The organism is Mycobacterium sp., assembly GCF_036273375.1.
Lineage (GTDB): Bacteria > Actinomycetota > Actinomycetes > Mycobacteriales > Mycobacteriaceae > Mycobacterium.
This window is the reverse complement of record NZ_DASUHS010000189.1, coordinates 1-47,117: the sequence shown is the minus strand read 5'-3', so window position 1 is coordinate 47,117 and position 47,117 is coordinate 1. Positions and strand designations below refer to the sequence as shown.

The 47,117-nt window shown below is 65.4% G+C and carries 39 protein-coding genes and 4 pseudogenes; 17 read left to right on the top strand and 26 right to left on the bottom strand.

The window, feature by feature from the left end:
• The 3 genes from VFW69_RS17525 to VFW69_RS17515 form a co-directional block, all read right to left on the bottom strand.
• A partial coding sequence (locus tag VFW69_RS17525) for a fatty acid synthase subunit beta domain-containing protein (protein WP_526502884.1) occupies positions 1-5,429 on the bottom strand: 5,429 nt, incomplete at its 3' end.
• A gap of 604 nt (positions 5,430-6,033) precedes the next feature.
• Positions 6,034-6,756 carry a glycoside hydrolase domain-containing protein gene (locus tag VFW69_RS17520; protein ID WP_526502882.1) on the bottom strand — a complete coding sequence of 241 codons (723 nt, stop codon included), beginning with the start codon at positions 6,754-6,756 and terminating at the stop codon, positions 6,034-6,036.
• Between the two features lie 60 nt (positions 6,757-6,816).
• The gene (locus VFW69_RS17515) at positions 6,817-7,719 is read right to left on the bottom strand and encodes a MerR family transcriptional regulator (protein WP_526502880.1); all 903 of its coding nucleotides are present in this window, start codon (positions 7,717-7,719) and stop codon (positions 6,817-6,819) included.
• Positions 7,720-7,759: 40 nt separating this feature from the next.
• On the opposite strand from VFW69_RS17515, the gene VFW69_RS17510 reads away from it, so the two are divergent.
• Entirely contained in the window at positions 7,760-8,911 is a 1,152-nt protein-coding gene (locus VFW69_RS17510; protein WP_526502878.1) for an aromatic ring-hydroxylating oxygenase subunit alpha, read from the top strand.
• Here VFW69_RS17510 and VFW69_RS17505 read toward each other — a convergent pair.
• Positions 8,894-10,243: a lipocalin-like domain-containing protein gene (locus VFW69_RS17505; protein ID WP_526502876.1), complete on the bottom strand. Its 1,350-nt coding sequence runs from the start codon at positions 10,241-10,243 to the stop codon at positions 8,894-8,896. The genes VFW69_RS17510 and VFW69_RS17505 overlap by 18 nt on opposite strands.
• 82 nt (positions 10,244-10,325) lie before the next feature.
• On the opposite strand from VFW69_RS17505, the gene VFW69_RS17500 reads away from it, so the two are divergent.
• Positions 10,326-11,792 carry an aldehyde dehydrogenase gene (locus tag VFW69_RS17500; RefSeq protein WP_526502874.1) on the top strand — a complete coding sequence of 489 codons (1,467 nt, stop codon included), beginning with the start codon at positions 10,326-10,328 and terminating at the stop codon, positions 11,790-11,792.
• On the opposite strand, the gene VFW69_RS17495 is transcribed toward VFW69_RS17500, so the two are convergent.
• From VFW69_RS17495 to VFW69_RS17470, 6 genes are all read right to left on the bottom strand, one after another.
• Positions 11,787-12,317, bottom strand: coding sequence for a maleylpyruvate isomerase family mycothiol-dependent enzyme (locus VFW69_RS17495; RefSeq protein ID WP_526502872.1), 531 nt, complete (start codon positions 12,315-12,317; stop codon positions 11,787-11,789). The genes VFW69_RS17500 and VFW69_RS17495 overlap by 6 nt on opposite strands.
• Complete coding sequence (locus tag VFW69_RS17490) at positions 12,310-12,771, bottom strand: MaoC/PaaZ C-terminal domain-containing protein (RefSeq protein ID WP_526502870.1); 462 nt, start codon at positions 12,769-12,771, stop codon at positions 12,310-12,312. The genes VFW69_RS17495 and VFW69_RS17490 overlap by 8 nt, the downstream gene beginning before the upstream one ends.
• Positions 12,768-13,298, bottom strand: a complete 531-nt coding sequence (locus tag VFW69_RS17485; RefSeq protein WP_526502868.1) for a MaoC family dehydratase — start codon at positions 13,296-13,298, stop codon at positions 12,768-12,770. Before VFW69_RS17485 ends, VFW69_RS17490 begins: the two co-directional genes overlap by 4 nt.
• 13 nt (positions 13,299-13,311) lie before the next feature.
• Positions 13,312-13,737 carry a nuclear transport factor 2 family protein gene (locus tag VFW69_RS17480; protein WP_526502866.1) on the bottom strand — a complete coding sequence of 142 codons (426 nt, stop codon included), beginning with the start codon at positions 13,735-13,737 and terminating at the stop codon, positions 13,312-13,314.
• A 92-nt stretch (positions 13,738-13,829) separates the two neighbouring features.
• Positions 13,830-15,416: an AMP-binding protein gene (locus VFW69_RS17475; RefSeq protein WP_526502864.1), complete on the bottom strand. Its 1,587-nt coding sequence runs from the start codon at positions 15,414-15,416 to the stop codon at positions 13,830-13,832.
• 17 nt (positions 15,417-15,433) lie between these two features.
• Positions 15,434-16,543: an aromatic ring-hydroxylating oxygenase subunit alpha gene (locus VFW69_RS17470; RefSeq protein ID WP_526502862.1), complete on the bottom strand. Its 1,110-nt coding sequence runs from the start codon at positions 16,541-16,543 to the stop codon at positions 15,434-15,436.
• Positions 16,544-16,636: 93 nt separating this feature from the next.
• Here VFW69_RS17470 and VFW69_RS17465 point away from each other — a divergent pair, with 93 nt between their 5' ends.
• On the top strand, positions 16,637-17,935 hold the full coding sequence (locus VFW69_RS17465; protein WP_526502860.1) for a cytochrome P450: 1,299 nt from the start codon (positions 16,637-16,639) through the stop codon (positions 17,933-17,935).
• A gap of 108 nt (positions 17,936-18,043) precedes the next feature.
• On the opposite strand, the gene VFW69_RS17460 is transcribed toward VFW69_RS17465, so the two are convergent.
• Together VFW69_RS17460 and VFW69_RS17455 are read right to left on the bottom strand one after the other, a co-directional pair.
• Positions 18,044-18,235 (bottom strand): ferredoxin, encoded by a 192-nt coding sequence (locus tag VFW69_RS17460; RefSeq protein ID WP_067127944.1) that lies wholly within the window; start codon positions 18,233-18,235, stop codon positions 18,044-18,046.
• A gap of 17 nt (positions 18,236-18,252) precedes the next feature.
• A complete protein-coding gene (locus VFW69_RS17455) occupies positions 18,253-20,646 on the bottom strand; it encodes a CaiB/BaiF CoA-transferase family protein (protein ID WP_526502857.1) in 2,394 nt (797 codons plus the stop codon).
• A 94-nt stretch (positions 20,647-20,740) separates the two neighbouring features.
• Between VFW69_RS17455 and VFW69_RS17450 the strand changes: the two genes are divergently transcribed.
• Entirely contained in the window at positions 20,741-21,562 is an 822-nt protein-coding gene (locus tag VFW69_RS17450) for a FadR/GntR family transcriptional regulator (protein ID WP_526502855.1), read from the top strand.
• 19 nt (positions 21,563-21,581) lie between these two features.
• Entirely contained in the window at positions 21,582-22,298 is a 717-nt protein-coding gene (locus VFW69_RS17445) for an SDR family oxidoreductase (RefSeq protein ID WP_526502853.1), read from the top strand.
• Between the two features lie 3 nt (positions 22,299-22,301).
• Here VFW69_RS17445 and VFW69_RS17440 read toward each other — a convergent pair whose 3' ends face one another.
• The gene (locus VFW69_RS17440; protein WP_526502851.1) at positions 22,302-23,162 is read right to left on the bottom strand and encodes an LLM class flavin-dependent oxidoreductase; all 861 of its coding nucleotides are present in this window, start codon (positions 23,160-23,162) and stop codon (positions 22,302-22,304) included.
• A gap of 76 nt (positions 23,163-23,238) precedes the next feature.
• Here VFW69_RS17440 and VFW69_RS17435 point away from each other — a divergent pair, with 76 nt between their 5' ends.
• From VFW69_RS17435 to VFW69_RS17410, 6 genes and pseudogenes are all read left to right on the top strand, one after another.
• Complete coding sequence (locus VFW69_RS17435) at positions 23,239-24,309, top strand: acyl-CoA dehydrogenase family protein (RefSeq protein ID WP_526502849.1); 1,071 nt, start codon at positions 23,239-23,241, stop codon at positions 24,307-24,309.
• Positions 24,306-24,929, top strand: a pseudogene (locus VFW69_RS17430) (acyl-CoA dehydrogenase family protein); the annotation flags it as partial. The gene VFW69_RS17435 and the pseudogene VFW69_RS17430, both read left to right, overlap by 4 nt.
• 15 nt (positions 24,930-24,944) lie before the next feature.
• A complete protein-coding gene (locus tag VFW69_RS17425) occupies positions 24,945-25,412 on the top strand; it encodes an acyl-CoA dehydrogenase family protein (RefSeq protein WP_526502888.1) in 468 nt (155 codons plus the stop codon).
• Positions 25,409-26,566 carry an acyl-CoA dehydrogenase family protein gene (locus VFW69_RS17420; RefSeq protein ID WP_526502847.1) on the top strand — a complete coding sequence of 386 codons (1,158 nt, stop codon included), beginning with the start codon at positions 25,409-25,411 and terminating at the stop codon, positions 26,564-26,566. Before VFW69_RS17425 ends, VFW69_RS17420 begins: the two co-directional genes overlap by 4 nt.
• Positions 26,563-27,498 (top strand): acyl-CoA dehydrogenase family protein, encoded by a 936-nt coding sequence (locus VFW69_RS17415; RefSeq protein ID WP_526502845.1) that lies wholly within the window; start codon positions 26,563-26,565, stop codon positions 27,496-27,498. Before VFW69_RS17420 ends, VFW69_RS17415 begins: the two co-directional genes overlap by 4 nt.
• Positions 27,495-29,000, top strand: coding sequence for a class I adenylate-forming enzyme family protein (locus VFW69_RS17410; RefSeq protein ID WP_526502843.1), 1,506 nt, complete (start codon positions 27,495-27,497; stop codon positions 28,998-29,000). The genes VFW69_RS17415 and VFW69_RS17410 overlap by 4 nt, the downstream gene beginning before the upstream one ends.
• A gap of 12 nt (positions 29,001-29,012) precedes the next feature.
• Here the strand turns inward: VFW69_RS17410 and VFW69_RS17405 are convergent, their stop codons facing one another.
• From VFW69_RS17405 to VFW69_RS17380, 6 genes and pseudogenes are all read right to left on the bottom strand, one after another.
• Positions 29,013-29,258 (bottom strand): type II toxin-antitoxin system prevent-host-death family antitoxin, encoded by a 246-nt coding sequence (locus VFW69_RS17405; RefSeq protein WP_526502841.1) that lies wholly within the window; start codon positions 29,256-29,258, stop codon positions 29,013-29,015.
• Positions 29,255-29,518, bottom strand: a complete 264-nt coding sequence (locus tag VFW69_RS17400) for a type II toxin-antitoxin system RelE family toxin (protein WP_526502839.1) — start codon at positions 29,516-29,518, stop codon at positions 29,255-29,257. Before VFW69_RS17400 ends, VFW69_RS17405 begins: the two co-directional genes overlap by 4 nt.
• Positions 29,519-29,890: 372 nt before the next feature.
• The gene (locus VFW69_RS17395) at positions 29,891-31,141 is read right to left on the bottom strand and encodes an HNH endonuclease signature motif containing protein (RefSeq protein ID WP_526502837.1); all 1,251 of its coding nucleotides are present in this window, start codon (positions 31,139-31,141) and stop codon (positions 29,891-29,893) included.
• A gap of 449 nt (positions 31,142-31,590) precedes the next feature.
• A pseudogene (locus VFW69_RS17390) lies at positions 31,591-32,420 on the bottom strand (type ISP restriction/modification enzyme); the annotation flags it as partial.
• Entirely contained in the window at positions 32,348-32,629 is a 282-nt protein-coding gene (locus VFW69_RS17385) for an IS1096 element passenger TnpR family protein (RefSeq protein WP_526502835.1), read from the bottom strand. The gene VFW69_RS17385 and the pseudogene VFW69_RS17390, both read right to left, overlap by 73 nt.
• A 35-nt stretch (positions 32,630-32,664) precedes the next feature.
• Positions 32,665-32,832: pseudogene (locus VFW69_RS17380) on the bottom strand (IS1096 element passenger TnpR family protein); the annotation flags it as partial.
• 371 nt (positions 32,833-33,203) lie between these two features.
• Between VFW69_RS17380 and VFW69_RS17375 the strand changes: the two are divergent.
• The 3 genes from VFW69_RS17375 (at position 33,204) to VFW69_RS17365 (ending at position 36,054) form a co-directional block, all read left to right on the top strand.
• Positions 33,204-34,244 carry a hotdog fold thioesterase gene (locus tag VFW69_RS17375; RefSeq protein WP_526502833.1) on the top strand — a complete coding sequence of 347 codons (1,041 nt, stop codon included), beginning with the start codon at positions 33,204-33,206 and terminating at the stop codon, positions 34,242-34,244.
• Positions 34,245-34,343: 99 nt separating this feature from the next.
• Positions 34,344-35,549 (top strand): amidohydrolase family protein, encoded by a 1,206-nt coding sequence (locus VFW69_RS17370; RefSeq protein ID WP_526502831.1) that lies wholly within the window; start codon positions 34,344-34,346, stop codon positions 35,547-35,549.
• Between the two features lie 130 nt (positions 35,550-35,679).
• Positions 35,680-36,054 (top strand): hypothetical protein, encoded by a 375-nt coding sequence (locus VFW69_RS17365; RefSeq protein WP_526502829.1) that lies wholly within the window; start codon positions 35,680-35,682, stop codon positions 36,052-36,054.
• Here VFW69_RS17365 and VFW69_RS17360 read toward each other — a convergent pair.
• From VFW69_RS17360 to VFW69_RS17350, 3 genes are read right to left on the bottom strand one after another with little or no spacing between them, the layout of a single operon-like run.
• The gene (locus VFW69_RS17360; RefSeq protein ID WP_526502827.1) at positions 36,002-36,325 is read right to left on the bottom strand and encodes a hypothetical protein; all 324 of its coding nucleotides are present in this window, start codon (positions 36,323-36,325) and stop codon (positions 36,002-36,004) included. The two genes, VFW69_RS17365 and VFW69_RS17360, sit on opposite strands and share 53 nt — an antisense overlap.
• Position 36,326: 1 nt before the next feature.
• Positions 36,327-37,817, bottom strand: coding sequence for a molybdopterin-dependent oxidoreductase (locus VFW69_RS17355; protein WP_526502825.1), 1,491 nt, complete (start codon positions 37,815-37,817; stop codon positions 36,327-36,329).
• Positions 37,818-37,829: 12 nt separating this feature from the next.
• Positions 37,830-38,303 (bottom strand): oxidoreductase, encoded by a 474-nt coding sequence (locus VFW69_RS17350; protein ID WP_526502886.1) that lies wholly within the window; start codon positions 38,301-38,303, stop codon positions 37,830-37,832.
• A gap of 285 nt (positions 38,304-38,588) precedes the next feature.
• Here VFW69_RS17350 and VFW69_RS17345 point away from each other — a divergent pair, with 285 nt between their 5' ends.
• Positions 38,589-40,556, top strand: a complete 1,968-nt coding sequence (locus VFW69_RS17345; RefSeq protein WP_526502823.1) for a SpoIIE family protein phosphatase — start codon at positions 38,589-38,591, stop codon at positions 40,554-40,556.
• Here VFW69_RS17345 and VFW69_RS17340 read toward each other — a convergent pair.
• From VFW69_RS17340 to VFW69_RS17330, 3 genes are all read right to left on the bottom strand, one after another.
• Positions 40,553-41,797 carry an acyl-CoA dehydrogenase family protein gene (locus tag VFW69_RS17340; protein WP_526502821.1) on the bottom strand — a complete coding sequence of 415 codons (1,245 nt, stop codon included), beginning with the start codon at positions 41,795-41,797 and terminating at the stop codon, positions 40,553-40,555. The genes VFW69_RS17345 and VFW69_RS17340 overlap by 4 nt on opposite strands.
• Before the next feature lie 10 nt (positions 41,798-41,807).
• Complete coding sequence (locus VFW69_RS17335) at positions 41,808-42,959, bottom strand: acyl-CoA dehydrogenase family protein (protein WP_526502819.1); 1,152 nt, start codon at positions 42,957-42,959, stop codon at positions 41,808-41,810.
• A 222-nt stretch (positions 42,960-43,181) separates the two neighbouring features.
• Complete coding sequence (locus tag VFW69_RS17330; protein ID WP_526502817.1) at positions 43,182-44,141, bottom strand: alpha/beta hydrolase; 960 nt, start codon at positions 44,139-44,141, stop codon at positions 43,182-43,184.
• 356 nt (positions 44,142-44,497) lie between these two features.
• Here VFW69_RS17330 and VFW69_RS17325 point away from each other — a divergent pair, with 356 nt between their 5' ends.
• Both VFW69_RS17325 and VFW69_RS17320 read left to right on the top strand, forming a co-directional pair.
• A complete protein-coding gene (locus VFW69_RS17325; protein ID WP_526502815.1) occupies positions 44,498-45,730 on the top strand; it encodes a cytochrome P450 in 1,233 nt (410 codons plus the stop codon).
• Positions 45,727-46,884 carry a Zn-dependent alcohol dehydrogenase gene (locus tag VFW69_RS17320; RefSeq protein WP_526502813.1) on the top strand — a complete coding sequence of 386 codons (1,158 nt, stop codon included), beginning with the start codon at positions 45,727-45,729 and terminating at the stop codon, positions 46,882-46,884. The genes VFW69_RS17325 and VFW69_RS17320 overlap by 4 nt, the downstream gene beginning before the upstream one ends.
• A 2-nt stretch (positions 46,885-46,886) precedes the next feature.
• Here the strand turns inward: VFW69_RS17320 and VFW69_RS17315 are convergent.
• Positions 46,887-47,117, bottom strand: a pseudogene (locus VFW69_RS17315) (SDR family NAD(P)-dependent oxidoreductase); the annotation flags it as partial.

Here is a 47,117-nt window from a genome sequence, read left to right as displayed (position 1 = left end):
GATTCGATGGAGTCCAGCTCCTCGATCTGATCGATGCGCATCTTGGCCGACAGCGCGATCAGCGCGAGTGTGGCGTCGGCGGCATCGAATCCGATGTCGTCCGGTCGGGCCGCACCCGACGCCGCGGTCGGCGCGGCGGGGGCCGGTGTGGCCGCGGCCGCTTCCGGCGCCGACGCACTTTCGGCGGGCGCCTCCGGCTCGTCCTCGGGCTCCGGCTCGGGGTCGGTGTCGGTGGCGAACAGCACCGCGGCATCGCGCTCAGCATTGAGCACTTCGACTGTGCTGTGGGCATATTCGGACAGCTTAAGGGTGTTGGTGGCCAGGCCCGCGACGGTCGGCGCGGACTTCACACCGATCTCGACGAACCGCTCCACACCCAGACCGCCAGCGGCCTCTTCGGTGAACAGCAGGTCCTGGGTTTCGATCCAGCGCACCGGGCTGGCGAATTGCCAAGCCAGCAACTCGATGAGGACGATGCGTGCCATCTCGATCCGGCGCTCGGCACGCCAGGTGTCGTAGTCGGCGAGGATCGGGTCAAGCGGCTCGGCCGGCACCAGGTCGCGGATCTCCTGGATGAAGTCGCGATCGAGGGTGAAGGGACGCGGCACCAGGTTGGGGATGTAGCGCCCGATGATGACGTCAGGGTCCTTGTCGCGCGGCATGACCCGGTCGAGCGACCGCCGGAACTCCGCAACACCGACTCGCAAAACGCGCGAGTGGAACGGCACGTCGATACCGGGCACCAAAATGAACGAGCGCTTGCCGCCGGTGATCTTGCGGCGCCGCTCCACCTCTGCCTCGAGCGACTCGAGGCCGCGCACCGTGCCGGCGATCGCGTACTGCGACCCGCGCAGGTTGAAGTTGACGATCTCAAGGAACTCATTAGTATTCGCCGCGATATCGGCGACGAATTCGGGGACCTCGTCGTCGGGCAGGTCGATCTGCGAGGGCCGAATGGCCGCCAACCGATAGTTGGACCGGCCCAGCTCGTCGCGCGGCACGATGTCGTGCATCTTCGATCCGCGGTGAAACACCGTCTCCAGCAAGGCTTCCAGCTCGTAGATGCCGGTCACGCAGGCCAGCGCGGTGTACTCGCCAACGGAGTGACCGCAGGCGATCGCATCTTCGACGAAGGCGCCTTGCTCGCGCATCTCGGCGACTTGCGCCGCGGCCACCGTGGCCATCGCGACCTGGGTGAACTGCGTCAGGTACAGCACGCCCTCAGGGTGGTTGTAGTGCACACCGCTGGCGATGATGCTGGTCGGGTTGTCGCGCACCACGTGCAGAACCGAGAAGCCCAGTGTGTCGCGGGTGAACTTGTCGGCTTTGTCCCACACCTTGCGCGCGGCCTTGGACCGGGCCCGGACGTCCATGCCCATGCCCTTGTGCTGAATACCCTGCCCGGGAAACGCATAGACTGTGTGCGGGGCCGCCAGGCGTGCCGTCGCCGACATCACCAGATCCGATCCGATCCGGGCGGCGACCTCCAAAACCTCGGCGCCCTGGTCGATTCCGACACGGTCGACGCGGAACGCGACCTCGTCGCCGGGACGCACCATGCCCAGGAAGCGCGCGGTCCAGCCGATCAGCCGCGCCGGCGGGCGCGCCTGACCATCGGTGGCGGTCACGGCGTGCTGAGCGGCGGCCGACAGCCACATCCCGTGCACGATGGGCGATTCCAGGCCGGCCAGCAGCGCCGCGGCCCGGTCGGTGTGGATGGGGTTGTGATCACCGGAGACCACCGCGAACGGACGCATGTCGACCGGGGCGGTGATGGCGACGTCGCGGCGGCGCCGACGCGGGGTGTCGGTCGCGTTCTGCGAAACCGCACCACCGGCGCGCGTCGGGTCCGTCAATTCGGCGGCGCCGGTGCGTCCCAGGATGGCGAAACGCTCTTCGAGGGTGGTGATCACGTGACCGTCGGTGTCGGTGATGGTGACGGAGACCGGGACGACGCGCCCCATGTCCGTGTCGATGGCCACCGAAGCCGTTGCGGTGATGGTCAATTGCGACTGGGCCTTCGGCAGCTTGCCGACCATGTGGGCGGCGTGGTCGAGATGCACCAGGCTTAGCAGGCCTTCGACCACCGGAACGCCTGCGCCGGTGACGGCCGAGCCGATCGCCGAGAAGACTGCGGGCCAGCACGGTCCGACGAGTGCGTCGGGCACGGTGGTGAGGCTGGGCGCCAACGGTTCTCCGAAGGTGGCGGTGACACCGGTGTGGTCGGCGACCCGCTCGGGGTCCCAGTTCACCGTGACCGTGGCCGTTCCGTCGGTGACCGCAGGCAAGAACTCGGGCCCGTCGACCCCTGCGGCAATGGCCAGCACCGCACGCATTGCCGTGGCGGCATCCTCGGTGGAGACCACCGGGGTGGCACCGTCAACGGTGTTGGGCGGCAACGTGAATGGGATGTCGATCCACGTGCCCGACACGGGGACGCTGAGCACGACGCGGTCTCCGTCGACCTGAAGCTGCGCCCCGGTGGACGAATGCGTGGCCCGGCGGCTCTCGGGTCCGTCATGCACCAGCCAGTCGGAGGGATCGGCGATTCGATGGATTGGGTTGGTCGCGGTGCGGCCGGCCCACTGCACATCGGGGGCGTCCAGCACGACGGCCAGCGGCCCGGTGACGTCGGCGCGGCCGGTCCGGCGTGAGGTGACCGCCGCGGGCTCCGCTCCGGCGGCGAGCGCCTCGTCGATGGCGGCCTGCTCGAATCGGTCCAGCAGTTCACCGACGGGCTCGTCCATCCGGGCGATGCCGGCCACGGCCGCGGTACCCGGAATGATGCACACCTGGTCGGCGTCGTAGCGGGCGTCGTGCGCCTGCCACAGCGAATCGCTGCGCCACCAGCGCCGCACATCCTTGTCGATCACCGGCACGAAGTTGACCGGCTTGCCCAGCAGCTTGCACAGCGTGACGAAGAACGGGATGTCGGCCGGATGCAGCTGCACGCGTTCGGCGTCGGGGTAGTGCGCCAGCAGGGTGGCGATGGCCTCGGAAGGATTTTCCAGCAGCCGCGCGCCGGCGTCGGTGGAGCCGTCGAATAACGTCTCGATGGCACCGAAATCCTGTGCATGCAAACGCGCCTCGGCCCGCTGCAGCATCTGCTCGAAACGGTCGCGCCAGGTGTCGGCCAGCCACGGGCTTCCCGGTGACGCGGTGTCCGCGGTGGAATCACCGTCCCCGATGGACAACTCGACGTAACGCTGCAACCACTGCAGGTAGGTCATCTCACCGGCATCGCCGAAGTACGGCTTGGCGGTGTTGGCCATCGCCGCGATGATTTCGTCGCGACGCTCCGCGACGGCGTCCGCGTCACCGGCGACCTCGTCGAGAAGCCGGCCGCACCGCGACGCGCTGTTGTCGATCTCGTGAATGTCCGCACCGAGCTGGCTACGGCTGGAAGCCATTCCGCCGGAGGCTTTTCCGGCGCCGATCCACTGATCGGTGCCCTGGGTTTCGACCAGCATCCGCTTGACCGACGGCGACGTGGTGGACTCCTTGGCCGCCATCGCCGCGGTGCCGACCAGGATGCCGTCGATCGGCATCAGCGGGAAGCCGTACGCCTGCGCCCAGCGTCCGGACAGGTATTCGGCCGCCCGCTCCGGCGTGCCGATGCCGCCGCCGACGCAGACGGTGATGTTGGAGCGCGACCGCAATTCGGAGTACGTCGCCAACAGCAGGTCGTCGAGGTCTTCCCAGGAGTGGTGGCCACCGGCGCGACCACCTTCGATGTGCGCGATCACCGGCTTGGTGGACACCTCGGTCGCGATGCGGATGACCGAGCGGATTTGCTCGACGGTCCCCGGCTTGAAGACGACGTGGCTGATGCCGACCTCGCCCAGCTCCTCGATCAGGTCGACGGCGTCCTCCAGATCGGGGATGCCGGCGCTGATCACCAGGCCGTCGATCGCCGCGCCCGACTGGCGCGCCTTTTGCACCAGCCGCTTGCCTCCGACCTGCAGCTTCCACAGGTATGGGTCCAGAAACAGCGCGTTGAACTGGTAGGTACGGCCGTCCTCCAGCAGCCCGGACATCTGCTCGACGCGGTCGGCGAAGATCTCCTCGGTGACCTGCCCGCCGCCGGCCAGCTCGGCCCAGTGCCCGGCGTTGGCCGCGGCGGCCACGATCTCGGCGTCGACGGTGGTCGGGGTCATGCCGGCCAGCAGGATCGGCGAGCGGCCGGTCAGCCGGGTGAACTTCGTCGAGAGCTTGACCCTGCCGTCGGGCAGGCGAACCAGCGTCGGAGCGTAGCTCGACCAGGCCCGCGCCACCTCGGGGACGGCGCCGACGGTGAAGAGGTTGCGTTGCCCGCCGCGAGTCGCCGCGGGCACGATGCCCACACCCAGACCACGGATCACCGGCGCGGTCAGCCGGGTCAAGATGTCGCCGGGCCCCAGGTCAAGAATCCAGCGAGCCCCAGCGTCGTTAACCCGGGTGATCTCTTCCACCCAGTCGACCGGACGCACCAGTATCGACTCGGTCAGCTGCCGGGCCAGCTCGACGTCCAGGCCGACCTTCTCGGCCCAGCTGCCGACGATGTCGATGCCGTCCGCCAGCCGCGGCGTGTGGAAGCCGACCTCGACCTGCACCGGGTCGAAGACCGGCGAAAAGACGTCGCCGCCGCGCAGCTTGTTCTTCCGGTCGGCTTCTTCCTTCTCCGAGATCTGCTGGCAGTAAAGCTCGAAGCGGGACAGCTGTTCCGGGGTGCCGGTGATGACGACCGAGCGGCGGCCGTTGCGGATGGACAAGACGGGCGGCAGCACGGTGCGCACGTCCTGCGCGAACTCGTCGAGCAGCCGGCCGATGCGTTCGGGGTCGGCGTTGGTGACCGACACCATCGGCGGACGGTCGCCAAGCACCGAGATGCCGCGCCGACGGGCCACCAGCGTCCCGGCCGCACCGATCAGCTGGGCCATTGCCAGCAGCTCGACATCGCGGGCACCACCGGCCTTCAGAGCCTCGACGGCGAGCACACCTTGGGAATGTCCGGCGATGGCCACCGGCGGCGTCGCCATCAGGTCCATGCCTTGCCGCGCCAGCGCACGCACGGCCGCGATCTGGGTGAGCAGCACGCCCGGAATCGACACCGCGGCCGAAGTCAGGTGCTTGTCCGAGGGGATCGGATCCTCGGCCGCCAGCGCACGTACCCACGACAGCGGCTCGAAGCCAATTGGTCGCACGACGACGAGCTCTTTGGCCACTGGCTCGAGGAGCAGGCTGACCTCACCAACCAGCGTTGCCAGCTCGGACTCGATGCCGGCCGACGACACCAGTTCTTCGAGGGTCTCCAGCCAGGTGCTGCCCTGACCGCCGAATGCCACGGCGTACGGCTCGCCGGCCGTCAGTCGATCGACAAGAGCGAGGGTGTCCCCGGCTTGTGGGTTCCTGCTCCCCTGCGGGCCTTGCCCGTCGCGGTCAGCGGACACTCCCCTCGCTTCGCTGGGGGACCCCACCCCTCGCTTCGCTGGGGGGCCCCAGTCGTGCCTCTCGTGGATCGTCACCTTGTCTGTCTCCCCTGTATGCGTCTTTAGGTCTCGTTCGTCTGGCGGTCACCACCGCAGGGCGGGGTCCTGTCGATTCCGCGTCGAATCACAGCCGGGCAACGGCTGGCCGGTGTGTTGTCGGCGGACCGCCCGGGTGGCGCTGAGCGGCGCGACGGACTCCATCGGCTGCACTAAGAGTGTCATAAGGATCGACCCTTGTTTTGCGTGCCGATCGGTTACTGGTGAGTTCTACGCACGGGTAACCGTGTCCTGGGTAACATGCGGTTTCACCGGCGGCGAGGACCCGATTAACAAACCCGCTGCATGCAGGTGGTTACGGTCGAGTAGCTATAACTGCGCAGATCAAGCCTGTCTTGTTATCGAATCGTTACATAAAAATTTTTGGTCGCAGAGCGCCGTCACGGCGCCGTCGGCTGCGGCGGACGGCGATCGCCCGCCCGCGCCTGTCCGGAAAATGAGCGAACGAGTGTTTGCTGGAATTTTTAAGAATGGGAGTCTCGGCGGGGCCGGGCGGCGGTATCGGGCATTAAGCCCACTGGCCGAATTGGGGCTTGAGGATCTCGTTGATGTCCACGCCGACCCCTCCGACGCTGCGTTTGTCGATTTCAACCTGGTGCAGATTGGCCGCCGGGTGGGCGTATCCCTTGGGCGAACCCCAATTGTGCTGCCAGAAGTAGGAGCCCAATCCGTCGTGCAGCGCCCAGTCGATGGTTTTCGAATTGGCGTACACGCCTGTGCGCTGATGGCCGACTACCGATTCCCACGAACGCAGGTAGGGCGCCACCTGGCTTTTGTACTGCTCGTAGGAGGGATCGTCGTCGATCGAGGCGTAGATGGGTGCGCTGGCGGGCCCGCCGGCCGCGGCGTGTAGCTGCATCCCCCGCTGCGCGTGCTGCAGGCCGGCGTTGGCACCGCCCAGCCAGTCCGCGGTGCTGGCCTTGCCGTACTGGTAGCAGGACACGATCTTGAGCCCGCTGCTGTTGAGGTCGCGCGCTTCGCCGACCTGGATCGGCTTGCCGAGCATCCAGTTGCCGCCGGGGCGCCGGTCCGATACATACCGAATCGACCCCACGGCCCCCGCGGCCCGGATCTGGCTGGCCGGAATGACCCCGGCCGCATAGTCCAGCAGTGTGCCGAGCGACGCCGATGCCGTCGGCGCGCTCAGCGACGCGCCCGCCACGCCCAGGCCGAGCAGGGCCGGGGCCGCGGCCGCGAATTTGAGCAGATCGCGTCGCGAAACGGATGACACAAGCCACAGAGTACGACAAAAACCCCGTATGACACATTGGTCACACTGGTCACATGTGCGTCACGGTGCCGCATCGTTCGTTTGAACGGGGTGGCGCGCGGGCAGCACGATGACGCTCACGGCTTCCAATCCGCGGCGACTGGTCTCCCGAGCGATCTCCTCGATGAAGTGAGCGGCCGCCGGGCTGATTGACCCCGCCCAGGCGCGAAATCCCTGCACGATCACCGGGTCCCGCTCCAAGAGCGGTTGCACGCCCCGCAGCACGCCGACCACGTCGTCCGGCAGGGGGTCTGCCAACTGCTGGTCGATCCAGCAGCGGGCGAGTTCTCGTGCCGCAGCATCGTCTTCGCCCAACGCGATGACGTCGGCGGCCAGGTTGCGCAACCGATCGAACAGCATGTCGTGGCCCGGGGTGTCGGCCAGTTGCGACAGCAGGGTGCTGGCCGCGGACGGCAGCACCATTTGCCCGAACAAAGCGGGAACCGGTAGGTCCCACTCGTCGAACAAGTCGGCGTACATCGCGGCGACGGGCGCCGACAGCGGGGCGCTGAGCCGCCCGATCACACCGATGCTGTCGCGGTGCGTGGTGGCCAACCGGTGCAGGATGTGTTCGTTGAGGTCCGCGTCGCCGCACTCGGTGGCGGCACGGGCTTGGTCCAGGGCTTCGATCAGTTGGTCGAGCCGCTCCCGTTGCTGCATCAGCAGCGCGCGGTGCTCGTCGAGCAGGCCGGCCAGCGTGCTGTGTCCGCCTTCGATCAACCGATGAATGTCGTTGATACCGACGCCGAGGCTTCGCATCAGGTCGATCCGCAATAAGTCGAGGACTTGCTCGACGCCGAAGACCCGGTAGCCGTTGGACAGGTGTTGCGCGTGCAGCAATCCAATTTTCTCGTAATGGCGAATACGGCCGGAAGCGATGCCGGTCAAGGCGGTGACGTCGCCGATCAGCAACTGCTCAGCCACCCCTTGACCTTACAACTGTCACAAGGTCTGTACTGGTCAGATGGAACACGACCAGCTCATCGACCTGACGCGGCGCGCGTTGAAGTTGGCGCGGGACAAGACGACCGATCTCGCTCCGGCCCAGCATACGGTCGACGCGCGTGACTACACGGGTGTCGAGCGGCACAACCGGGATCGGGCCATGCTGCTGGCCAGTCCGCAGTTGGTCGGCTACGTCTCGGAACTTCCCGCCCCGGGTGCGTATTGCACCAAGACGGTGATGGGGCGGTCCATCCTGCTGACCAGAACATCAGAGGGAACGGTGAAGGCGTTCAACAACGTGTGCCTGCACCGCCAGTCGCAGGTGGCGACGGGATGCGGCACCGCCAAGCGGTTCACCTGCCCCTACCACGCCTGGACATACGACAACTCCGGGCGCTTGGTGGCAGTTCCGGGGCGCGAAGGGTTCCCAGAAGTGACCGTCAAGTCCGATGGCCTGACCGAACTCCCGGCCACCGAATTCGCTGGATTCCTTTGGGTGGCATTGGATCCCGGGGCCACGTTGGACGTGGCGGGACACTTGGGCCCGCTCGCCGAGGAACTCGACTCGTGGGGCATCGGGCATTGGTCCCCGCTGGGCGAGAAGGTGTTGGACTGCCCCATCAACTGGAAACTGGCGATCGACACCTTCGCCGAGAACTACCATTTCGCTACCGTCCATCAGCAGACTTTTGCCACCATCGCACGCAGTAACTGCACGGTGTTCGACTCCTACGGGCCGCACCACCGGCTTATCTTCCCGCTCAACACCATCCTGGAGCTCGACGATGTGCCCGAGGATCAGTGGAATCCGTTCCACAACATGGTGGTGATCTATGCGTTGTTCCCCAACATCGTGCTGTCGGTGACCATCGCCAACGGCGAGCTCTTCCGGGTCTACCCCGGCGATCGGCCCGGTAGGTCAATCACCGTCCACCAGAACGCAACACCGCAGGACCTCGCCGATGAGTCGGTGGCCGCCGGTGCCCAAGCCGTCTTCGAATATGCGCACGCCACGGTGCGCGACGAGGACTACCGACTGGTCGAGGGGCTGCAAGCAAATCTCGAGTCCGGAGTGCGCGACCACTTGGTGTTCGGCCGCAACGAGCCTGGGTTGCAGCACCGCCATATCACGTGGGCCCGGTCGCTTTCGCGGTCAGCTGACGTCGGCTGACAGGACCGCGATCAGATCGTCGAGAAGCGTTGCCAGCATGTCGTTTTCGACAGGCGCAGAGCTGAACAGCAGCTCAACGGCATCCTTGCGCCGGCCGGCCGCCACCATCGGCACGACCTGATCCACTATGGCCTGCAATTCGGGCTCCGGCGGTGCCAGGCTCTCGACGGTAGTGGACAGCACATCGACGAGTTCCCAATCCCGGTACAGCGCCAGCGAGCGTTCATTGAACGCGAATCCCGTCACCGGTTTCCCCCACATGGTCCCGTGGTAGCGATAGGGGCCCTCCATGTACTCGATCGGCAGGCCGTGTGCCGGGGCCGCCACCAGTGGCTCTCCGATGAGGTCCAGTTGCAATGTGGGACAGCTGATCCGGTGCCGGTCGGGCATGTACCGGGCCGGTGCGAGAGGGGGCACCAGGGGCCGTATGGCCTCTGGCCACCGCACGTAGCTGCTGATCGTGACCTCGATGTCTTCGGCACATTCCGGCGCGATGGCGGGGTCCGGGTGGCTTGTCGTGACACCGGTGAACGGCTGCAGCGCATTGCCATCTGCGCGGTCGAACTGGCGCCAGATGCTCAGGTCGATCCCGTTGTCGAAGTTGATCGTGCGCCATTCGTGTGACCTGGCCCGCGGGTCTCCCCCGGCTCCCCCGCCGCCTGCGTACGTGGGGAACCACTGCCGATCGACATGCCCACTGGTGCCGGAAACCTGCTGAATCACGTCTCCCCAGCGCAGGGTGCCGGTCATCGCCATGCCGGTCTGGAAATAGGAGTAGGTGTCGCTTTGACCGAAGCAGACGATCTTTCCGTTGTAAGTCGATGCGCCCACCGGTGTCGGTGCGCGCGTTGGGGTTACGGCCAGATCCAGTCGCATGGGCCGTCCGGACTGATCCTTTCCGACCAGGCTGACCCGGTAGGTGTAGGGCAGCAGTTCGCCATCGTCGTTGCGGCCGGTCGTCCACGACGCGGTTCCCGCGCTGCTGTGGTAGTTGATGTCGAGATGGCCCGACGCCATCGTCAGCTTGCGCTGGGCGCCGGGCTCCATATTGGCCGGCGGCATGTCGTAATCGGTGAAGGTGCCGTAATCGCCGGTGTCGAGGTCGAACAGCGCCATCGTGTAGAAGTCCGCGACGACCGTTCCCCCGGGCATGTTCTTGTTGAAGATGGTCAGGAAGGCGAACGATCGATCGGTCTCGGCGGCGTCAAGCTGACCGGCGATGAACCAGGTGTCCGACTCCTGGTCGGGGTGTTCGCCTTCGGCGGCGGGGAACTCCAGCTGGCCGTCGCCGGGCACCAACTGAAACGGGTAACTGCGCCAATCGCTGGTCATATAGGGCCTCGCTGCTTTTTTCGCTATGTTAGCGTGAATAGCGAAAATGCGGCCACGGTCCATCCCCTGAGGAAGTGCCCCGATGACAGAGACTTCCGGCCATCGCTCCTATGACGAACTGTTCATCGGGGGCCAGTGGCGCAAGCCCGCCAATCCCCAGCAGCTCGCCGTGATCTCGCCGCACTCCGAAGAGCCGGTCGGGCATGTCCAAGTCGCCGGCCCCGAGGACGTAGAGGCCGCCGTCGCCGCCGCACGGCAGGCGTTCGATCACGGTCCGTGGCCACGGATGAGCCATGCCGACCGGATGGCCAAGGTCGAACAGCTCGCCGGGATCTATGCCGGCCACGCCGACGAGATGGCCGATCTCATCACCGACGAGATGGGGTCGCCGCGCAGCTTCAGCCGGATGGGCCAGGGGGCGGCTGCCGTAGCGCTGATCCACCTCTCGCTGGCCGCCGCCCGCGAGTTCCCGTGGGAGGAACGCCGCCAGGGTGTGCTCGGCGAAGTACATCTGCGCAGGGCCCCGGTCGGGGTGGTCGGGGCGATTGTGCCGTGGAATGTGCCGCAGTTTTTGATCATGCCCAAGCTGATCCCGGCGCTGATCGCGGGCTGCACCGTCATCATCAAGCCTGCGCCCGAAACCCCGTTGGACGCTTTGTGGTTGGCCGAGATGATCGAGCAGATCGGGCTGCCGGAAGGCGTGGTGTCGGTGCTGCCCGGAGGGCCCGAGATCGGTGAGGCTCTGGTGCGTCATCCCGGGGTGGACAAAGTCGCGTTCACCGGGTCCAGTGCCGTCGGCCGCCGGATCGCCGCCCTGTGCGGCGAGCAGCTCAAACGGGTGAGCCTGGAGCTGGGCGGCAAGTCCGCGGCGATCATTCTCGACGACGCCGACATCGGTAAGACGGTGGCCGGCCTGAAGTCCGCCGGGCTGATGAACAACGGCCAGGCCTGCGTCGCGCAGACCCGGATTCTGGTCAGCGATCATAAACATGACGAGGTCGTCGACGCGCTGGCCGACATGATGTCCACGCTGAATGTCGGCGACCCGGCCGACGAGTCGACGGACATCGGACCGCTTGTGGCCCAACGACAACAGCGCCGCGTCCAGGACTACATCAAGTCGGGCCGCAGCGAAGGCGCCCGCGTTGTGCTCGGTGGCGAACAGAGCCTCGCCGACCGCGGCTGGTACGTGCAGCCGACGCTGTTCACCGACGCCACCAACGACATGCGCATCGCCCGGGAGGAGATTTTCGGTCCGGTGCTGACCGTGCTTCGCTACCGTAACGAGGACGACGCGGTTCGCATCGCCAACGAGACCGACTACGGGCTGGCGGGTTCGGTGTGGACCGCCGACATCCAACGCGGCCTGGACGTCGCAGCCGCCGTCCGCACGGGAACCTATGGCATCAACATGTACACCCTGGACATCGGCGCACCGTTCGGCGGCTTCAAGCAGTCCGGCATCGGGCGCGAGTTCGGGCCCGAGGGGCTACACGAGTACGTGGAGCTGCAGACGCTGATATGCAAAGGCGAGCTGCCGCCCCTATAGAATTCCCGGTCTCCACAACGGGTCGCGGCCAAGCCGTGCTAAAAGCTTTACCTGCGGACCGGTTTCGTCGCCGATCGTGACCGGCGAACCGAACATCCCGGACGCGGCCAGGCCCTGCGGATCCTCCGGTAGGCCGGCGTAGAACAGTTCACACCACGTGGGGTCAAGGCCGTCGTCGGCGCCCACCGCGCGGGCGAGGTCCCAGGTATGCACCAGGACATCACGGGTGAGGTTCGGCATCAACCGGTACTTAGCGAGCTGAGTCGCTTCGCCGGATCCAAAGGCCTTCGTCAACGAGTCATAGGTGAGTTGCCACCGTGCCCCAGGGTCGTCGCGTGGCCGCTCGGGCTTCAATCCCAAGGGACGCAACAGAAGAACGTCATGAAACCCGATCACGTGCTCGAGCACTCCCCGGGCGTCCCACGCATCACACGGTGATGGACGGTCCCACTTGCCGTTCGCCGCGGCAACCGCCGCACCGAAGCGACGGCACACCGCCAAGTGCAATTCGCCGACGTCATCCATCGCCGTCGCGCGGGGACTCGGGCACCTTTAAGGTCAGCTCGACCGGACAGCACAGCGCGCCATGCTGATTGGTCACCTGGATTTCGACGTCGACCAGGCAGCGCGGCGGGTCCACCGAGGTGTCCCGCCGCTTGCCCACGGCCCGGCCCCGGCCGATGATCGTGTCGCCGGCATACACCGACCCGGCGAGCCGCATGGATCGCCGCACAACGCGGGAGCGCGGGCCCGCCCAGTCCGTCGCGACGCGGTCGGCGAATCCGGCCAGGTGCATCGTGTTGACGTAGATCGTCGGGTTGCCTTGAGCCTGAGCGTATTCCGGATCGAAATGGCCCGGAAAATAGTCCCATGTCGCTCCGGCATTCTCCACCACCCGCTGGTAGCTGATGTGGTCGATCACCTCGGGCAGGTCGACGGGGACGGTGATCTGGTGCCAGTCCAGGCCGTCGCCGCTCACGTGGACGCTCCTGGAGTGAACCGGAATAAGGTATTGCGACAGGTGGCCACCACGGTCCCGTCCTGGCGGCGATAGGTTTCCAGCGTCTCCACGAAATGCCCGACGCCTAGCCGCGTCCGCTTTTCCGGTGACACCGAAACCAGCTCGTCGACGACGGTTAAGACGTCGCCTTCGACGATGGGCAGTGGAAACTCAACCTCGTTGGCCGCGTTGATGAATGTGGTACCGGGCAGCGGCACCCGCAGGGCGATCAACGAAGCCGCCCTCCGACCTCCAGGTTGCCATGGCGGTGCGATCAGCCAGCCCATCAACAGCGCCGGCGGGGCCAGCAGGCCTCCCCAGTGCAGCCGGGCGAATTCGGAATCCCAATACGAGCGGTTCCCGTCGCGGACCATCGCGGCGAACAGCTGGATGCGTGCGGCGCTTACGGCGGTGGCGGCGGTGCGGGGCTCGCCTTTCGCACCGACCATCCGCAGTGCATCGTCGTACGTGCCGAAGGCCAGCCGCTGACCGAAATCCTGATCCACTAATCGGCGCCGCTCACATGACGAGCGGGTGTCGACTCGGGACCGAATCCCATTGCAACGTGCGGGAAGTGAAATACCAGCCACCCCGCTCGTAGATCAGCGTGTCACGGAATATCCCGGTGGCCCGCAGCACGGTGTCGCCATACATGGCGGCGAAAAGCACGGCGACACAATGCTGAGTCGCGTTGACCCCGTCGACACCAATCTCGTGATCGACCGTGACCAGCCGCTGGCCATCGCCACCGTCGAAGGCCGAGCGCAGGTCGTTGAACAACTCACCGTCGCGGGTGTAGCTCGCTCCGGAATGGCGGAAGGTGGAGATCCAGCGGTCGCGGTCGCCATCCGAAAAGGCCCGATTATGCCGGGCATTCAGATCCAGGATGGCGCCGCGTCCGGTGGCGGCTTGGAGCATTTGCTGTTCCTGATAAGTCATGGTCATCGCTTTCCAGCCTCTCTCGGAAATAACGGCCAACAATGGGCTGGCGGGAACACTAAGGCAACTTACCGACTACTACGTGACATTAATGGAGCCTAACGGCTGACGACATACCCCCTACTTTCACGATCCCACGCTCCCGGATTGACGCCCCGTTCGCGCAATAAGTCTTTACGTATCCGGCCGATCACATTCTTCGGGAGTTCGCTAACGGTCTCCACGAATCGCGGCACGCAGAAGTAGGGCATGCGCGCCGCGCAGAAGTCGAGCAACTGCGCGAAATCCAGTGTGGCGCCCGGCTGCAACGTGATGACGACCAGGACGTCGTCCTCCCCCAACTCGCTGGGCACACCGACCGCGGCGGCCTCCGCCACCGCCGGATGGCACATGACAACGCTCTCCACTTCGACCGAAGAGATGTTTTCACCGCGGCGGCGCAACGCATCCTTGATCCGGTCCACGTACGTCAGATTCTGATCGCGATCGAGGCTCCCGAGATCGCCGGTCCGAAACCATTCCGGATGCGGCTTTATCCGCGAATCCCCGCCGACGTAGCCTTCGCTCATCACGTGTGGATGCCTGGGCCGACAGGCGATCTCACCCACGGTGTCGGTGGGCAGTGGGTCTCCTTGCTCGTCGACGATCCGCACTTCGAAATCGGGATTGGACCGTCCCGAGGTTCCGGGAACCCCGGTGTCGGCCAGCGCCTTCACCGCGATGGGAAACGCCTCGGTGAGCCCGTACATCGTGACGATGCGACAGCCGTAACGCTTCTCGATGTCGCGGTAGCAGTTCGCGTCGATCGGGGCGGCGGAGATGAACCGCAGCGGCAGCCGTGCGTCGTCCGGATCCGCAGGAAGATTCTGCAGCATCGAGACCATCGCCCCGGCGCCGGCGAATCCGATGGCACCGCGGGCGCGTATGTCATCCCACACCTCACCGGGGTGAAAAGCCCCGGCCAGCACCGTCGTCGCACCTACCAGCATCGGCGCCAATATGCTGGGCGCCGCGCTGAGGTGAAACAGCGGCATCGCCGTCCACAGCACCTCGCCCGCGCGAAATTCCCAGGCTGACGCGACGGTTGCGGCCACCGAAAACAGGTAGTGCCATGTGGTGGCGACCGCTTTGGACGGGCCGGTGGTGCCTGACGTGTAGAACAAGCAGCCAAGGTCGCTCGCCCGCCCGGGGCCGTCGGTCACTGGACCTTCGGTGTTCTGACTCAGCGTCGCGGTCAGTGAATCATCCTGCACCACAATGCTTGTCAGAGTGTCTACAGCGTCGGCGACCTCGACGGCACGGGGTTGGCGTTCGGCGTCGGTCAGCATCACCTTGGCCTGTGACAGCCGAAGGGCGTGCAGGAGGAAGTCGCCCTTGTTCGCGGCATTGACCGCGGCGCTCACCGCCCCGATCCGTGCGGCGCCCAGCCAGAAGTACACCCACTCCGGACACGTGCCGGTGAACAACGCGACGCGGTCACCTTGCCCGACACCCAAGTCGATCAACAGGTTTGCCGCCGCGCAGGACCGCTGGCGCATCTGCTCAAAGGTCACGTCGACACCGGCGATCGACATCATCACCCGATCGGGGTACTGCTGCGCGCGGCGATCGAGCACGGCCGGGACGGTGAAACGGTCGACGCCGAAATCGGAGGGCTGCGCGGGCCCGCTGCGGTCAGCGCACATCAGGCTGTCGGCTCTGATCAAGCTTTGGCGGCCGCGGGGTCGGGCTCGCCGTCGGCGCTGTAACCGAAGTCGGAGGGCGACGGCTGCTCGCCCGGGTAGAAGCGGTGCGCCCAGCGGCGCAGCGCCGCGTAATCGTGCGCCTCTTCGGGAGCCAGATTCGGCTTCTCCAGGTATTTCATATTCTCCCAGGTGAAAAAGTCCTGTTTGATGACCTCTTGCTGGAGGTCGAGGAACCGGGCGGCACGTCCGGTGGGCACGTCACCGCCGTCGCCGGGTTCACGCACGGAAGCCTGGGTGTAGAAGTAGTCGGTGTAATCCTCGTCGACCGGCGTCTGGCCGGTGACCTGCACCGTAGCCACCAGTTCGCTGGGAAAACGCACCACGCCCAGACCCAGCGAGTAGTTGTCGTAAATGATCTTGGCGTCCACCGGACCGTTCGGGGTCAGCCACGTCTGCGCCCGGCCCCCGCCGAAATGGGCGTTGACGGTGGCATGCAGGTGATACCCGGCCACCTCGAATGACGCCGTGGTGGCCGGATTGGCGGCCTTGTGCACGTACTGCACGTGGTAGGGGTCAGCCGCATTTTCGATGATCATCTGCGGATGCACCTTGACCCGGTTGAGCATCTGGGTGTGCGGGTGCAGCGGGTAGTACTCGTTGGTTTCCAATTCCGGCAGCACCGGCGGCTGCCAGTACGGCGCCCGGCCGTGCCGCTCGTGCCAGGCCAGGATGAAGCCGTACCACTCCATGCTCGGATAGGTCCGGATGCGGACGTTGTTCTTGCAGCCGATCTTGCTGTAAGGAATCAGCGCATTGGTGCCGTCGCCGCGCCACTGCCAGCCGTGCCACGGACAGACGATGTTCTCGCCTTCCACGGTGCCACCGACCCCGAGGTTCGCGCCGAGGTGCTGGCAGTAGGCCTCCATCACGTGGACCTGGCCCGACTGGGTGCGGAACAGCACTAACTCCTCACCGAAGTAGTGCGCGCGCCTGACCTGGCCGGGAGCCAGATCGGTTCCGAAGGCGACGATGAACCAGCCCGTCGGGAAACGGTAGGTCGACAGCGCGATGCCGGCCTGCCCGAACTCACGTTCTGAAGGGTCTGATTCTGGAATCGTATTCGTCACGAGCACTCCGTTTCCCACGCGGCCGGGCGCAATCGGGCCGCTCTCACCTCACCGCGTTTCGACGACTAAAGTCTATTTTTACTATTTTAGACATTGAACGTCAACGCGGCGCCGGCCGGCCGTCGCGGGGCACCTGAGCCAATGGGGGTTCGCATGACGGCTGCTGCAGTGGACCTATCCGATTTCGCCTTGTGGCGTAACGGTTTTCCCGACGAGCTATTCGCCGAGCTGCGGCGCAGCAGGCCGCTTTTTCGGCACGACCTGACCCCGGGTGTCGCCGAGACCGTCCAGCGTCAATTCTGGGTCGCCACCAAACACCGGCACGCGGTCCGCCTGCACCGCGATACCGAGTCGTTCACCGCGGCCGACGGCCCACTCATTCAGCCGGTTGCCATGTTCTCGTCGTTCCCGACGATCATCACGTTGGACCCGCCGGACCTGAACAAGCGCCGAAAGCTGATCTCCAACGCCTTCAACCCGCGCGCGATCGCCAAGCTGGAGAACGGCATCCGGGCGCGTGCGGCGCGAATGATCGACGGCCTGCTCGCGCACGGTGGTGGGGACTGGATCGAGGACGTCGCCGACGCGTTGCCGATGTCGGTCATCGGCGACATCATCGGCATCCCGGAGGAGGACCGGCCGCGAATATTCGACATCTTCGACCGCATCTTGAAGGCGCTTGCGCCCGAGGCGGGCCCGAGCGGTCAGGTGGAACTCGAGCTCTTTGGCTCGGTCTTCGAATACGCGATGGAGCTCACCGCCGAAAAGCGGCGCAGTCCCACAGACGACATCTGGAGCACGCTGGCCTCCGCGGTGATCACCGGTGACGACGGCGAGCAGTTCAGCCTGCCCGAAAACGAACTCGAGTTCTTCTTCTTCGTGCTGGCGTTCGCCGGCAGCGACACCACCAAGAACGCACTGGCCATCGGGCTACAGGCGTTCGTCGCCAATCCCGAGCAGGTGGAACGGTATCGCGAGCGGGAAGACCTGCGGGCGGGCGCAGTCGAGGAGGTGTTGCGCTGGGCGTCGCCGGTGGCGTACTGGACGCGCACCGCAAAGGTGGACGTCGAGATGGACGGCCACCACATCGCCAAGGGCGAACGCGTGGTGTCCACCCTTCGTTCGGCCAACCGCGACGAGGAGGTCTTCGAGTCACCGTTCACTTTCGACATCGGCCGAGCGCCCAACCCCCACGTGGCGTTCGGGGGCGGCGGACCGCACCACTGCCTGGGCGCGATGCTGGCCCGGGCGGAACTCCGCGCGGTCCTCGATGAACTGTTGTTGCGCTGCGCTGATATCGAGATCGGTCCGGCGAAGGTGGCCCATCCGAATCTGGCCACCAACATGTCGATCTACGACGAGATGGCCGTGAAGCTGACCGAGCGGCGCTAAGACAGCGGCACGGACCGACCACTACGTGGGTTTCATTCGCGATAGCGCCGGTGCTAGCGCGCATGAAACCCACCTAATGGTGGGCAAGCAAGTGGCACCCGTGCCGAGTCAGTCCTGCAACCGCAACGCGGCCTTGGGACATTGGTCCACCGCGGCGCGCACGTCGATTTCCAGGCGCGGCGGCACGGGGCCGTCCGCGATCTGCACCACATCGGCGTCGCCCAGCTCGAATACTTCCGGCGCAAGCGATTCGCAGAAACCGTTGGCTTCACACAAGTTCTCGTCGACCGTTACGCGCATGGATTGCCCTCCACTTCTCACAGGCCCTTGGGTCGGGTCCCGGTCACCCCGCCGGTCGCGAGGCGTGTCAGTTCTTCGTCGGTCAGCCCGCACCGATCGCGCAGGACCTCCTCATTGTGCTCGCCCAACTTCGGCGGGGGCCGCAGCAGCCACTTGTCCTGACCGGCGAGCCGGGCGAACGGGGGGCAGGGGTACAGGCCGAGTCCGGTACTCGCGTGATGCAGCGCCTCGAAAAAGCCGCGCTCGCGCAGTTGTGGGTTATCTGTGACCAGCGACGGCGACACCACCGGAGCCGCGGGAACACCGGCACCGGCCAACCGCTCCACTGTCGGGGCGAGTGGCTGCCCGGCGAACCAAGCCGCCAGCCTGCGATCGATTTCGTCGGCTCGACTGTGGCGCCCGGCGATGGTGGAGAGCTCCTCGTCGTCACACCAAGCTGGTCGCTGCATCAGGTCCACCAGCGCCCGCCACTGCGCGTCGTCTCGAACGGTGATCGCGATCCAGTCGTCCGATCCCGCGCACCGGTAGATGTTCTGGATGGCCGCGCTGTGACCGCGGTTGCCGCGACGGCTCAGCGTCACCCCGAAAACTTCGGACTCGATCGCCTGGATCGCGGTGGCGTTGAGCACGGTTTCGAGCATCGGCAGCTCGACCAGTTGACCCGTCCCGGTGCGTTCGGCGAAGTTGAGCGCGGCCAGCACGGCGAACGCGGCGTGCACACCGGCCAGCGGGTCGCAGGCCCCACGCGGCGTCACCGGCGGGGCCTCCGGCAGACCGGTCACCCAGGCCAGGCCGGCGATCTGTTCCATGGTGGGGGCGAACCCGACGCGTTCCCGCCACGGCCCTTCGACGCCGAACGCGGGCATCCGGGCGAACACCAGTTTCGGGTTCACCTTGCGCAGCACGTCGTCGGTGAGCCCGAATTGCTCCATCACCCGCGGCGAGAAGTTCTCGATCACGACGTCGGCGCCGGCGACCAGCTCGGTGAACAGACGGCGTCCCTGCTCGGATCCCAAATCCAGTGTCACCGAACGCTTGTTGGTGTTCATCGCGTGGAACACCCAGCCGTACTCCCACCAGTCGTCCACGTCGCTGCGCATCCCGCCCGAGTATCGGATGCCGTCGGGACGCTGTATCGACTCGATCTTGACGACGTCGGCGCCGAAGGCGGCCAGCAGATGTGTCGCCGCGGGGCCGGCCCAGAATGCGGTGAGGTCGACGATGCGCACACCGGCCAACGGTAGCCCGTCCGGCGCCGGTCCAGCATCGGGTTCCGCACGGCGCCAAGGGGATTCGTCGTCAGCCTCACCGAGAAGTGGCGTGTCATCCACCGGTGCGGGCGCACACACCGCCATCAGCCAGGGCGGCCGGGGCTGATCGAACCCGGCGGGGTTGCGGGTGAAGACCTCGCGCTCGCGCACGTATTCCAGCTCCCGGATGGTGGAGCCGTTGCCCAGCGCGGCGATCGGCAGCCGGAACAGTTGTCCGAGTTCCACGATTTCCGCGACGGTCCGTTCGGCCAGCCACGGGTGGATCTGCTCGCGGATCAGGTCGCGGTATTGCCACCGGCCGATTTGAAACCGCAGCTGTTCAATCTCCTCTAGTTGCGGACATTCGACCATCGCGGCGAAGTCGAGCCACTGCTGACCGGTGACCATGGTGATCCCGACGTAGCCGTCCTTGGCGGGTTCGATCGACGGCACCTCGGTGGTGCGGCTGATCGGCGGGACGCGCAGCAGCTGCGAATGCAGCCATTCGCTGCTCTGCATCGTGGTGATCGCCTCCAGCATGGACAGGTCCAGGTGTTCGCCGGGCCCGTCGTGCTCGACGCGGCGGCGCAGCGCCAGTACGCCGAACGCGGCGAACACGCCACCCATGTACTCGCCGAGATCACCACCGATGGAGATCGGCGGCCCGGCGGGGTCGCCGCGGAAGCCGGGCGAACCCGCCCATGCCTGCAAGGTGAACTCGGTGGCTGCCCGGTCTGCGTAGGGTCCGGTCCAGCCGAAGTCGGAGATGGTGACGATGATCGCCCGCGGCGAGTGGTCCAGCAGTTGTTGCGGGTCGACGCTCAGCGCCGCGGCGCGCGCCCGCCCGGCGGTCACAACGACGACGTCGGCGCCGGCCAATTCGTCGCGGTAGCGCTGTGAGTCTGCAGCGAAAGTCATGCTGCGCTTGCCCGCGTTGAGGAAGCTGAAAAACGGTGCGCTGTGTTCCTGGGGGATCGAGGAACCACTGGCGGAATACCGTCGTAACCAATCCCCTTGCTGCGGCTCGATTTTGTGCACCTGCGCGCCGGCGTCGCGCAGCAGCTTCCCGCAATAGCTGCCCGCTATCCGGTCACTGATCTCGACGACACGCAAATCGTGTAGCGGTGTCGGCCGGCTTTCGGACCGCTCGCTCAAGTGCACCCGCCCTTCCGATCGACAAGCGACCAGAGAAGCTATTTATATCATTACTGCTAAAATAGCTAAGCCAGCGAGTTGCATGTGTTTCGAGGATCGGATGACCGCCTTGGGAATTGGCCCCGACGCCCGGCGCCGGTTGTCGGCGCCGCGGATCGCCGAAATCGTAGCCGACGAGTTGCGCCGTCAGATCATCGACGGCGAGCTCGCCGACGGTGATCTCTTGCCGCGCCAAGAGGTGCTCGTCGAACAGTTCAACGTGAGCTTGGTCTCCCTGCGCGAAGCCCTGCGGATCCTGGAGACCGAAGGCCTGGTTTCGGTGCGGCGCGGCAACCGTGGTGGTGCCGTCGTCCACGCCCCGGCGAAGACCAGCGCCGCCTACATGCTCGGGTTGTTGCTGCAGAGCGAGTGCGTCGAGGTCGCCGACCTCGGCATGGCCTTGCAGGAACTCGAGCCCGCCTGCGCCGCCCTGGCCGCCCGCCGACCGGACCGGGCGGACACGCTGGTGCCGGAGCTGACGCGGATCAATGAGTCAATGGCCGAAAACCTGGACGACGGACGGCTTTTCACTGAGATCGGACGTGAGTTCCATGACCTGGTCGTGCGCGGCTGCGGCAATCACACGATCATCGCGGTCGTCGGGAGCCTGGAGACATTGTGGAGCAGTCACGAACGGCAGTGGGCCGACGAGAGTGCGTCGCGTGGCACCTACCCGTCGCTCGCCCAGCGCCGCGCGGTGCTCAACACACATGTCAAGCTGACCGAGACGATCGCGGAGGGCAACGTCGACCGGGCCCGCCGCATCGCGGGTCGCCATCTGGCCGACACGCAGACCTACGTCCTCTCCGGTCAGCACGATCAACGCATCTATGCGCTCTCCCCGCAGGCGTTGTCGCGGCCGCGAGATATTCGGCACTCCTGACGAGCGGCCTGCAACGGTCATGCGAACCGCATTAGTCACCGGCGGAAGCGGCGGGATCGGAAAAGGATGTGCCCGCAAGCTGGTTGAGCGCGGTTATGACGTGGTGCTCTCGGCGCGCCGCGAGGCCCCGTTACGCTCAGCCGCCGAGGAGATCGGCGCCCGCCACATCGTGGCCGACGCGTCTGATCCCATCGGATTCGCCTCTGCGATAAGCACATTGGAGACAATCGACCTCGTGGTTCATGCGGCCGGCGCGCTCGGCGGCACCTACGCGCGCAAGCAGACCTTCGAGCAGTGGCAAGTCATCATGTCGGCCAACCTGGATTCGTGCTTCGTGGTGACCTCTGCGGTGCTGCCGAAAATGACAGCGGGCTCGCGGCTGGTGTTCATTTCGTCATCGGCGGCACACGAGCCGATGCCGGCCCGCACCGCGTACTCCGCCTCGAAAGCCGGCATGAATGCGTTCGCTCGAGCCTTAGCCCTCGAAGTCGACCGCGACGGCATCAGCGTGCACATCGTCACCCCGGGACCCGTGGCCACCGAGATGCTGCAGGACGTCCCCTTCGAGATGTACGCGATCGGAGTGTCGGACGTCGCCGAGACGGTTGCCTGGTTGGACACCGTCGACTCGTCGGTCGATCTGCCGGAGATCCGGCTGTCGGCCGTAAAGCGCGGCCCCTTTGCGCGACCGCCGGTCGTTCCCACTGAAGCCCGGCGCCGCGCGCAACGAGGCTGAGGTCTACGGCGCCGGGAAGGCTTTGATCACCGATTCGCCGAACTCGTGCAGGGAGTCCGGTGCGGCGAAGTCGGCGAACCACACGTAGAACCGCTCGACCCGCTGGGCGGCCAAACCACTGAAGTGCCCGATCAGCTCGTCGGCATCGCCGCAGACCAGCCCGGACCCGAGGTTGCCGAATCGCCGGGCGCTCACTTCGCGCACGGTGTCCGGATCACTGCCCGATCGCACCAAGCCCACCATCTGCTGGATCGACATCCGAGCTGTCCCCGCCGCCGGGGCGAGCTTCGACAGCCTGTCGAGCTGGTTCGCCGGCAGATTCCACCAATCCGCGTATCTGCGAACGAGTTCCATCATCTTGGGTCCGCTCCCACCCAGAACCAGCGGTATCGGGTACGACCTACGCGGAGCTTGCGGAGCCGGGCCGGATTGCTGGTCGCCGTCGGCCCAGTACTGCCCGATCAGTTCCAGGTGGCGGCCGAGTTGCTCGACCCTGGCCCGCGGATCCTCTTGGCCGACATCGAATCTCGCGAATTCCGCGGGCCACGATCCCGCTCCCAGGCCGAGCTCGAACCTGCCCTCCGACGCCTCCGACAAGGTGACGGCCTGTTTGGCGAGCACGGCCGGATGCCGAAATGCGTCACACAGCACCAGATGACCGATCCGCAGCCGTTCGGTCTTGGCCGCCACCCAGGTGGCAATGCCCATTGCCTCCCAGATGCTTTCGTTGGGCAGCCCGGGGGCCTCGAGGTGATCGATGAAGGCGATCCCGTCGAAGCCGCTGGCCTCGGCGTGACGTGCCCGGTCCGCGATGTCGGCCGCCGACAATCTCACCTGCGGCAGGAACAGATACCACTCGGCCATGCGCCACCTATGCCTCGGGATCCGTGCGATTGCGACGGCACGGCTAGTTTATTATCTTTACTATGTTAGAGGTCTTATGGATGTCGGACTGAACTCGGAGCAGCTGTCGCTGCGCGACACCGTACGCGACATATTACGTGCGGAGTGCCCGCCCGACGCCGCGCGTCAAGCGATCACCGATCCCGACCGCTGGCGCACTCTGTGGAAGACCGTCGTCGACCTCGGCTGGACCGAGCTCGCCGCACCTGACACCGGCGACTACGGACCGGTCGAGCTGACCGTGGTTCTCGAGGAATGCGGCGCCGCCATCGCCCCAATTCCGTTGCTGGGCAGCGTCGGCCTGGCCGCGGGTGTGTTGCGCAACAGTGGGCTCGACTCAGTGCTGACCGACATTGCCGGTGGTGTCGTGGCCACCCTGGCCGTACACGCCAAAGGTGCGCGACTGCCCGGGGCTCCGATGACACTGTGTCAGGGACGGCTGCGCGGCGCGGCCGTTGCCGTCCCCAACCTGTCGCGCGCCGAACTCGTCGTGACGCTGGCTCGCTCCGATGACGGTGACACCGTGGCAGCGGTCGCTCGCTGCGGCGCCGGGGTCACCGTGGTGCCGGCGGCCGATTCCACCGATCCCGCGCAGCCGTTGGCCGGCGTCGAGATCGACACCGAGCCCATCGCGGTTGCACCGGTTGACCTCGAATCGGCACTGACGGCGCCCTGGGTGGCCTCGGCCGCCGACCTTCTCGGCGTGGCGAGCGCCGCGTTGCACCGCGCGGTCGAGTACGCGAAATCACGGCGCCAGTTCGGCCAGCCCATCGGCGCATTCCAGGGCATCAAACACGCGCTGGCCGACAACTACGTCAGCGTCGAACGCGCCCGCAGCCTGACCTACGCGGCGGCGGCCCGGCTCGCCGATCCGACCACGCCACCCGCCGAGGTGTGGACCGCCGCGGCGCTGGCCAAAGCGGCGGCCAACGACGCAGCGGTCGGTTGTGCGCGCACCGCGGTCCAGGTACACGGCGCCCTGGGTCAGACCTGGGAACACGACGCCCATCTCTATGTCAGGCGCGCCTGGCAGGGCGCCGCCATACTGGGTGACAGCCGCTCCCTGTATTACGAGGTGGGCCGGCGATTCTGTGGTGGTGCCACGTGAGCCCGGTGGTGGCGGAATTCGGCGCATGGCTGGCGGAGTTCCTGCCCGACGACTACTACGCGAACTATCGGCGGTACCGCTGGGATCTGGGATTGCGGCGCGAGTACCAGCGCGCCTCGTTCGAGGCCGGATGGTTGCAGCCGACCTGGCCCCGCGAGCACGGCGGTCGATCGCTGGGCTTGCGCGACGCGATGGAAGTCCGGATCGAGGCGGCACTGCGGTCTGCACCGAAGCTGCCCAATGTCCAGGGTCCCGGGGTGGCCGCGCCCGGCATTCGCCAGTTCGGCACGGCCGCCCAGATCGAGCGTCTGCTCGTTCCGCTGCTGCGCGGTGACGAGTGGTGGGCGCTGGGCATGTCCGAGCCCGAAGCGGGGTCGGATTTCGCCGGTCTGCGGACCCGCGCGGAGCGCGACGGCGACGTATTCCGGGTCAACGGCCACAAGATCTGGACCACCCAGGCACACGTGTCGCGGTGGTGCACCTTATATGCCCGCACGGATCCCGAAGCCTCGAAACACCGCGGTATCTCCTGCCTCATCCTCGATCTGCAATCGCCCGGAGTAAGGGTCGAGCCCATCCGGATGGCGTCGATCTCGGACGAAACGTTCTGTGAGGTCTTCCTCGACGACGTCGAGGTGCCTGCCGAAAATCTGCTGGGGCCGCTCAACGGCGGTTGGACTGTCGCCCTGTCGTCGCTGCACCATGAACGCCAGATGATCTGGATCATGAACTGGGTCGAGATCAAACGCGGACTCGATTCGGTGCGTGATGCCGGCGCGGCGGACTCGAGCCAGGACGTGTATGCCGAACTCGGTTCGCTGCTGGCGGACGCTGAAGCGTTGCGGGCCACCGGATATCGCGCTTTGGGCAATGAACTCGCGGGACGGTCCAGCCCGGAAGCCGACACCATGAAGCTACTCGGATCGCTTACCTTGCAGCGTGTTTGGGAACTGAGTGCGGCCGCCGCGGGCCCCGATTCGGCCACCGATCCGGATCTGCTGTTCGAACGTCAGGACGCGTTGGCCGCGACGATTTACGGCGGAACGTCGGAGGTTCAGCGCAACATCATCGCCGAGCGGCTGCTCGGGCTGCCGAAGGGATGACGACAATGGATTACGACCTCGGCGACGACGCCGGGCAACTGCGCAGCCATCTGCGCGAGCTGGTTGCCAACCACATCCCGGCCGACTTTTTGGGTGCCTGCACCGAGAACCCGCAGGACCTCGCCACCACCGAGACGTTCTGCAAATTGCTGGCGACGGAGGGGCTGCTGGCGCTGGCGTGGCCGAAAGAGCATGGCGGCGGCGGCGGTTCGGTCTGGCAGCAGACGGTGCTGCGCGAGGAGATGTGGGCCCAGCACGAGCCGCGCGGTCCGCAGTACATGGGTATCAACTGGGTAGGACCCGCGCTGATGCGGTATGGGACGGCCGAGCAGAAGACCAAGCACCTGGCGGCCATCGCCTCCGGAGATGTGATCTGGTGCCAGGGCTTTTCCGAGCCGGAGGCCGGAACCGACCTGGTGTCGTTGCGTACCCGCGCCGTTGCCGACGGTGACGGGTGGAGCATCACCGGCCAGAAGGTGTGGACATCGTACGCGCAGATGGCATCGTGGTGCGTGTTGGCGGCGTGCACCGATCCCAACGCTCCAAAACACAAGCGGCTCACCCTGTTTCTGATTCCGATGGACCGGGCCGGTTTCACCGTCCGACCGATCCCGTCGATGCTGGGACCGCACCACCTGAACGAGATGTTCCTGGACGACGTGCAGGCGTATCCCGGCGATGTGCTAGGCGAGGTCGGCGACGGATGGCGGGTGATGCGCGAAGCTCTGGCTTTCGAGCGAGTGGGCATCGCACGCTACGCGCGCTGTGAATCGCTGCTCGAACGGATGCGGGCCCAACTCGGCGACGACTGGGATCAACTGCCCGAAACGATCCGCACCCGATGGGTGAGGGCACTCGTGGACCTACGGGTCGCCCGATTGCTGGCGTATCGCGCCGTGTCACTGCAGGACGACCCGTCGGCGGGAGCGGCCGCCAGTGCCGCGCGCATCATCACCACGACGTGCGACCAACTCGTCGCCGAGCTGCTGTTCGACGTGCTGGGCCCGACGGCGCTGGACAGCGGAAGCTCCGCGGCACTGCACGGAGCCATCGAAGACCACTGGCGTTACGCGCAGGCGGCCACCGTCGCATCGGGCACTATCGAGGTGCAGCGCATGCTGGTGGCACGAGACGTATTGGGAGAACACAGGTGAAAACCGATCTACCACAAGATGTCAGCGACTTCGCCGCCGTCGCCGGCAAGCGGCTCACCCGATTGGGCGGACCACCGGCCGCGCTGCGCGCCGAGGCCGACGACGACATCCGGGATGCGGCGCGCGCGGCGCTGCTCGATGTCGGCGCGTTCGACCTCGACGTGCGCTCGGCGCCCGATGACCTCCTGGCCGCGGCCGTGCTCTGTCAGGCCGCCGGCGCCACGGTGCTTCCCTACCCATTGGTGGAGGAGCTGCTGGCGATTGATGGCGCGCGCCTGGCCCTGGTCAATCCGAAAGCCCCGCGCATCGACCACGGCGATCTCGCCGGTGACTGGGTAGCGGCGGACCTGGACGGAAATCGGTACCGGCCACAGCCGGCCTCGCGGACCGGCGCCAAGCTGGGGCCGTTCCTGGTCCCGGCCACCTTGAGCGCACCCGAGGGAACCGTGCCCGCCGCCGACGTTAACCTTCATCTCGTGCTGGGATCATGGCGGATTCTGGGAGCGGTGCAGCAATCGTTGCAGATTGTCACCGAGCATGTGCGCGCCCGGATTCAGTTCGGCAAGCCGCTCGCGGACTTTCAGGCGGTCAGGTTCGCCGTCGCCGATGCGGCCGTCGCGGTCCGCGGACTGCACGAACTCGCGAAGTACACCATTTGCCGCCCGGAATCACTTCCGGCGCAGATCCATTCGGCGGATGCCCTGATCCTTCGGCTCAAGGCCGCCGACACGGCACGACAGGTGATGCGGTCGTCCCACCAATTGCTCGGAGCCCTGGGCTTCTGCGACGAGTCCGACGTCAGCGTGCTCGATCGGCACACCCAACCGCTGATGCGATTGCCGCTGGGCACCGAGGAACTCGCCTTGCGGCTGATGCCCTGTGTGTCGGATGGGTCATTAGAGACGCTGTTCAGCGGCCCGGTATCGGCGTGACCGAATCCCCCGCGGCCGCGGTGACGCCCAACCCGTTCGACGAGGGAGTCCCATTCGCGACCAAGTTGCACGAGCTCGCTGAACAACGCCGCGACGATACAGGCGTCACCATTGTCGCACTCGATGGCGCCGCGGAGTCGCTGACTTTCGGCGAACTCGATGCCCGTGCCAACCAGTGGGGACGGGCGCTGGCCGGCCTGGGCGCGCAAACGGGTTCCCTGGTGGCACTGGGCATTCCGAACTCGCTACATCTGGTGCTGGCGACGCTGGGGTGCTGGAAGATCGGCGCAGTCCCCGTCCCGATGCACTGGGATCTTCCCGAGTGGGAGCGAGACCGGGTGCGCGAGGTGATCGACCCCGCCGTCGTGGTCGACGAAAGGACGCGTTGGGAGTTGGAGACTTGCGCGGCCGGCGAGTCCGCAAGCACGCTGCCCATCGCCGTTTCCCCTCACGTCAACGGCATCTGCAGCAGCGGTTCGACCGGCGTACCCAAAGTGATCCTCAGCTTGGCACCATCGCTGTGGACGCCTCAGCATGGGGAACCATTTCTATCGAACTGGACGTCGGTGGCGCAGCCGCAGACCATCATGGTGCCCGCACCCATGTATCACACCAACGGCTTTGCCACCTTCTTCTTCCTGCTGGCCGGCGACCACCTTGTCATACTCGAAAAGTTCGACGCCGCACTGGTGTTGGATGTGATCGAACGATTTCGGATCACTAACTTCACCGCCACGCCCACCATGCTGGCGCGCATCGCGGCCCGGCCGGACGTCCGGCAGCGAGACCTGTCCAGCGTCGTCTTCATCTTGCAGGGCGCCGCGGTGATGCCGCCGTCGCTGATGCACACCTGGTTCGAACTCCTAAGTCCGGAGCAGATCGTGTCGGCGTATGGCATGACCGAGAACCTCGGACTCACCGCGTTGCGCGGCGACGAGTGGCTCGCCCACCCGGGCAGTGTCGGCCGTGGTTTCCGGGATACCGAGATTCGCATTCTCGATGCCGAAGCGAAACCGCTTGGCCCCGGTGAACACGGCGAGATATACCTGCGCGCGCCGATGAGTGCGGGATCCCGCTATCTAGGGGGTGCGGCACCCCTGCCGTCCACCGAGGACGGCTTCCGCTCCGCCGGCGATATCGGCCACCTCGACGAGGACGGCTTCCTCTACATCGTTGACCGCCGCGTCGACATGATCGTTACCGGGGGCGCCAATGTCTTTCCGGCGGAGGTCGAGTCAGCGCTCGCGGGCCATCCGGGCATCGCCGATGTGGTGGTGATCGGGTTGGCCGACCCCCAGTGGGGGCGCCGAGTGCACGCGGTGATAGAGCTCGCCGACGCCCACGACGTCCCGCCGCTGACCGAACAGCAGGTCATCGAGTACGCCAAGAGCCGACTGGCCCCCTACAAGGCACCCAAGACCGTCGAGTTCGTCGACGCCATCCCGCGCACCGCGGCAACCAAGGTCAACCGCTCTGCGATGATCGCGGCTCGGGGCGGATGAGAGTGGTCGGTATCAGGTGTTCAATCCGAGTTCGACAGCCAGTTTGTCCGCTGAGATGGTCACATCGGTGCGTTCGTGGACGCTGAGCCGATCCTTGAGGTCCTCGAGTTCTTCCAGCATCGCTTGGTAACGGTCAGCCGACACGATCACTGCGGCCGGCGTCGAGTGGTTCATCAGCACCACGTCATCGTCATGCGAAACGCGCACCAGCTCCGACAGCCTGGCCCGCGCCTTGCTGATCGCAATCAACACGCTCATCTATAGGTCTCCCTCCGGTGGCCCACGCGAGTAACGGTTATGACCCGCAGCCCGTCATCGACGATGTACACGATTCTGAAGGTGCCGACCCGTACTCGAAATGCCGCGTCGATGCCCGACAGCTTCACACAGCCATGCGGACGAGGCTCGCTAGCCAGCGACTGGATCGCGACCATCACTCGCTTCTGTTCGTGACGCTGCAGGCGTTGGATCTGCTTCGCCGCGCTGGTCTCGATCTCGACCTGGTATCCACCCGCCACCCAGAAAATGTAGCATTTTTATGCACCAGAATACCGGTGCACAAGTATGGTGCTTAATTGGATTTGGCCAGGCCACGCCACCGTGCAGATGATTAGATAGTCGGCCACACGAACACGAAGGCCCGGCTAATCCCGCAGTGCCCGCGCTCCTCGGGGGCGCGGGTCTTGGGCAAGCAGTGCGACGACACCCTGAACGCGACTTGGCTCAAATCAGTGCGCATGTCAGCGGGGATCTTGATGAGGCCCCCGGGTATCGGGTCGGCGGCGTTGCGGGCCTGGTTGTCGGCCTTGATTAGCGGGGTCCGATGGCAGCGGATAGCGCAAACGAAATTCTCTATGCTTCAACCTGTTTCAGCTTCGATACGACGCTGCTCACCAGTTGATTGTCGGTGGTGGCTGCGGCTGAAAGGGTTCGTACCACCACCAGTTGGCGCGCTCGCCGGTGGGCCCGGGGCACGGCCCGACGGCGGGCGGGGGTTGAGTTGGCGGGCGCGCCAGCGATCCCGGGCTCAGTAATCGGCCGGAGCTGTCGGTGACGGTGAGAGCGTCTGCGGGTCCGGCGATGGTGATGACGCCCCGATGGTGCAGTCGGTGGTGATACGGGCATACCAACACCAGATTGAACAATTCGGTCAGACCACCGTCTTCCCAGTGCCGGATGTGGTGTGCGTGCAGAGCGCGGGTCGCCCCGCAGCCGGGAACCGCGCAGCTGGGATGGCGGTGCTCGAGTGCACGGCGCAGCCGCCGGTTGATCTGGCGGGTTGCTCGGCCGGTGCCGATGAGCTCGCCGTCACGTTGGAACCAGACCTCACAGGTGGCATCACAGGTCAGGTATCGGCGTTCGGCATCGGTGAGTAGCGGACCCAGGTGCAGTGCTGCGGCGCGCTGGGCAACGTCGAGGTGCACCACCACGGTGGTGTGATGCCCGTGTGGCCGGCGGGCCGCCTCGGTATCCCATCCGGCCTCGACCAGGCGCATAAACGCCTCGCCAGTGGTAGGCAACGGGGGCTTGTGATCTGATGCGCGGTCGTCATCGCCGTGATCGTGCTTCCATTCGGCGATCAGCGCTTCACGATGAGACGCCAGCGCCGCGTCGAATTTCGCCGCGTCCAGGTGTGGAAGTTTGATCCGCCAACAGGTCAACTCCTCGGTGGAATTCTTGGTGATCGAGGGCTGCGGTTGCTGCCGGGAATCGGGTTCGGGTGGCGGTTCGAGCTTGACCGCGGTGCGCAGCTGGTTGACCGTGGCGACCCGCGCCAACTGCGCGTAATGCTCATCAGATCCCTCACCGGCACCCGCCGCGATGACGCCGACCTGATCCAGCGACAGGCGACCCTCCCGCATGCCCTGCGCGCAGCGCGGAAACTCCTCGAGTCGGCGCGCGACGGTGGCGATCGAGTGGGCGTTTGCCGACGACGAACCGAGCTTCCAGGCCACCAGCGCCGCGACCGACCGTGCGCCCGTGGCCCCGCACAGCTCGTCGCGATCGAGCTCGGAGACGATCTCCACGATGCGCCCATCAATCGCGTTGCGCTGACCGGCCAACTCCGCCAACTCCTCGAACAACACCCCAACACGCTCAGCAGGGCTCACTGCCGCGGCAGGCAAGGCGGTCGAAGACATAACTTCATCAAAGCAGCCGGGTACGACAAATCTCGGCCGCCCAACCCGCGCCGGGGTGTGATCGGGGGCGCGGATCTCGGGCAAGCAGTGCCCGATGGCACCCTGAACGCGATGCCGTGCTTGCGGGTCCAGTTTGCGTAAGGCTCTGGACTGCCGCGGGGCGCAACTCGATTCGATACGCGGTCATGCCCAGCCGAGATCGACCTTAACCTGCTCCCATTGGTCATGCTCCGCGCAGCGTCTCCGCATGTCGGCCATGTCGACTACGCCCTCAACGGTCGAGTCGATCGGCACCTTGTCGAGGCCGGCATAACGTTTCAGTGCATGGTATGCGCTGTCCAAGAGTCGTAACGTCATCAGCCCCCGCCACCGCCCCATGCTAACAACCCGCTGCTTGCCTGTAGGCCCGCTTGCAGGAGTTATCGAGCGATTCATCGCGAGCGACCCGTTCATGTCGTCTCAAGGCTGTCGACGATCTTCATGGTCTCGACACTCACGGTGGCAACCTTCTTGATGAGTTCGACGATGTAGGTCGGATCGTCATGTTCGTCGCACCAGTCGTTGGGATCATTGACGATTCCAGACGCCTTGTCGGTGGTCACCTGGTAGCGGTCGATGATCCAGCCGAGCGCGCTACGGGAGCCAAGCATATAGCGCTCGGCCTCCTCGGGGATGCCTTCAATCGTGACCTTCGCGTTGTAGACGATCGCCGAATGGTCTTGCTTGGACGCCCATTTCATCTTCTCGACCCGCCAGGTTTCGCGGTCCGTCGGGTCGGCGCCTGGCTTCAGTTGCACGTCAAGGGGATACGGATCTGCCGACTCGTAGCCGACGTGCAACTCGGCCAGCTTGCGGCCGGCGCCGGCGAACTGTTCGAAGCGCTCTTGCGTTTCGGGAGTCGGGATGTGCGGCAGCATCTTTTCAGATCGGCCGCATACTTTTCGCGGTAGTCCGGGTCGTGCAGTAGGCCGTAGACGTAGTAGAAGATGTCGTCCTTGGTGACCTGCTCGCCGATGGCCGCGCGGTAAAGCTTCACGATGCCGTCGGTGACGTTGTCGACGGGCCGATACCCGTGCTCGTCGACGTTGGAGGCGGCGGCGGCGAAATCTAGCTCGCCTTCGGTGGATTCGGCCTTCTCGTAGGTCCAGCGCGGGAAGAACTGTCCGCTGCTGCCTGCACCGGTGACGTGCAGGTTGGGAAGATCGTTCAGCATGAGAGCTGAAAACGGAACGTCGGATCCTGCGCCAACCACGTAGAAGCCGACGTTGCTGTGATGCGGTGCCGAATCCTCTGCGCCAGTACGGCCTCGAGCCGGATCACGTGCTGCCAGTCATCACCGAAATCGTATCCGTAGAACAATTTGTCGCCGACGTCGACGAGGACCTCATCGAGCCGTACCTGCTCCTCCGGCACGCCCTCGTCGCCCTCGTCGACCGAGAACGGGCACAGGTAGTACTCGGTCTTGCGGCTGTATACGCAGGGCCACAACCGAACCGGTGCAGGTGCAAGTCTGTCCAGCCGAACGCGGCCTGCATGATCTCGTGTACGTCGTCAAGCATCAGATCCGATGCGAGCTCGAGCTGCCGCCACACCGGCGGCTTCGTACCGGCCAGGTCTGCCCGCACCCGCAGGGTCGCCGGGTCCGCGCGACGCGGCCTTCGGCGCGACGGCGGCTTGAGCGAGCAGCGCATCCATAGGCGTCACGCCGTCCAAAGCCAACCGTGCAAGTGCCTGCATCTCGGCAGGCCCAAGTCTTGCCAACGCCTGCTCGATGATCCGCTGGATTTCGTGATCGCCGCTCGTCACGCCGACGACGGTAGTCCTGGCCGATCCTCGCGTCACGCGCAACCGGTGTCGGTGGGCTTCGTCAGACTTCGATGTGATTGCCGTCGCGCCTAGTCTGCATTTATTCGCGTTCCAGGGCGAAAGGAGACGGCGCAAATGGAATTGTCGCTAGACGCGTTGACCGGTCACTGAGACCGTCCACTTTGAGCCCACGACTCCCGACGGGAGTACGGTAACCTCATTCTCAGAGGTGGTCGGCGGTAGCAGAGGAGACGGGATGCCCACGGCCGGTGCGGACGAAGACGACGCGGAGATCACCCGTGGCGACGGCTTCATCAAAACCGCCGTCGCAATACTGGGCGAAACGGGACGCACCGACTTCACCGTGCAAGAGGTGGTCGCGCGCTCCAAGACGTCGCTGCGAGCCTTCTACCAACACTTCAATAGCAAGGACGAACTGCTGCTGGCGCTGTTCGATCGAACCATCGCCCAATCGGCGCAGACGTGGCGCGCCGAGACCACGGGCCTGGACAGCACCTCGGCACTGAAATTGCTGATCGACCGACTCAGCCAGCAACCGGAATCGAGCACCCAGGACAGCCTCAATCGCGCATTGACTCTCTACAACCAGCACCTGGCCGAGACCCGGCCTCGCGAATACGCCCGGGTGCTCTCTCCGCTGCACGGCCTGATTCGCGACATCGTCGGGCAGGGCATCACCGAGGGAGTCTTCAACCCGGGTTTGGACGTTGGCGCGGCGGCCGCCATCGTCATGCAGACGATGATGGGTGCGCACCGATTACATTGGCTCGGTTCGGAATTGAACGGAATACCTGTCGATGTCGGCCAGCTCTATGACTTCTGCAGCCGTGCCTTGGGCATCCGCGACACCGACGAAGAATCGGCCGCCCCGTCGCTGGCCGAGCTGTTCAGCCAGATCGGCATGCGCCCCAGCACCCGCAACGGCGAATTCGCCATGACCATGCCGGTCAGTCCCGCGGTCGTCAACACCTCCGGCGCGCTGCAGGGCGGGCTGATCGCCACGCTCGTGGATGTGGCGGGGGGACAATTCGGGCTGGACTATCTGCAGCCGGGCACCACGATGACCACCGCGGACCTGTTCATCCGCTACCTGCGGCCGGTCCGGCAAGGCGCGGCGTTCGCGGTGCCCCGGATGTTGCGTTCCGGGCGGCGAGCGATGGTCATGCAAATCGACATCTACGGCGACGGCGATGACGAGCTCCTGGCGACGGCGACCGTCAACTTCGCCGTCATCGAGGGGACCACACCAAAGCTTCCAAGCTGGCCGGACGCCTGAGCCATCCAGTGGGCCGCAGACTCGGTACACCTAATTACGCAGAGGTGGTAACGTCATTACCACGCAGTGAGAATCCCGGACTTTTGCAAGGAGATCGCCATGCCCTCGCGCGAACTTTCCTTTCCCGTGTTCGACGCCGACAACCACATGTACGAGCCGCAGGAAGCGTTGACCAAATACCTTCCGGACAAGCGCAAGAACGTCATCGACTACGTGCAGGTTCGCGGTCGCACCAAAATCGTTGTGCGCGGCCACATCAGCGAGTACATCCCCAACCCGACCTTCGAGAAGGTCGCCAAGCCGGGCGCCCAGGAGGACTATTTCCGCAACGGCGCGCAGGGCAAGTCGTACCGCGAGATCCTCGGCGAGCCGATGAAGGCGATCCCCGCCTTCCGCGAGCCGGGCGCGCGCCTCGAAGTCATGGACGAGCTGGGCATCGACTACGCGCTGATGTTTCCGACGTTGGCCAGCCTGGTCGAGGAGCGCATGAAGGACGACCCGGAGATGACCCACGACGTCATCCACGCGCTCAACGAGTGGATGCACGAGCAGTGGACGTTCAACTACCAGGACCGCATCTTCGCCACCCCGGTGATCACGCTGCCGATCGTCGACCGCGCACTGGAAGAACTCCAGTGGTGCCTCGAGCGCGGGGCGCGCACCGTGCTGGTCCGCCCGGCGCCGGTGCCCGGCTTCCGCGGCAGCCGATCATTCGGGCTCGAGGAGTTCGACCCGTTCTGGCAGGCCTGCATCGAGGCCGAGATTCCGGTCTCGATGCACGCTTCGGACAGCGGTTATTCCGAATTCGCGAACGTGTGGGAGCCCGGTGACGAGTTCCTGCCGTTCAAGCCAACCGCGTTCCGGAGCTTCGCGATGGGGCATCGGCCGATTCTGGACGCGATGGGTGCGCTGGTGTGCCACGGCGCGCTGTCGCGCAACCCGGAGCTGCGGATCCTGTCGATCGAGAACGGCGCCGACTGGGTGCCGGATCTTTTCAAAGGCCTCAAGGGCGTCTACAAGAAGATGCCGCAGGCCTTTGCCGAAGACCCGATCGAGGCGTTCAAGCGGTGCGTGTACATCACCCCGTTCTGGGAAGACCGCTTCACCGAGATCGTCAACATGGTCGGCACCGACCGCGTGATGTTCGGCTCCGACTGGCCGCACCCCGAGGGCCTGAAAGACCCCATCACTTTCGTCGACGAACTCACCGGTTTCTCCGAAGAGGACGTCGCCAAGATCATGGGCGGCAACTTGATGAAGCTCATGAAGGTTTCCGCGCCGGCCAAAAAGCCGGTCTCAGCCTGATCGTTGCCCGACGGCGGTTCGGTGTAGCCAGACCGCCATCGGGTACTCGTCGACATAACCGTCGATTAGCCGCGCGCGACGAAACGCGTGTGCCCCGTAGCGTGGACTTCGTTCGGCGGATGGAGGGCAGATGAGCGTGGCACCGCACGACGGGACGCCGGTCAATATCGATGACGACGTCGCGATTCTCACCGAGCAGATCGAGGCGCTCCAACAACTCGGCGAGCGCGACGACATCGACGACGAACAGATCTATGACCTGAGCATCAGGTGGGGAACCGCGCTTGCGGGACGACTGCCGCGCGTGGCACATTACGATTCGCTAGGGCAACTCGGCGACGACGATCAGCGGCGGTTTCGATCGCTGTGCGACCAGCTTCGCGAGTTGTCGCCGCTGATAGAGCGATTCGACCTGGCTCGGCCGCGACTTCCGGGATCGACGGACGGTCAGGCTAGCCGGGGGCGTCGCGCCCGGAAGCGCCCGAATCGCATGCTGCGTAGGTGAGAAAGTCTGTGTCGCGCAATCTGATCGCGGTCCGCGGCTTGGGACAGTCCGGATTGCGGCACGTCAGTGCGACCATGTAGGCGTCGGTATCCTCGTTCAGGAACAGGAATCCGAGGTAGAGCGCGTCGCCGACGGCGAAATCCATTGCGCCGCAGGCTTCACAGTGTCCGCCCTTCGCCGCGATCTGCTCGATCACACGATGGTGGGCCACCGTGTCCAAGCTGATCAGCTCAGGCCGCACCCCGACTCCGTCGGTCACCCGTTCGGTCATCTCAGATTTCCACGTCCTTGTCGTAATACACGCGATCCTCGCGCCAGCCACCGGTGCCCATGCCGATCCCGGCGTAGTCCTCGACGAATTCGATCTGGTTGATCCACTTGGCCATCTTGAAACCGACCTGAGTTTCCACCCGTAGGCGCAAGGGCGCACCGTGTTTGATGGGCAGAGGCACCCCGTTCATTTCATAGGCGAGCAGGGTCTGCGGCTTGTCGGCGAACTCTAGGTCGAGCACCTCATAGAACTGGCCTCCGCCGTGTGACGCCGGCTCGTCGGTGCTGTTGTCCTGCATGGTCAAAAAGCAGATGTAGCGTGCCTGTGGCAGCGGCCGCACCAAGTCCACGAGCTGATGCAGATGGACTCCGGTCCATTCGCCGATGCTGGTCCAGCCCTGGACGCAATTGTGCATCACACATTGCGTTTCCGACTCGGCCAGCGCGCGCAGCGCACTGAGGTCCAGGGTCACCGGGTTTTCCACCAACCCGCCGACCCGCAGCCGCCAGTCCACGAAATTGTGCACCGCCATCACTTTGTATTCCGCACTGGTGGGCGGCTTGCCGTTGACACGGTGCTGCTTGGAGATTTTGTGCGCCGGATAGTTCTGCCGTGAGTTCAGCGGCCGTAGCAACAGCAGACGAGCCGCGGTGACCACCGCCCCCAGCACGCGCTGCACCGACCGTGGGTTGCGCAGACTCCAGATCGTCGCCGCGACATGGACGGCGATGATCGCCGCGATGATCAGCAGCGAGATGGTGGTCGCCCAATACGTGTTACGGACCGCGCCGAAGATCATTGACGCGGTGAGCCTTCCCCAGCCCCAGAAGAAAATCATCGACAGGTGAATCACGATGAAGACCAGGAACGCGACGAGGCCCAAGAAGTGCAGGCTTCGGGCCCATTGGCGACCGCCCCACATTTGGACGTACCACGGGAACCGGGCCTCGATCGCCGGAGACTGTGCGGCCCCGGTCAGGATCTGAAACGGCGCAAGAACAAACACGACCCCGGCGTAGGTCAGCTTCTGCATGGCGTCCAACGGTTCACCGGGCAACACCGGCGGCAAATTGAACGTCAGGTAGGTCACGATGTCGTCCCACGCTTCGGGGAAGATCGACCACGAGGCCGGCCAGTAGCGATGCCATTGCCCCGTTGCGAACAACAGGATGTAGTACGACAGGCCCAGCAGAATCCAGCCGATGACCACGAAAAAGTGCCAGTGACGGCCCACACCGAGCTGCGCGCGGCCGGGCAACGAAATGAACGGGCTGTAGTCCTCTTCCTCGTCAAGGGTGTCGTAGATCCTGTCCCGCGGCATCACCTTTCGGGTGAAGCGTGCCCACTCCGAGCCCGGCTTGCTGTCGTCGTGCCAGTACAGCTTCGGGTGGGTGGCCAAAATCTCGAGACCACTACGCAGAATCAGCGTCACGAACAGAACGTTCAGCCAATGATCGATGCGCAGCCATACCGGATAGTCCAAGGTCATCATGCCTGAGCCTCGTCAGTCGTACCACTGCTGGCGTCGCGGGTAGGCCACGTTGATGCCCGACAGCACGGTCGTGTGCACGGCGACAAATGCTGCCGCGCAAGCTATCCCCAATGTTCCGGGTGCAAAGTCCCACCGGCCGGTCACCGTGGCGAGCCCGGGCAGGCTGACCCAACGAGTGATCAGATATACGACGAGAAAGGCTGAGCAGGCCAAACTGCCGAGATACCAACCGACCTGGGGCACAGTAGGTTTGATACCGACCACCGTGGCGCTCGCCGCGGCCAGGCACGCCGCTGCCAGTACCAGCACGTAGGCGTAGAAATATCCGGGCAAGTCCGGCTTGGTGATCAGCACATAGGCGTGCACCGCGACCAGCCCGGTGAGTAGCGCCCCGCCCAGCGCGGTCACCGTGCGCGGCAGGTTGAACGCCACCCAGCCGTTCAAGGTCAGTACCGGCGACGACAGGAGACGCCGCCAGAGCGCCATCGTGCGTCGCGCGACGAGATCGGCCACGAGTGCGAGATACCCGCCCCCAACCGCCCACAAACGGGCTGCTCCGCGGTTTAGCGGGTCGCGATTTTCGCAGCCGTCAATTCATTGCCACCTAAATTCGCCGACACCAACGAGACGGGGCCGAACCGATGCAATACGCATGCAACAACGATTGCTAATCTGAACAACTACGTGTGCAAATAGGTCAGCCCATTCGACCCGGTTTTCGACTCGGCCTGCTTTGCGGGCTGCCCGGAGGCCGCTAGGAGGAACGGCCAGGTGGCGGCCGAAAACGACTGGGACAGAACCGTCGGTGCGGCAGACGACGTACGCCGCGTCTTCGAGCATGTTCCCGCGCTGTTGGTCGGACTCGAGGGGCCGGACCACCGATTCGTCGCGGTCAATGCGGCTTACCGCGCACTCGGTCCGCCAATTGACCCAATTGGGCTACTCGCACGCGAGGTTTATCCCGAGCTGGAGAGCCAACAGATTTTTCAGATGTTCGACCAGGTGTATCAAACCGGTGAGCCCCAATCGGGCACAGAATGGCGGGTGCAGGCCGACTTCGAAGGCGCGGGCCGCGCGCAGGAGCACTTCTTCGACTTCATCGTCACACCCCGGCGGGCCGAGGATGGCTCGGTCGAGGGCGTACAGCTGGCCTTCGTCGACGTCACGCGCCGGGTGCAAACGCGGATGGCCGCCGAAGCACGCCTCGAGGAGCTATCCGAGCGGTATCGCAACGTCCGCGATTCCGCCACCGTCATGCAGCAGGCGCTACTGGCACCGTCGGTGCCCATCATTCCCGGCGCGGACGTGACCGCGCAGTATCTCGTAGCCGCGGAGGACACAGCGGCCGGCGGCGACTGGTTCGACGCGATACCCCTCGGGGACCGGCTGGTCCTCGTCGTCGGGGATGTCGTCGGCCACGGCGTCAAAGCGGCGGCGGTGATGTCGCAGCTGCGGACCGCGCTGCGGATGCAGGTCGTGGCGGGATATCCGATCGCCGAAGCCCTCGAGGCGGTCGACCGATTCCGCAAGCACGTCCCCGGCTCGAACACGGCCACGATCTGCGTCGGCTCACTCGACTTCGGCACTGGCGAATTCCGGTACTGCACCGCCGGACACCCACCGCCACTACTGGTTACGGTGGACGCCACCGCCCGGTATCTCGAGCCCTCCGGCGCCGGACCGCTCGGCAGCGGCACCGGCTTTCCGGTACGCACCGAATTCCTTGACGTGGGTGACTCGATCCTGCTGTACACCGACGGCCTTATCGAAAGACCCGGCCGGCCATTGGGCGCCAGCACCGCCGAATTCGCCGAGCTGACCGCGAATATCGTCGGCGGTAAGCGCGGCTTCGTCATCGAATCGTCGGAACGGTCGATCGACCGGATCTGCTCGGAGACACTGGAATTGCTGCTGCGTCCGACGGGTTACAGCGACGACGTGACACTTCTTGCGGCACAACGCCGGACACCGCCCGCACCGCTGCACCTGACACTGGATGCGACCATCCGGGCCGCACGTACGGTACGGTCGCGTCTGCGGCAATGGCTGTCGGAGATCGGCGCCGATACCGTTGACATCTCCGATGTGGTGCACGCGATATCAGAGTTCGTCGAGAACGCGGTCGAGCACGGTTATGGCACAGAGGTTCCCGACGGCATCGTCGTCGAGGCAACGCTGTCCGGAAATGGCAACCTGCACGCCTCGGTGACCGACCATGGACGGTGGAAGGATCACCGCGAGGGCGAGACCGGCCGGGGCCGCGGCCTCGCCATGGCCGAGGCCCTGGTGTCGGAGGCGCACGTCAGTTATGGAGCCGATGGGACGACCGCCAGCGTGACGCACCGACTTTCGCGGCCGGCCGATTTCGTCACGTACTCAGTGGCCGCCCGGACGAACCATCGGCGGTCGGTCAGCGCAGAATTCGTGTCCGAGGTCAGCGAACCGGGTCGCATTGTGGTCAGTGGCGACGTCGACTCCAACACCGCATCCACCCTGGACCGTCAGATCGCCGTCGAAAGCCGTTCCGGTGTCGCACCGTTGACGGTCGATCTCACCGCTGTCACCCACCTCGGATCGGCGGGGGTCAGCGCGCTGGCCGCCGCCCGCGAGCGGGCGCACCGACAGGGCAGCGAGTATGTGCTGGTGGCCCCGCCGGGAAGCCCGGCGCACCACGTCTTGTCGCTGGTGCAGCTCCCGGTGGTCAGCGGCCTCGCCGAGAACCTCGTCGCCGAAGGCTAGGCCCGGTCGGCTCGCTCGCCGTGCCGCACCTGTTTGAACGGCACCCCGCGGTCGGCGGCGTATTCCCGGGGGAAGCCCAGCACCCGCTCGCCGATGACGTTGCGGGCCATCTCCGTTGTGCCGCCGCCGATGGCGACGGTCTGCCGGGATAAATACCGCAGGCCCGTTTCGAGTCCGGCGCCCAACTCCCCCACCACGCCGGCACTTCGCGCGATCGCCAAGGCCGTGTCGACATCGGTGGTCGTGGTCTCGGCGTGAAACAGTCTGATGAGCGTTCCGGCGGCCGGCGGCAGCACACCGTCTCTGACGCTGCGATACACGTGCCCGATCAGTTGCTCGGCTACCGCGCGGTGGACCAGGGCGCGACCGGCCATCTCGTGCACGCGTTCGTTGGCGGCTTGCCCGATCTTCTCCGCAAGCGCCACGTAGTCAACCGGAATCGTATTGCCGCCCTCGCTGCCGCTGCCGCTGGCGAACTCGGACCCCTGCCCCACCGCCCGGCGTTCGTGGTACAGCTGCCGGGACGCCACCGCCCAGCCGCCGTTGACCTCCCCGACGACGGCGTCATCTCCGACGTCGACACCGTCCAGGAACTCTTCGCAGAATTCGGTCGAACCGCTCAGCATCGTGATGTGCCGCAACGTGATTCCCGGATGCGCGATGGGCACTAGGAACATCGTCAGGCCCTCGTGCTTGGGCACGTCCCAGTTGGTGCGGGCCAGACACAGGCCGTAATCGGCGGCGAACGCACTCGTGCTCCAGGTCTTGGCGCCGTTGATGATCCAACGGTCACCACGCCTCTCGGCCCGGGTGAGAACACCCGCCAGGTCCGATCCGCCGCTGGGCTCACTCAACAACTGCACCAGCACTTCCTCGCCGCGCAGCGCCGCGGCGATGTGCTGCATCTTCTGCTCTTCGCTGCCGGTGTCGAGCAGCGTGGCGCAGCAGATGGTGAACGTAGGGGTGTTGAGAATCAACGGCATCTCGTAATTGAGGGATTCGACATCGAATGCCTTCTGGTATTCGTAGTCCAGCCCGAGGCCGCCGTATTCACGGGGAAAGCAGATGCCGGCGAATCCGCCGTCATACAACCGCTTTTGCAGTTCTCTGGCCCTCAGCCACGATCGTTCCTCGTCGCGCGGCGCGGCGGGTGGGGCCTCATTGTCGATGGCGGGCATGTTGTCCGCCAGCCATCCCCTGGCCCGGGCGGCGAACTGGGCAACGGACTCGGTCGACGTCATCGGGTCTTCATCATTTCGCCGAACGACCCGATTTTTCGAACTCGTATACGCGCAAATTATGTTCCTCCGGCGTTCCAAACATGCCGCGGTACAACGTGATCCTGCGGAGGTACAGGTGCAGGTCGTGTTCCCAGGTGACGCCGATGCCGCCGTGCATCTGGACACACGCCTGCACGATCTGACCCGCCATCTCGCCCACGTAGGACTTGGCGATGCTGGCTGACAAATTCGCTTCCGGCGCGCGAGCGGCCAGGTCCGCGACGGCCGTCGAGGTGGTCGCGCGACAGGCTTCCAGCCAGAGCTTCATGTCGGCGAATTTGTGCTTGAGCGCTTGGTATGACGCCAACGGACGGCCGAAAGTGTGTCGATCCAGCGCCCACTGCACGGTGAGGTCGAACACCGTCTGCAAGGCACCTACCACCTCGGCGCATTGCAGCACCTGGGCGATCTGGCTTTGTCGATCGACGAGTGCAGCCGTCTCGTCGGCGGTGCCGACGGCCGCCGGCCGTGGCACCACGAGACCGTCGAAGTGCACCCGGGCGTATTGCTTGACCAGATCGACCGACTCCTGGGGCTCAATGCGGACCCCCGGCGCGTCCGTCGGAACAAGAAACTGACGAATCTCAGCGAAGTTGGTGCCGCAGCGCGCCACGACCAGCAGTGCCGCACTCTGCGCGCCCGCCTCGACACGGTCCTTGACACCGTCAATGCGGTAACCGGAGTCGGTTTCGGTGGCCGTGACCGATGGCTTCAGCGGTGCCCAGCCCTCGCCCGGCTCACAGACCGCCCACGACGCCACGATTTCGCCCGATATCAGCGCTTCGATCGCGTCGGCGTGCTCCTCGGAGTTTGTGCACTCGACAAGCCCGGCCAGCACGGTGCTGACCGGATACAGCGGGCCGGGGGCCACTGTCTTGCCGAGTTGCTCGGCAACCATCGCCAGATCGGCGAAGCCGTTCTCCGAAACGCTTCCGCCGCCCAACTCCTCCGGCACGAGCAGACCCGTCCAGCCGAGCGCCGCGGCGCGCTGCCACCACCCGGGGTCAAATGACGTACCCGCGGCGTGCAGCTCCCGGACCCGGCGCAGCGGCGCTTCCTTTTCCAGGAACGCTTGGGTGGTCGAGGTGAAGAGAATCTTTTCGGGAGAGTCGAGGGTCGTCATAGTGCCGAGGGGATCCTCCTTGACATTCGATCGCTGCGGCTGCAACGGACACGGTTTGAGTGTTTGATCATCCGCCCGATCGGTCCTCGGTTGGCTGGCGATTCTGATGTTAGCAACGCGCAATACGGTAAGAGATACCGGAGCTCAGTCGGTAAAAGCCGGCACGAGGCAGTCGACCACGGGATACGACACAACCGCCTGGTGCACCGCAATGCGGTTGCGCTACATCGCGAACACGCGGCGCACCGCTTGCGCGTGCAGCGCCCGATTCTCCTGGGAAACAACCCAATCGGGGACCATCGAGTCGAAGCCATTGAAGGTCGCGGCAATTACGTGCAGTTCGGTGTGGACATACGCGTGCAACAGCCGGTTGGCATAGTCGATGGCCTCGTCGCGGCACGGATCGATCTCGGAGCAGCTGACGAACGTGGGCGGCAGGCCTTCGAGGTTGGCCCGGTGCGCGGGAACGTGCTGACCATTGGCGCCGGCGTGGCCCAGATAGTGGTTCCACGCCCGGCTCACGGCCGGACCGTTCAGACCGGGGGTCCGCTGGAATTCGCGGCGCGACGGCGTGGCGTCGGAATCGAGCATCGGCTGATGCAGGATCTGCATCCGGATCGCTGGACCTTCCTGGTCGAACATGCGCTGGGTCAGACCCGCGACCAGTGCCGCACCGGCATCGCGGCCCATTACCGCGATGCGGCCGGCGTCGGCGTCAAGCTCCGCGCTGTTCTCGACGGCGTAACGCAGGGCCGCCTCGACATCGTCGAGTCCCGCCGGGCACGGATTTTCGGGGGCCAGCCGGTAGTCGACCGACACCACCAGGCAACCGCCGTCACGGGCCAGCTCCACACAGTGCGCATGGTCGGTTTCCAGGTTCCCGGTGACGAATCCGCCGCCATGGGCGTACAGCACCAGCGGCGCGGAGGATTCGGTGCGGCCGCGATACAAACGCAGGCCCAGCTGCTGATCGTCCGGACCGGCGATGGATCGCGAATCGATGGAGACGCCAGTGATATCGGCCGCTGCGGTGCGCTGCGCGGCCAGCAGGTTGGCATGTTCCCGCTCGGCCGGCAGTGTCTCGGCGCGGAATTCGAAGGTGCCGAGCTTCACGGCGGCATCGCGCAGCACCGGATCGATGCGGTTGAGGCCGTGCGGCCGGGCCAGGTTCGTCTGCGTCATATCAACTCGTTTTTCGGGCGCGTCGTGCGGGCTCATCGGCGGTCCCGGAAGGTGCCGCTTACCGGAAACCACCTTCAAGGTAGACCTGCGCTTTTAGGCGCTGACACACCAGGTGCTCGGCGCCGCGAAGCGAGCCCGGCGGGCCGGGGTCGCAATACGAATGGGGCCATAGACAGTGGGTCTTCGGCACACCGGAGATCCGTCGCCGTCCGCCCGGCGACCCGAGCCATTGGGCTTCGTTGCTATCTATACTATGATAGCTATTTTCCGCTCGGTCACACCCGCCGTGGATTTCGCGGGCACTCGCAATCCAGTCCGCGTGAACGGCCTTATCGGTTGTTTCAGGAGGAGCGCTGATGACGCTCAGCACCGGCCCGAATGGTCAGCCCGTCATACCTTCACTCGATTTCACCGGCGAAACCAGCCCCTACCCGTTCTTTCAACACATGCGCCACACCGACCCGGTGTGGCACGGTTCGCTAACCGACAACAGCCAATTGCCGGAAGAGCTGCGGCCCAGTGACGAGTGGGTCCTGTTCGATTACGACGGTGTATCCCAAGCCTTTCGCGACGACCGGATCTTCACGTCGGCCGCGTACGACAAGACGATCGGGTTGGTGATGGGACACACCATCCTGGCGATGGGCGGCAGGGAACACCACGATCACCGCAACCTCGTGGCCAAGGCGTTCCGGGCGACCGCGCTGGAGCGCTGGGAACCGTCGGTCATCGGGCCGGTCTGCGACCAGCTGGTCGACGAAATCAAGAACGACGGGCATGCCGATCTGGTGAAGGCGTTGACTTTCGAATTTCCCACGCGGATTATCTCGACCCTGCTCGGTCTGCCCGCTGAGGATCTGGATTTCTTTCGGCGACTCTCCCTCGACCTGATCTCGATTCCAACCGACATCGTGGCGGGATTGAACGCGGCCGAAGAGCTCCACGGCTACTTCCTCAAACAAGTCGAGCAGCGCCGGCGCCAGCGCACCGATGACATCATCGGCGACCTGGTTGCCGCCGAGATCGACGGGGAGAAACTCACCGACGAGGCCATCATCGCCTTCTTGCGGTTGCTGCTGCCGGCCGGCCTGGAGACCACCTATCGCTCATCGGGCAACCTCCTGTACCTGCTGCTGACCCACCCCGAACAGTTGGCGATGGTCACCCAGGACCGGTCGTTGATCCCGATGGCGATCGAGGAGGGCCTACGGTTCGAAACGCCATTGACCATGGTGATGCGGACCACGACCGAAGAGGTCGAAATCGGCGGTAAGGCCATTCCGGCCGAGGCCCAGATCGACATGTGTATGGGCTCGGCCAATCGCGACGAGAGTCGCTGGACCGATCCCAATACGTTCGACATCCGCCGGCCGCGCCAATCCCACATCGCCTTCGCCGGCGGTATCCACATGTGCCTCGGCATGCACCTGGCGCGGCTGGAAACGCGGGTCATACTGAACAGCCTGTTCGACCGCGTCGAACATCTGGCGTTCGTGCCCGACGACGGAACCGGACAGGAATCCAAGATCGTCGGGCTCACCTTCCGATCGCCGAACAAGCTTCCGGTCACGTTCGCCCCTGCCGCATGAGAAGCCGCGCAGCGATCCTGCACGACGTCGGCGGACCGTGGTCTGTCGAGGAATTCGAGCTCGATCCCCCCAAGACCGGCGAGGTCCTGGTGCAGATGGCAGCCGCCGGCTTGTGCCACTCCGACGACCACATCCTCAAAGGCGACATGTCGGCGCCCAATGAGGTGATGCGATCGATGGGGCTGCCGACCATGTTCCCGACGATCGGTGGCCACGAGGGCTCCGGCATCGTGCGGGAGGTCGGCCCCGGTGTCACCGACTTCGCGCCGGGAGACCACGTGGTGATGTCGTTCGTCGCCGTGTGCGGCCAATGTCGTTGGTGCGCCAGTGGAGTCGAGTACCTTTGCGACGTCGGGATCGGCACCATGATCCCGGGGATGCCGACCGACGGCACCTTCCGCCACCACACCGCCGACGGCCACAGACTGGGTCACATCGCAAAAATCGGCGCTTTTGCCGAACACACTGTGGTGTCGACGAATTCACTGGTGAAGATCGAGCAACATCTGCCACTGGCTTCCAGCGCGCTGCTGTCCTGTGCCATCCCCACCGGCTACGGTTCGGTTGCGAACCGGTCCAACATGCGCGCCGGCGATACCGTCGTGGTGATCGGCGTCGGCGGGATCGGCACGGGCGCGATCCAGGGTGCCCGGATCAACGGCGCCGCCCAGATCGTGGCAGTCGACCCGGTGGACTTCAAACAGAAGTCGGCGCTGCGGTTCGGCGCGACACACAGCGCGGCCACGATCGCCGAGGCGCTGGATCTGGTGCGGGGCTTGACGTACGGGGTGATGGCCGACGCCGTGGTGGTCTCACCGTCGTTGATCACCGCCGGGGACGTTCGTGACGCGGTGCAGCTCACCCGCAAGGGCGGCACCTGCGTGCTCACCGGCATGACCTCGCAGCTGACCCGGTCGGTCAAGATCGACCTGCAAGACTTCATCCTGATGAATAAGACTTTGGCGGGCACCATATTCGGCTCGTGCAACCCGAAGGCGGACATCTCTCGGCTGGCCCGGCTCTATGAAACCGGCCAGCTTCAGCTCGACGAGATGATCACCAAGCGTTATCGCCTCGACGAGGTCAACGACGCCTACGACGATTTGCTCAACGGCAAAATCGTCCGGGGCATCATCGATTTCGGCGTCAGCTGAGGTTATTTCCAGCGGTTCAGCACCCGCTGCAGTTGACCGTACGCGTCGATCGGGCTGTGCAGTGCCAAGCCGCCGTCCGCATGCACGATTTGGCCGGTCACCCAGGGCAATTCAAGGACGCCGGCGATAACGGCGGCCACATCGGAAGCCTCGCCCAGCCCACCCAGTGCCGTCCTCTCGGAAATTCCTTCCACCCATCCGGGCAGGGCCTCCGGATTCGGCAACATCGGTGT

Bases quoted from the DNA above. Each gene is read 5' to 3' on its own strand.
- VFW69_RS17480 (WP_526502866.1), bottom strand. From the start codon at position 13,737: ATGACCATGACTTATCAGGAACAGCAAATGCTCCAAGCCGCCACCGGA.
- VFW69_RS17340 (WP_526502821.1), bottom strand. From the start codon at position 41,797: ATGACGTCGACCGAGTCCGTTGCCCAGTTCGCCGCCCGGGCCAGGGGA.
- VFW69_RS17365 (WP_526502829.1), top strand. From the start codon at position 35,680: ATGAGCGTGGCACCGCACGACGGGACGCCGGTCAATATCGATGACGAC.
- VFW69_RS17375 (WP_526502833.1), top strand. From the start codon at position 33,204: ATGCCCACGGCCGGTGCGGACGAAGACGACGCGGAGATCACCCGTGGC.
- VFW69_RS17445 (WP_526502853.1), top strand. From the start codon at position 21,582: ATGCGAACCGCATTAGTCACCGGCGGAAGCGGCGGGATCGGAAAAGGA.
- VFW69_RS17355 (WP_526502825.1), bottom strand. From the start codon at position 37,817: ATGATGACCTTGGACTATCCGGTATGGCTGCGCATCGATCATTGGCTG.
- VFW69_RS17405 (WP_526502841.1), bottom strand. From the start codon at position 29,258: ATGAGCGTGTTGATTGCGATCAGCAAGGCGCGGGCCAGGCTGTCGGAG.
- VFW69_RS17350 (WP_526502886.1), bottom strand. From the start codon at position 38,303: ATGGCGCTCTGGCGGCGTCTCCTGTCGTCGCCGGTACTGACCTTGAAC.
- VFW69_RS17495 (WP_526502872.1), bottom strand. From the start codon at position 12,317: ATGGATGACGTCGGCGAATTGCACTTGGCGGTGTGCCGTCGCTTCGGT.
- VFW69_RS17335 (WP_526502819.1), bottom strand. From the start codon at position 42,959: ATGACGACCCTCGACTCTCCCGAAAAGATTCTCTTCACCTCGACCACC.
- VFW69_RS17510 (WP_526502878.1), top strand. From the start codon at position 7,760: ATGGAACACGACCAGCTCATCGACCTGACGCGGCGCGCGTTGAAGTTG.
- VFW69_RS17320 (WP_526502813.1), top strand. From the start codon at position 45,727: ATGAGAAGCCGCGCAGCGATCCTGCACGACGTCGGCGGACCGTGGTCT.
- VFW69_RS17475 (WP_526502864.1), bottom strand. From the start codon at position 15,416: ATGTGCGCTGACCGCAGCGGGCCCGCGCAGCCCTCCGATTTCGGCGTC.
- VFW69_RS17450 (WP_526502855.1), top strand. From the start codon at position 20,741: ATGACCGCCTTGGGAATTGGCCCCGACGCCCGGCGCCGGTTGTCGGCG.
- VFW69_RS17440 (WP_526502851.1), bottom strand. From the start codon at position 23,162: ATGGCCGAGTGGTATCTGTTCCTGCCGCAGGTGAGATTGTCGGCGGCC.
- VFW69_RS17505 (WP_526502876.1), bottom strand. From the start codon at position 10,243: ATGACCAGCGATTGGCGCAGTTACCCGTTTCAGTTGGTGCCCGGCGAC.
- VFW69_RS17500 (WP_526502874.1), top strand. From the start codon at position 10,326: ATGACAGAGACTTCCGGCCATCGCTCCTATGACGAACTGTTCATCGGG.
- VFW69_RS17330 (WP_526502817.1), bottom strand. From the start codon at position 44,141: ATGACGCAGACGAACCTGGCCCGGCCGCACGGCCTCAACCGCATCGAT.
- VFW69_RS17370 (WP_526502831.1), top strand. From the start codon at position 34,344: ATGCCCTCGCGCGAACTTTCCTTTCCCGTGTTCGACGCCGACAACCAC.
- VFW69_RS17325 (WP_526502815.1), top strand. From the start codon at position 44,498: ATGACGCTCAGCACCGGCCCGAATGGTCAGCCCGTCATACCTTCACTC.
- VFW69_RS17435 (WP_526502849.1), top strand. From the start codon at position 23,239: ATGGATGTCGGACTGAACTCGGAGCAGCTGTCGCTGCGCGACACCGTA.
- VFW69_RS17420 (WP_526502847.1), top strand. From the start codon at position 25,409: ATGACGACAATGGATTACGACCTCGGCGACGACGCCGGGCAACTGCGC.
- VFW69_RS17360 (WP_526502827.1), bottom strand. From the start codon at position 36,325: ATGACCGAACGGGTGACCGACGGAGTCGGGGTGCGGCCTGAGCTGATC.
- VFW69_RS17460 (WP_067127944.1), bottom strand. From the start codon at position 18,235: ATGCGCGTAACGGTCGACGAGAACTTGTGTGAAGCCAACGGTTTCTGC.
- VFW69_RS17395 (WP_526502837.1), bottom strand. From the start codon at position 31,141: ATGTCTTCGACCGCCTTGCCTGCCGCGGCAGTGAGCCCTGCTGAGCGT.